Genomic DNA, 57671 nt, shown 5'->3' with positions numbered 1-57671 from the left:
ATAAGGAAGCCGTAGAGAAATCGAGTCTTAATAGGGCGCGAGTCGCTGTGAGTAGACCCGAAACCGGGCGATCTAGTCATGTCCAGGATGAAGGTTGGGTAACACCAACTGGAGGTCCGAACCGGGTAATGTTGAAAAATTATCGGATGAGGTGTGACTAGGAGTGAAAGGCTAATCAAGCCCGGAGATAGCTGGTTCTCCCCGAAAGCTATTTAGGTAGCGCCTCGTGAATGATTACTGGGGGTAGAGCACTGTTTCGGCTAGGGGGCTGTCATGGCTTACCAAACCGATGCAAACTCCGAATACTGGCTAATTGAATCACGGGAGACACACGGCGGGTGCTAACGTCCGTCGTGAAGAGGGAAACAACCCAGACCGCCAGCTAAGGTCCCAAAGTTATAGTTAAGTGGGAAACGATGTGGGAAGGCCCAGACAGCCAGGAGGTTGGCTTAGAAGCAGCCATCCTTTAAAGAAAGCGTAATAGCTCACTGGTCGAGTCGGCCTGCGCGGAAGATGTAACGGGGCTAAAACTATACACCGAAGCTGCGGATGTGTACTAAGTACACGTGGTAGGGGAGCGTTCTGTAGGCTGAAGAAGGTGCATCGAGAGGTGTGCTGGAGGTATCAGAAGTGCGAATGCTGACATGAGTAACGATAAAGAGGGTGAAAAACCCTCTCGCCGGAAGTCCCAGGTTTCCTGCACGACGTTAATCGGAGCAGGGTGAGTCGGCCCCTAAGGCGAGGCTGAAGAGCGTAGTCGATGGGAACCAGGTTAATATTCCTGGACTTTTTATAGGTGGTGATGTGGGGACGAAGAAGGCTAGGTGAGCCGGGCGTTGGTTGCCCCGGTACTGGCATGTAGGCGGAGAGACCTGGCAAATCCGGTTTCTCGAAACGCTGAGGTGCTGAGTGGTTCTGACCATACGTGGTGCAGAGAAGTCATTGATGCCCCGCTTCCAGGAAAAGCTGCTAGCCATAACCTATAGAGAACCGTACCGCAAACCGACACAGGTGGACAAGTAGAGAATACTAAGGCGCTTGAGAGAACTCGGGTGAAGGAACTAGGCAAAATGGTACCGTAACTTCGGGAGAAGGTACACCTTTGCTGGTTAGTTACCACGCGTAACGAAGCTGGTGAGGGTCGCAGAGACCAGGTGGCTGCGACTGTTTATTAAAAACACAGCACTCTGCAAATTCGAAAGAAGACGTATAGGGTGTGACGCCTGCCCGGTGCCGGAAGGTTAATTGATGGGGTCATCTTCGGAGAAGCTCTTGATCGAAGCCCCGGTAAACGGCGGCCGTAACTATAACGGTCCTAAGGTAGCGAAATTCCTTGTCGGGTAAGTTCCGACCTGCACGAATGGCGTAACGATGGCCACGCTGTCTCCACCCGAGACTCAGTGAAATTGAAATCGCTGTGAAGATGCAGTGTACCCGCGGCTAGACGGAAAGACCCCGTGAACCTTTACTACAGCTTTGCACTGGACTTTGATGATAACTGTGTAGGATAGGTGGGAGGCTAAGAAGTGCGGACGCCAGTTCGCATGGAGCCGACCTTGAAATACCACCCTGTTATTATTGAGGTTCTAACTTGGACCAGTAATCCTGGTTGAGGACAGTGTATGGTGGGTAGTTTGACTGGGGCGGTCTCCTCCCAAAGAGTAACGGAGGAGCACAAAGGTACCCTCGGTACGGTCGGACATCGTACCAAGAGTGTAAAGGCAAAAGGGTGCTTGACTGCGAGAGTGACGGCTCGAGCAGGTACGAAAGTAGGTCTTAGTGATCCGGTGGTTCTGAATGGAAGGGCCATCGCTCAACGGATAAAAGGTACTCCGGGGATAACAGGCTGATACCGCCCAAGAGTTCATATCGACGGCGGTGTTTGGCACCTCGATGTCGGCTCATCACATCCTGGGGCTGAAGCAGGTCCCAAGGGTATGGCTGTTCGCCATTTAAAGTGGTACGCGAGCTGGGTTTAGAACGTCGTGAGACAGTTCGGTCCCTATCTGCCGTGGGCGTAGGAAAATTGAGAGGAGCTGCTCCTAGTACGAGAGGACCGGAGTGGACGAACCTCTGGTGTACCGGTTGTGACGCCAGTTGCATTGCCGGGTAGCTAAGTTCGGACGGGATAACCGCTGAAAGCATCTAAGCGGGAAGCCTCCCTCAAGATGAGTTTTCCCATGAAGCCCGTTGAAGACTACGACGTTGATAGGCGAGGTGTGGAAGCGTAGTAATGCGTGAAGCTAACTCGTACTAATTGGCTGATTGTCTTGACCATATAACCTGAATCGCTTCAGGTATGGCAACTGAATGACATGCTTGTGTAACCAATGCAATTTACTTTACCAGCCTGTGAGACAGGCAAAGCTTAATCCCTTTGCTTCTCCGCAGGATAACAGTTTTCCTGGCGACTATAGCGGTCTGGAACCACCTGACTCCATCTCGAACTCAGAAGTGAAACAGACCAGCGCCGATGATAGTGTGAGGCGTCCTCATGCGAAAGTAGGTCATCGTCAGGGCTTTATTCCAAGCGGCCTTCTGGCCGCTTTTTTTTTACAAAAATCTTCTCAACCTTCAACAATCTCCTTTATGTAAAAGGACAAAATCACGCTTAATCATCAATTATTACTTCTTAAAAAATGGTAATCCTTTTATTAAAGGTATTCTCCATGAGCTATTAATTAATTCTCAACGATACGCATCGGCTCATCCCGATATAAAGTCAGAAGAGTAATACTTGCTTGTGTCAGGTGTGCTGCGTCAGAATGAAGATAGTTTAAAAAATCAAATGAGAATAATTCTTAATATCCTAATTTATGATATTCTAGTCACTCAACCCAAAAGCAATTAAAAAATAGAAAAGTCGTGTTAGATTCTTCTCGTAAGTTTAAAATAAATGCAGTAAACTTAATTACCATTACAGGATGTAGAGTAGTATGCTAGTCAGTCGAGTTCATGAATTTATCAAAGCTATTATAAGCATTGAACATAAATTAGGAAAAGTGGACAAAAAGTTACTACATGACTTGCAAGAAAAATATCCTCTATTCAATGATAAAATCTCCCTAAATACTAGCCTACATGCTCCAAGCGAAACGCTGAGTGCAGATGAGCTGCAATGGCTACAAGAGCATTTTGCTCAACGTTGGCAAGAATTAGCAGATTCACCAATAGACTATACATTTGATCCCAGGGAAGTTAATACGCCTTGGGTAACTTTGGCTAAAGAACTGGGAGATGAACTTAAAAAGCCCTATCTTATGATATTAATGCCAACCTTGCTCAATGATTCTGATCCGGATATGTTGTCTTGCCATCTTGAACAAAACCAAGATCCTCGTTCCATATACTTGTCCGATGATGGTAAAACATGGCATAGAGTGCAGGGACTTTTTGAAAGATTACAACAACCCTTAGCCGTATTCTCAACCTATGACCAAAAAAAAATTCAACCAAGGGCATTAACATTAAGGGAAATGTTTAGAATTCGCTCTAAAAAAGGCGATGAATTGGCAAAAGAGATTGACCATGAAACGTATGCAAATTTTTGGGATTATGTAATACGACGAGTTACCCCAACATGGCAAAAAAAGGGAAAACTTCCAGAGCATTTATTATCTCATTTGCTTGAAATGGTTGAGTTATATTTTAATGCCAAAGCAACAAATGGAAATTTAGATGAATTTAAAAAGAAATTAAAAATACTGGCTAGTGACTTAGAGCGTTGTTCTTTGGAAGACATTAATCATTTCTACGGTATTGAAATTTACGGTAAACAACACAATCATTATCTGGTTGACATTTTACTTGATTGTTTAGAAGATTCTGCTGATTTGGCAGATAAACTTGCTGATGTTGCAAGATGGTTATGTCGATTTGATCCTACTCTTATTAGTAAGTGTAAAAATCTGGTTCCCGTATATGAAACATTAAAAGTAGGAGAGTATTTTGATGCATCTCACCTTCGTCAATTGATTACTAAACTTGATGTAGGCGTTATAGAAATAAAACCTAAAATTCAAGAGCTTTTGGAAAAGATCCCGGAAAAAGGGGAGATAACAGCTGAAATCATTGACGAGATTAAACGAATCTATGCTCTTCGTTGGCAATATGTTAAAGATAAAGCCGATGATTATTTACGGAAGCCAAATGAAACTAATCGCTCGTGGATTCGCCTTGCTCAATATTTAGCAGGTGCAGGCTATGTTGAAGCGAATTACTATAAACTATTAATTCCAACACTAATACACAATAATGATCCGATTACTCTGGAAAGTGTGACCAATTATCCTTTAACTCATTTTATTTTATCTGAAGATGAAAGGGAGCTTATTTATTTACCTAATTGTATAAGCCAACATCAATCTAATGGAACCTTTTATTATTTCTCTATTGCAAACCGATTTCGTATGTTGAGTACAAAGGAATTAGAACGGTTACCTTTTGCTGCACCACAGTTTTATGAATATTATGCGCAGGTAGTAACTACTGAAGAAGAAAATCTTCCATTAACTAAAGAAACAATTGTTGCTATAAAAGATTTAGTTAATGGAACATTAAATCCTATGGCACTGCGCTTAACCCATAAGATTACAGGTGAGCAGGAAAAGATTGCTGAACAGGCCTACATTAAATTCCTCGATTTTGTGAGCCAGTTACCCAGTGACGAAGCAGCACGGCTTTATGCCCATACTGTGGTTTGGCGTGGACAGAAAAAACGTTTTTCTGAACTTATGGATGATGTGCAGTTAAACGAAACACCTGTAGAGACTAAAACCAATAAAACTGAGGAACGTACAGCTACTAAACCTATATTTGAAGTATTAAAAGTTGGTGAGCATTATGAGTCAGCACATCTTCAAAAAGTAATTTCTGAACTTGATCCCGGGATTACAGAAATAAGCCTTAAAATTCAAGAATTTTTGAAGAAAATACCAGAAAATGGGGAAGTAACGGCAGAAATCATCAACGAAATAAAAAATCTATATGCATTATGTGGGTATAAGGCGGAGCCACCACGACAACGCGAATGTATAGCTGTGATAGGACAATTTCTTGCCAAACTGGTTTTAGATTATGATCCAAAAACAAGATTTCGTCCTGGTATTGAGGAAACATCTTTAGCTGCTCTTGATGAAATGCGTCTTTGTTCTGCTAAGCAAGTTTTTCGTGATTGGGAATATGTTACTGAAGAAGAAGCAACGAGACGTGCATTAACTGTGATAGTTTCTCTGATGACGCACAATTTTAGTTATGTCTGGGGAACGGGAGTACCGTTACATCTTTGGGATCAGACAAATACTACTACCGCAACAGGAAAAGAGCTTTTTAATTCTTTAGAGTTTGCACTTGAGCAAGAGGATCTTAGCAAAATTCGTTTTATTTATACTTATGTTATGAATAACATTGTTGAGAAAGCTCTAGCACAAAAGGACATTATAAAAAAATGTACACGTTATGAAGATACGTTAAGTTGGTTAAAAACTATAAAAGATGAATCTATGTTTAAACTTGAAAATAGAACTTGTTTTGACCCTAAATTTCTATTTATTGAGTTGGCAGCTTCAGCAAAAAAATATAGTAGTAAATCTAAAACCTTGATAGATGGTTTTATGGAACAATTAATTCGTACCTTAATGCAACCAGAAACTGAGCATGTAAAATGGATTCGCATCAATATTGAATTTAATAAATTATTAAATAATAAGAATTTCATAGCGAAAGATAGAAAGATTCTTCTTAATCACTTAAGAAGTTCCCCACAGCTCGTTGATGAAGGCAATTTTATAACTAGCTTTGCAAACTTCCTTATACATCGTTTGACGGTAATAAATGTACGTGCAAATAATAAAAAACAAGGTTTATTCGGTGTTGATCCAGGGCAATATAAGCTAAATTACAGTCAAATTAAAGAATGTTTTGATAAACGAGTGCAGCCTTCTCTAACCACTGAGTCTATAAATAAATTGACGATGGTTGATGTAATTGCACAATTAAAAGAGGCAGGCAAAAATTTAGCAGGGGGGCAAGTTACGACCACAAAATATTTGGATTCAATGTCAAGGCGTATACATCCCAGCAAGTCGGATTATGAATTACAACATTCTGAGCCGCAGACTTATTCATTAATGTAATTTACATAGTTCGCAGCATAAAAATGTTGTAGCTGAAGTAAGCCATATTAGGCGAAAGTGAATTTGATAGTCTGTTATTTTACAAATTGTGTGGTAATTTTAACAAAATTTTCATAGCGTTTTGAGGTAATATGCCCAGCTTGCATTGCTGTAATAATTGCACATCCAGGTGTATCACGGTGATTACAATTACGAAACTTGCACTGCATTGTAAAAGGCCTAAATTCGCGGTAGCCCTCAACAATTTCATGCAAAGGCATATGCCATAATCCTAATTCGCGAACGCCAGGAGAGTCAATCAATGCTCCACCGCTTTGCAAGTGATAGAGACGGGAATTACTCGTTGTATGACAACCTAACTCTGAGATTGACGATATTTCAGCGGTTTGAATACCCTGCTCATGAGGTAGGATTCCAGCAATTAAAGAAGATTTGCCTACACCAGATTGGCCAACAAAGACACTGACATGATGATTGAGTGTTTGTCTTAATTTCTCATAACTTTGCTCATCTTCTTTACTGGTAAATAAAAGAGGATAACCCAAGGGTTGATAAAATTTTACTAGTTCCTCACGAAAAGTTTTGCAAGGTAAATCGATTTTGTTAAATACGATGCAAATTTGTAGTTTTAGAGACTCTGCCATCACAAGATAACTATCTAGTAAGGGCCAGGAAAGCTCTGGTTTGGCGGCAATAACAACCATGATTTGTGAGATGTTAGCAGCGACTGGCTTAAATTCGCCCCGCTTATCAGGACGTCCAAGCATGGATTCTCTTGGAAAGCGACTAACAACAACCCCCTGACTAATGCCTGTTGGCTGCCAGATAACGCGATCACCTGCGACTAAAGAATCGATATTAGGACGAATTGAACAATGAATACGATTGCCTGCATCATCTTCAATTTCTGCATGTCGACTAAAACGAGTAAGTACTAATCCCTGCATAGAAAATGCATCTATTCCCGAATTTTGACGATAATCTGCTTGTATCTTTTGAATTCGGGCGGATTGTTGTTTATTAACGCGTCTTTTACTCATGGTTTAAAAATAGTCTATAATTGCCAAGCTTTCTTTGCATAATTTTACCATAGAAGCGAGTTACCTGATGATATTGCGATAAATAAGTTAATAGATAATACAATTCGAGGAAAAGAGTTCCTTGAACATATAAGGCAACCAATATTCATGAAAGTTTATTTAGTCGGTGGTGCAGTTCGTGATCAGTTATTAGGCTACCCAGTAAAAGAGCGGGATTGGGTGGTTGTCGGTGCAACTCCCTCGCAGCTGCAGCAGTTAGGTTACCAACAAGTTGGACGCGATTTCCCAGTTTTTTTGCACCCTGAAACCAAAGAAGAATATGCCTTAGCTCGAACCGAACGTAAATCTGCCCCAGGTTACTATGGTTTCCAGTGTGACTTTAATCCTCATGTTAGTTTGGAAGATGATCTATTGCGTCGTGATTTGACCATTAATGCCATGGCTTTAGACCCGGAAGGGCATTTAATTGATCCATACCAAGGACAAGCTGATTTAAAAGCAAAAATATTAAGGCATGTCTCCCCTGCTTTTATTGAAGATCCAGTGCGCGTTCTTCGTGTTGCCCGTTTTGCCGCTAGGTATCATCATCTAGGATTTAAATTAGCGGATGAAACACGAGCGTTAATGTATCTTATGGTAAAACGAGGAGAGCTGGCCCATTTAGTTTCTGAGCGTGTTTGGCAGGAATGGCATCGAAGTTTTGCAGAAAAGAATCCAGAAGTATTTATTACAACCTTAAGAGCCTGTGGTGCTCTTAAAGTAATTTTACCTGAATTGGATATTCTTTTTGGTGTCCCTGCTTCCAGAAAATATCATCCTGAGGTAGATAGTGGGATTCATACTCTCATGGCTCTAACAAGAGTGGTTAAATTATCTAAAGAACCAATGGTACAGTTTGCAACATTGGTGCATGATTTAGGTAAAGGTGCAACCCCTATGGGCGAATGGCCTAGACAAGTCCAACATGAAATAAGGGGTGTCAATATTATTAGGAAATTATGTGAACGTTTGCGAATTCCTGTAGACTACCGTAAATTCGCAGAAATGGTTTCACGGTTTCACATTAACATTCATCGTTTTTTTGAGCTTAGAGCATCAACAAAAATTGATGTGCTTGAGCGAGCTGATGCTTTTCGTCGCCCTCATTTATTCGAAAAACTATTGCTGGTGTGTGAAGCGGATGCAAGAGGTCGTGGTTTTGTAGAAAAGGAATATCCACAAGCAGAAGGATGGCGCCATCTACTTAGCGAATGTGCAAAAATATCTCCCCAGACATTAATAGCCCAAGGTTATCAGGGAGAAGCGATTAAAAAAGCATTGCATGAGCAACGCGTAAATTGTGCTAAACAAATTCGGAATAAACATGAAGAAAAATAATGATAATTTAATTTGGATAGATCTGGAAATGACAGGTCTTGAACCTGAAAAAGATCATATTATTGAAATTGCAACCATTGTGACTGATGCGCAGTTAAACATTTTGGCTGAAGGGCCCGTTTTTGCCATTCATCAGAATGAAACCTTATTGATGGGTATGGATGAGTGGAATACCAAACAGCATAATCAGTCAGGACTTGTTAAACGTGTCAGAGAGTCGACGATAAACGAAGCAGAAGCTGAGCGTCAAACTATCGATTTTTTAAAAAACTATCTCGATAGAGGTAAATCGCCGATGTGTGGCAATAGTATTTGCCAGGACAGACGTTTTCTTTATAAATATATGCCGGAATTAGCGGCCTATTTTCATTATCGTAATCTCGATGTGAGTACATTAAAAGAGTTAGTTAAACGTTGGCGTCCAAAGTTATTAAATGGGGTAATCAAAGAATCCAAACATTTAGCACTGGATGACATCAAAGACTCTATTGCTGAACTTGCCTATTATCGTCAACATTTTATTAATATAGCGGATACCTAATTATGATTGAACGCGAGCAATTAGTCCTGCCTAATGGGGCGGATAAATTATTACTGCACTCTTGTTGTGCACCTTGTTCTGGTGAAGTAATGGAAGCATTACTTGCATCAAAGATCGATTTCTCAATTTTCTTTTATAACCCTAATATTCATCCTGTACAGGAATATGAAATTAGAAAGCAGGAAAATATTGAATTTGCTAAAAAACATAACATTCCTTTTATCGATGCTGATTATGACAAGGATAATTGGTTTGCCCGCGTAAAAGGCCTTGAGTGGGAACCAGAGCGTGGCAAACGTTGTACAGCATGTTTTGATATGCGCTTCGAACGTACGGCACTTTATGCTTATGAACATGGTTTTCCCGTAATTAGTAGTTCTTTGGGTATTTCTCGTTGGAAGGATATGAATCAGATCAATGACTCCGGCATTCGTGCTGCTAGTCGTTATCCTAATATAGAATATTGGACTTATAATTGGCGTAAAAATGGTGGTTCTGAAAGAATGTATGAGATTGCCAAGCGCGAGAATTTTTACAAGCAAGAATATTGTGGTTGTGTCTATTCACTGCGTGATACTAACTTGTGGCGCAAAAAGAATGAGCGTGAACGTATTAAAATAGGTATAAACTATTATGGTAATGAGCAAGATAATTTAAACCATACTTCTGAAAATCAGGAGAAGGAATGATTTTTCATCAACATGAAAATGATGAGCATCATCATAGTCACGATCATGAGCATTCTCATGGGCATCATCATGAAGTTACCCAATTTAATGCAGCATTTTTAATTGCCATTATTGCCAATGGATTATTCGTAATATGTCAAATTATTTTTGCCTATATTGCTAACTCTACCAGTCTGCTTGCTGATGCTATGCATAATCTCGGTGATGTGCTTAGTCTCATTTTGGCCTGGATTGCCAATGGCTTACTAAAGCGGATTCCTACTAATCATACTACCTATGGGATGAAAAAAACGTCGATTCTAGCAGCGCTGGCTAATGGAATTTTATTGGTATTTACCTGTGGAATTATTGCCACCGAAGCAATGTATAAATTGTTCGCGCCTTCGGATGTTCATGCTATTTCTGTGATCATCGTTGCGAGTATAGGTATTGTCGTGAATGGTGCTACTGCGGCTTTATTTCTGCGAGGTGCGGATGATTTGAATATTCGCGGTGCTTTTCTTCATTTGTTGTATGATGCTTTAATTTCGGTGGGCGTTGTAGTGTCAGCAACGCTCTTGTATTTCACTGGCTGGCTTTGGATAGACCCCATTGTTGGTCTTTTAATTGCCTTTTTAATTATTAAAGGAACCTGGTCACTTTTTGTAGATAGCTTTAATTTGATTATTGATGCTGTACCACGAGGGATTTCCTGGGTGGATGTTCGCGATTCCTTGCAAGCGGAACCGGGCGTTAAGGAAGTACATGATTTACATATTTGGGCGCTAAGTACAAAAGAAAATGCGTTATCCGTTCATCTTTTCATGCCTGATATGCCACTCAGCGATGAAGCAAGGCAAGCTTTAGTAAAGATGTTGCAAGAGAAGCACAAGATTCATCATGCCACTATTCAAGTGGAGCGTAATCTAAGATTCTGTGAAGATGCCTGCAAGCCTATTCTTAATTAGAATAGGCTTATTAGAAGTAATTTTTATTGGATTAATGAGGCGGTTTCAGATGGTTTTTGATCTAATTCTTGCTCGGTAAAATACAGATTATCGAGAACCCTGTGATAAAAATTGCGAGTCGATTCTTTTTGACCTGGACGAGGGTTTTCTAATGCGTCATTCGCATGAGCTTGAATATCTTTATAGAGTTTATAGAGGTCTTTATCGGTTGGCGATTCTAAATTATTATAGGCAGTAATTAACTTTGCCATTTCAGTTACCCGATGAGGAAGCCGAAGTGCTTTTCCTTCAAAGGTATAATTCAAGCCACCCACACGGAAAAAACCGATCTTTGCAACATCCCATTCTGATGTCTTGATGAGTTTTGTAATGTTAGCAATAGCTTGCTCATGCATGTTTTTCTTATCTTTGTAGTAATCATCAACAGGTGTTGTATCAAAAACGGTTGTTAGGTGGCTGTTAAAGTAAGTGTCTGATAATTGCTCTGAATGAGGTTGTTTTATTATATCGTTTAACTCTTTTGTTGCTTGTTGAACCTGCTTTAATAAAACAGGATCAGGGTTTTTAGCATCATAGTTAGCAGCTAGTTTTTCTATATATTGTTCTCGAATTAAACTTATAAAAATATTAAAAACAATATTACTACCTAGTGTTTGTTGATAAGCTGGATTTTCTTCTTGAAATCCTTTCTGCACTGCAACGTTACGAACAAGAGTAAAGATTCTTTGCGCATCTTTCGATAATTGATATTGCTCGGAGCTAGGTAATATGCCTGGATTATCTTCATAAAGCTGCGCAAATCGCTTACTTTCTAGCAGTTTAAGATCTTCTTTCTTAAAAAATTCAAATAGCAACTCTTTTAAAAAATCATCACTAGTTCGTATAAATGTAGAACTGTGTGAGAAACTAAGATCAGTTAATTTAATAATTAACTTAGGAAAATCAGGGCTTTCTGCGTCAAGTATCTCTTTTATAATTCGCGCTTTTTCTTGCTTTAGATTTGGCTTGACTAGTTGAGCATAAAATCTTACATCAACAGTGGGGTCTAATAAGAAGGCAATCTTATCTTCGGCTGTTTCGAATTCTGCAAGAGTGTGCATGATTTTTCTCATTTGTTCAATTTTATTCGATTATAGAAGAAAATTATTAAGCGAAGATTAATCAAGGAAGTAGCAGAAACTATAAGTCTGTAAATTTAATATATTTTGTAACGATATTAATAATTCGCTGTTTTCACTAAAATTTCTTAAACGCACAGACAGAAGAGGGTATGATGTGTTTAGCCATGGCTCAAGCTATGGAACCTCATGAATTCATGATCTTTTAACGAAAACAAAAGAACATCGAGGGTAAGGAAGAGATTAAACGTCTTGATAGTAAGAAATTAATAACAGGAATGTTACTGAAACATACAAAACCATGATAGCAGGCTTGCGGCGTAGTCAGCAAGAAGTTAAAAACGATAAATCAAGTCCTATTTTGTAAGCGTATGCTAAATGCTGTCCTTCTTTAAAATCAAACAACCTTTAAGGAAAATTTTTGCTTGCTTACAACTATCTACAGCTGCTAATTTTTCCAAGTCCCAGGTCTCTTCTTGAAGATAAGAGAATCTCAAGGTTATGAGTTAGGAAGAAGGAGATGTTTTCTGGATCGCTAGTACTAAACCTTGGCGATAAGCCTCGCAAGCTCCGGTCTGGTCACTCAGCTTTTCGAGTAACTTACCTAGTTCTGCATAGGCTTCTGCACTGGCTGTTAAAGCAAGGCTTTTTTCAAAATAATGACGCGCCTTGCCCCATAAATTATTGGTTAAACTTAAGCGTCCTAAACAAAGATACAACGCTGCAGAATCAGGATTTTTCTTAAGCAAGGATTCGGCAAAAATTAATGGCTTATCCCCCATATTTAAATGACCATACAAGGTTATCAATTTTTCGTTATAGGCTTTGCGTAAACACTGATGAAGGATTGGTTCTACTTTAATATCTTCATGTCGCTCCAGTAAAAAATGGCAATAAATTGCCATAAGCTCTGGATCATTACTTAAATTTTTTGGCAAATTGGCCAGCATCTTATTTAAAGCTTCCAGTTCTGAAGATTTTGCAAGATCACTGATTGCTTCACGGTAAGCTTCATGGCGTAATTTTTCAAACGCAGCATTAGAAAGGACCTGATGTTTTTTAAGTTCGGGTAGCAAGGTAATCAATTGCGGCCAATCCTTCACTTCTTTATAAAGATGCATGAGAAGTTTTAAAACATAAGGATGATGAGGAGCTAAATCCTGCAGATGTCTTAAGGTTGCTAAAGCTTGTTCCCACTGTTTATTCGCCAATTGCAATTGCGCTTGCGTTAGCTCAACCGCTATCTTGGCATCAGGCATGGATTGTTGTGCTTCTCGTAAATAGTCGTCACGCAATTTGTTATCACCCATTTCTTGGGCGGCACGAGCAGCGGTTAAGTAATTCAATAAGGGTGAGTCAGTATCGGGAAGTGCTTTTATCAAATGATTTTTAGCTTGAGCAAAATAGCCTTCACTAAATTCGATTAAGCCTTTCTGGGTTTTAGCTTGCGCCTTTTGTATACGGCGCTTCGTTTGCCACTTACGTAAAGTATCAGGCGTTCTGGCAAGTTTGCTGACTAACAATAAAAATGCATGAAGTAAGACAAAGGCTAGAATTAATCCAATAATTGCCACCCATAAAGTTGTTTCTATGGTCCATTGGTTAATCGCAATAAGCAAATAACCTGGGTCACGGTTTAATTGAATTCCCAACCAAACCGAGGCCAGTAAGACTATAAAAATCATGATTACGCGTATCATTGTGAATGATCTCCTTGCGTAGAGCCAGCTGTACTCGGTTGTAAATTTTTACTGTCAATCAATTGATTGAGTAAAGGAAGCGCCTTCTCAATCATTGGTTTTTCGATGTTTATTTTTTGTTTTAGCAAGTTTTGTAATTGTTTGATTAACGCTTGTGTACTTGCAGCGTTTATTTCAAAAGCTCGTTTTATGGTCTTGATAGCCTGCGTCAAGGCCATTTGATAAACCGTGGAATTGTTTTGTAATATAGCCCATTGAGCTTCTTGCAAGTTCATGCGAATAGCTTCCTGCATCATGGCTTGTTGGATGGGCGAGAGTAATGGTTCAACGTTTTCATCATGACGACGAACAACAATTAATTTTCCAAGAGAATTAATGCTTTCGCGCAATTGCTCTCGCCAAGGTGAGGCAGATTTTTCACTGGAGGTTTTATTTTTAGCGCCAGGCACAGGATGTTTTAAAGGTAAACTTACAAGATTAGTTTGAGCTGCATCGAGTTGGCTCAGTAAACCTGCAACATCTACCTTGGGTAAGGCCTGTAATTGTGTAATTTCCTGAGCAATGGCTTGTCTGATGGCAAAGACTGCTTGTTCAGACAAAGTTCCTAACAGTAGATCAGCTTGCTGTAAAAGAGCAATGGTAGTTTGTTTATCGTTACTCCAATGAGCGTTGATTTGAGCCAGCTCCAAGTAATAACGTGCTTTTAATAAAATCCAATCTTGTTTTTGATACAAACGCTGCTGCATTGCAGTTTGTAATTCTTTATCAAGACTTTTAAGGTGTTCTTGCAGTTGTGCATGATCTTCCTTTAAGGTTTGCACACTGGTTTCCAGAGATTGTGCTTGTAGCTGTTGTTTTTTTAAGATGTCAAATTCTGTATTTAAAGTTTCTGTGGCCTGTCCTGTTCTATTCGCTAATTGTTGATTGGCCTTAAGCGCATAGGCACCACAAATAAGAGCAATCACTGCTATGACAAGCGCTAACACGGATAAAATTAAAAATACCAAGGATGGAGTTGCGGCGGCTAGTTTGGTTTTAGCCGGTTTTGATGATGTAAGTGTATCCTCGGGAATGGGTTTAGAAGGCGACTTTTTAGTCTGAACGTCATTGTTATTCGCCATGGGTTAATCCTTGGTTAAATTGATGCAATGTTTGTAAAATGGTTTCTGGGCTACTCACCATAATTCGTTTCATCCCTAATAAGGCTGCTACCTTTGCCAAGCGCTCACTAATGACTAAACAAGGCGTGTTACAGAGCCAATCGTGAGCTGCTTTGCCAAACATGGCAAATACATTTTGTATCGCTTGCTGACTTGTAAACAGTATAATATCCACTGCCTTTTCGTGCCACAATGAATGAAGATATTGCAAATTAAACTTAGGCATTATTCGCTTATAAACTTCGACAATGTTTAAGTGAGCTCCGCGAGCTATTAACGTTTCTGCAATTGTAGTTCTTCCGCCTTCACCTTTAAACAAGAGAATGGTTTTGCCGCGTACTTGCTTCAGGTGACCGAGTGTTAACAGTGATTCGCTTGTTGCTTCCTCGGGAATAAAATCAACATTTATTCCATTTTTCTTTAGTGCAGCTGCAGTGCCTTGACCAACTGCGATAACACATAGGGATGTGGGCCAGTGCGTTTTCTTTGCTTTCAATACGTGACTTACGTACTGTACTGCATTCGCACTGACGAAAATAGCTTGTTCTGCCTTGGTTAGATCAGGTAAAACAAATTCGATAGGTTCTATCGCAAGAGCAGGGCATTCAATAGCAATCCCGTCTGCGGCGTTAATAGCAAAACTTAATGCTTTTCCTTGTTCTAATGGTCGCGTATTTAAAACGCGTAAGCCTTGCAAAGATTGATTCATGATGTTTGACGAAGCAATTGACTAGCCCCTTTATGAAGAAGAGCTTGAGCACAATTATCGGCCAAAGTCATTGCCACTGATTCGGGCCCTTGCTGGCTGTCTTCAATCATGATGGTGCCATCCATTTGTAAAACTCTTGCCCGTAATAATAATTGTCCATCAGAATGTGATTTACAATATACTGCAAGAGGAACATGGCAGTTTCCGCCCAAGAGAGCGTTTACATGTCGCTCTACTTTTACGCAGAGAGAAGAAAGAGAGTCATTTAAAGGCATAAGCAATTTTTGCAAAGCGCTATCATCCTCACGACATTCAATTCCTAATGCGCCCTGGCCGCAGGCCGGCAGCATGATTGCCTCATTTAAAATTTCACTGACTTTATTTGCCATGCCCAAACGTTCAAGGCCGGCAAGAGCAAGTACAATTGCATCGTATTCACCCGCATTTAATTTTTCCAAGCGGGTATTGACGTTGCCACGTAATGGCTTAATCACTAAGTCAGACCGACTAGCTAATAGCTGAGATTGGCGTCGCAAACTCGTAGTACCAATAACCGCTCCTATAGGCAAGTCGTGAAGCTTGGTATGATCTTTCGTAATTAACGCATCAAAAGGAATATGGCGTTTGCCGATAACAGGTAGGCAAAGACCTTCAGGAAAAACGGCGGGAACATCTTTCATCGAATGAACAGCAATATCAGCACGCTTGTCCAAGAGTGCTTCTTCAAGCTCTTTAACAAAAAGCCCCTTACCCCCAACGGCTAACAATTTGTCCTTTTGAAATTTGTCGCCTGACGTCAGCATGGGAACAAGCTCTATGCGCATGGCAGGATAAAATTCATTGAGTTGCTTTGCTATAAAATTAGCTTGCCATAAAGCAAGAGGGCTTTGTCTGGTCGCAATGCGTAAAAGCTCCATGGTTAATTCTATGTTGGGAATGAATGCGCCGATCATATCACTAATTCACAGGTGACGTTATAAGAAAAAGACTCAGCGCATAGGGTACCCTCTAAACTGATAATGCACAGGGAGTGCGAGCTAGCATCAGTTTTACTTATTAATTTTCTTTCTTTGAGTATTGCTCATTTTTATAAATCTGAGTTTTTGGGTAGTTTTACCCATATCTGCATTATTACCAAAGTGATAAATTAATGCCCAATTGATTCATTAAAGGCTCAAGTAGTAAAATGGCAATATATTGGGACAGAATGATTGGTAACCCGTATTTATTGGAAAAACACCCCGAGACTATAGCGAAGTTGGCTCGTGGTGATTACAAGTCGGCGGATCTCGATCTAAAGAAGTTATCCGGGTACCGTATTTATAGCGTACGCATTAACCGACGTGACCGACTTCTTTTTACAACAATTACTGTTCAGGGAAAATCGTATTTATTGCTTCTTGAGGTTGTACCTAACCATGATTATCAAAAATCTCGTTTTCTTAAATCGGGTATTTTAAGAAATTTTCTTGAAGTCAATGCAAAGCATTTGTCTGAAGAAATTTTGAATTTTGAAGAGAGCTTTGTTGATTGCTCTGAAAGCGAAATTCATCTGGATAATCCAGATGATACGGCGCTTCAATATACGCAAATAGAGTTTTTTAATAAAACATTTATTGCGTTTAATGAACAGCAACAAGACGCTAAATATGCTTCTTTACCTCTTTTGGTCAGTGGCCCCCCTGGCTCAGGAAAAACCTGTGTTGCTTTTTCAATACTAACCCAGGCTCTGCTTCAACAAGATGAAGCTGATGAGCGTCCCTTGCTTTATATAACTGAATCAGCATCGTTAGTAAAACTAATGCAGGATATGTTCGATGAATTTGTGGCTTATCACGCTCTTCCCAGGAATAAAGTGCAGTGTAGAACCTATCGACAGGTACTTGAGGAGTTAGATAAGGATGTTAAAGGAAAACAAATTGTAGAAGTAGAGCATTTTATCACCTGGTTTGCTAAATACCTTTATGAACGTAGGCAAATCTGTAAAGCCAAACAAGGAAAAAAAGGGAAAAAAACTCTATCAGAAACATTCCAGTTTTTAGATGACTTGGCAACTAAAAAGGAGCAGGTCTATCAGGAGTTTCGTATTTTAGGAGCTTACACTTCTGCAGAGTATATGAAATTAGGTGAAAAACAATCTCTATTTCATGATCCTGCGCAAAAACAATGGTTGTTTGAAGCCTATACAGCTTATTTGAAAGAGTTAGGCAGCAAGTATTTAAATCCTGCTTTTTATTCCTGTGAATGGAAATCAAATTACTCTCTTTTTGTGGCGGATGAAGCTCAGGATTGGTCTTTTAGACAATTAAAGCAGATTAGTGAACTTGCTGCAGATGGTGCATTTCTTATGGATAATCATCAGAGTATAAGGGACAAAATATCCAAGAGACCTTTCCTTTTAAATTTATACGAAAAGCGAGGCAAAAAACTAACCCATGTTGAGTTACCGGCAACCTACCGCTGCCCAGCTAAGATTATTCCTTTAGTTAATGAAGTCATTAATATAAAAAACGCCTTAACGGGAGGAATTGCAGATAAGAATGAGTCTGTCGAAATCACCGTTTCGCAAAATATCCAAGAAGAAGGCGAGATACGATGGCAAGAGGCATTTTCCGATACGGAACTTGCAGAATTAAAAAAAATTGCTGCAACACCAGCCGTAGCGGTAATCACGCATGAAAATTTCAAAAAAGAAGCCTGTGATTTATTTGAAACTCCCCTGGCTCTTACGGCTGAACAAGCCAAAGGTCTTGAATACCCAATTACCATTGTTTATAGACCGCTGGATCTGGATCTTTTTGTTGAGGCCAATGCCGCGTTAATTTCCAATATTGAATCCTTAGGAAAAATCACTCATCGTGCAAGAGAAGGCATGGGTAATGTCAAATTCGGCCCATTATGTAATGGTTTATTTGTCATGCTCACCCGAACAAAAGGTATTTTAATTATTGTACAAAAAGATTGTCATGATTTGGAAACGCTAATTACGCTTTTAAAGCGGACGTTGCCGACAAATACCCATAAACAGCCTTTAACCTATGAGATGACAGCAACAACTGATTGGTCTGATGAAGCAAAAAAACAATATCAAAATGGTAATATTGATTTAGCTAGGCAAATTTTTATTGAGAAACTGGGAAGAGCAGAAGCTGAATTTGCTAGTTTTTTCTCTCCTAAAGTTCAAGATTTTCTACCTCAAGATTTGATAAAAGCACAAGAAAAGCAAAAGACCCAAGCTAAAAAAGAACAATCAACGAAAAATCCGAAATCCAATATCGAGAAAAAGATAGAATCCGGTTTAACCAAACAACAAGAATGCGTGCAAAAATTACTAAACAATTGCACGGAGAAAAATTTAAGAACCATTTTTAGCCAAAAAAGTGCCACGAAATATCTTTTTGAGGTGGTTCTGCCAGGAAAAAAATGCCTTTTCTTAGAGCTTGCATCATTAGAAGAAAAGTCAGGTATGTTGCTTGGCCTGTTACAAAAAGAGCCTTCTTTTTGCGAATTGATTACAGCAAGACATTTAGAAAGTGCCTATCCTGGAACGGATGGAAAACCTTTATTGTTGAGTTTAATTCCTTATAATAAAGTTCCGGTTTTGCTAAATGTATTAGTTAGACAAAACAGCAAAATATTGAAAGAGTTATCTCCAAAAACTTTATATCAATTAATTCCTTCATCTCAAAATCATCCGGATAGTAAAAATTTTAGTATTATTTATTTATTATCCCGCTGCCCGCTAGGAGTCTCAATATTTATCAGATTATTCAATGCTAATCCGGAGTGGATCGATAAATCTTTTGCTGAAGCGTTATGTCATATAATAAGGACGCCAAATGAGCCAATAATAACAACCTTGGCTCATTTGGTTTCGGATGAGCAGGGCATATTATGGATGACTGAAATTTTGAAGACTCATCCCTGGATAGCTTCCTACGTCACGCCTGAAGTATTATATGGCCAATATTCAACTAAGCGCTTAGGGATTGTTAATAATTCATTTTTTTCCGTCTTATGTTTAATGGGGGCGTTAAGGCTAAGATTTCTAACGTTATTATTAGAAAATAACGAAAACCTTAGAGGAGAAGCACTCAGTATTGCTGCTAATCGCATCATATCCTTTGATACGATTAAGGCAACTTCAGGCTTACATATATTATTGAATTATGATGAGGGCATGCAGCTCTTTAATAAATTATTATCCCTTCCTTCTTCGCCTGGTTCTACTCTTTCTATTGAAGCTTTAACGCAACCGTTTGTTATAGGCCCGAATAGTGCTTTTTTTGATCAAGTCAATACTACCGCCTTATATTGCCTCACTCAAAATAAGGTTGGAGAACAGGCTCTAATCAAATTATTCAACCAGAATTCTTTATTGCAGAAAGAAATTGTTAGTTTATTGTGTAAACCACTGCAAATGCAGGGTGATTACGATGAAGAATTATCAATTTTATATCATCTTTGCTCTAATCAATGTTGGGAATTTCTTTCAATCATATTTCAACGAAGTGATCTGGGAACAGAGGAATTTGCCAGTGCATTAAGTTGCATCATTAAAGGGAAACATAGTTCATATCAAGGAGCTTCGGCCTTTTATTGGTTAACCGTATCTTTGCGTGGGCACTTGTTGCTTGAACAATTATTTGTTAGCAACCCTCAATTAATAAGGCTGTTAAACACTGAAATTTTAATATCACTAGTGTTATCAATTGATATGATGGAGACCCCACTACATCATTTAGATAAGACCTCGATAGGACAACATCTTATTAACTCTATACTGGAGGCATGTCCTACACCTTGGTTAAAGCGTTACATTTTAGACTTAAAGCCAAGTCATGTTTCTAATGAGAATAACCAATCATCGTCGCAAGTTAATGGTTTGATTGAGTCTACTGCTCAACCTTTTACTTTAGATAATCAGAAAGACGCAAATTCTATTGGTTGGCAATTTTTTGTGCCCGCCGACAAAGAACAGTCAGCCTCTCAAGAACAGAGTAAATCAGCAAAATATGGTTAGAAGGGTCACCCTTCCAACTATTATATTTTTTAAAATTCACCTAGAGTGGATTGCTTGTTTTTTCAGCTATACAATGGAACTAATCTAAGGATGGAAATAATTGCAAACAATGGCGATGAATAATTTAAAACGGATTGTCAATTATCTTGATAATTCCATGCAGCGCAGCCTATCGAATGCGGCGCATCAATTGGTTGCCGTGGGCGCGATTGCCTTTTTTGGCTTTCCTTTATTTTATTGGGTTTGGACTGAATGGTTTCCTCAACCTTATGAAACCTTGGGGTTGCGTTTAATAGGAAGTTTTCTCGGTTTGGGGCTTATGTTAACCCCTTATTGGCCTGCAGCATGCAAACCCTATCTACCTTGGTATTGGTTTTTAACGATTTTATATACCCTTTCCTTCTTTTTTGCGTTTTCTTTTTTAATGAATCAAGCCAGCGTTATTTCAGCAATGTCTTTACTGTGTAGTGTTTTTTTACTTGTATTGCTGGTGGATTTGTTCAGTTTAACCGTACTGCTTATGTTAGGCTGGGGCTGTGCTTTAATTTGCTATTATTGGATTTCTCCACAACTTTATTTTGGTGAAGAACATCTTGAAATGACGATGGTCTTATGTTTTGTAATCGTTGCAGGTTCCACGGTAAATTATAAAACGGCAATGCTGCAACAACAACGATTAGCTGGAATGGCTGCAGCAGCGGGTATGATAGCTCATGAATTGCGTACACCGTTGTTGGGCATTAAGAGTGGCGCGAAAGCCATGGCACATTATTCTCCGCAATTGTTTCAGGCTTACTATTTGGCCAAAGAACACGGCTTATTAGACTCCACAATCCGTGAAACCAGATTGCAACAACTAGAAGAAGTCAGTGGGCGGATCATTAGTGAAATTGATTATGCTAATACCATCATCGACATGTTGTTAGTTAAAGCGGGGCGCGAGAATTCTTTGCAAAATTGCGCGCTGGAAGTATGCTCCATGGCAGATTGTTTGCAAGAGGCATTATCTCGATACCCTTTTAAATCACACCAGGAACGCTCGTTAGTCTGTTGGCAAGGGGATTTTGCTTTTACAGGTTCAAAATTACTCATGCAACATGTCTTGTTTAATTTATTAAAAAATGCTTTATACGTTATTGCTACAGCACAAAAGGGTGAAATTAGCATATGGACCGTGTCTGGTGAAAAATTTAATACGCTTTATTTTAAGGATTCGGCTATAGGCATTTCGCCGCAACAATTGTCAAAATTATTTAATCATTTTTATACAACCACGTTTATGGGGACAGGAATAGGTTTATCTTTTTGTAAATTAGTAATGAATCGCTTTGGTGGCGATATTCGTTGTGAATCGCAAGAGGGAAGTTATACACAATTTTCTTTATTTTTTCCTGTGATTTAATAAAAAAATGACGATGGCTTTTAATTTTAGATTTAGGAAAACTAAGTGACTGATTTTTATTTGGGAAAATTAAACACTCATGTTATTTTATATTCAATAAATCTTGTCCAGGTTTGATAATCGTCGTTGACCTAAATAGAAAATGATTTTCTGCAAATGCTTAGATCTAGGTTAACTGTTGTGGATGGAGTATTTGCAATAGGAAGCACTGCTCAGGAGGAGCCATGCAACATTTTTCAATACCTACCTGCTATTTCCCCAGTACGGCCTTATTTATTGATGATAGCCGTGATTTTTTATTAAATTTTGTTTTGCAACTTGATGAGGGGCTTGCTTATCGAGTTTTTGATTCTCCTTTTGATGCATTAGATTGTATTCATAAAAAACGTTGTGAATTAGACATGTTAAGTCAGCGATGTTTAAGTGAGTATACAGAAGCAAAAAATTGTCCTCTTACAAATCACACCGTGAATCTCGATTTAGCTGCAATTCATGCCGAAGTTTATAATGCAAGACGTTTTTCAGAAATTTCAGTTGTTGTTGTTGACTATGCCATGCCTGGTATGGATGGTATCGAATTCTGTCGTAAAATTAATAATACCAATATTAAAAAAATTCTCCTCACAGGACAGGCTGATGAAAAGCTTGCGATTGAGGCATTTAATGAAGGGTTGATTCATCGCTATATACAAAAAAGTGATCCTAATGCGGCTGAGTTAATCACCAAGAGTATTTACGATCTACAATTACAATACTTTCAGAAAATGTCAGATATGATTGTGCGCATGTTGTCAGTGACATCACCAAGTTGTTTGCATGATAAAAAATTTGCCGACTTTTTTAGGCAATTGCGCCAAGACAAAGGGATCGTTGAATATTATTTAGCCGATAATTCGGGTAGTTTCTTATTATTGGATGATGATGCCAATGCCAATTTCCTCATTGTAAAGAATGAAGCCGATATGCGTCTGCATTATGATCTGGCCTTAGACAATGGTGCCAGTGAAGAAGTATTAGACCAGCTTGCAAGTGGAGAAAAAATACCTTGTTTTTGGCAGGCAAATACACAACCACCAGAATGGAATGACTGGTCAACCTGTTTGGTGCCGGCTCATCGCTTTGTTTCCGAGGAAACTTATTTTTACGCTTATGTTCAAGGTCCTGTATTATTTGACGTGCATCAGGATAAGATACTTTCCTATCATTGCCATCTGGAAGAAATAGATGCTGAGGAATTACTTCTTATCTAATAAGATTTAAAAACCCCTTGCTTAAAAAATCTGTCATGCTTAACTGCACCGCATGACAGATTTTTTGGTGTTAAGTAATTAATTGTTCTATTTGAAATTAAAGACCAACCATTACTTCTATAAAAACATTCAAGAGAAGATAGTGAGACATAGTACGCATAAATTTTTATTCCAGCTAAATTAGCTGTTAAATAAAGGAATGTTCCGGCCACAATACTTTAATTTTTGCAAGCAATAAACGACGCGTGCTAATTCCTCCTCGTGATGGTTAGCGCTTATCGATAAGCGAATTAAAGCATTGTTTTGGGGGGTGGCGGGAGAGCAAAAGACCGCTCCATGAATATCATTTTTTTCTAATTCATTACGAAGCCAGATCGTATTGGCCTCGCTTCCCGTAAAAAGAGGAATAATTTGAGAGTTACTATCTCCTAAGTTAAAACCAGCTTGCAGTAAAGATTCACGCAAAAAATTGGCATTATTATGCAGCTTGTCACGTCGCCATGCTTCTCGTGCAATAATTGCGAGGGCGGCATTAAAACCAGCTAAATCATGAGGTAGAAGAGTTGAGCTAAATATCGCTGGCAAGGCTGTGTAACGGATTAGCTCAATCAAATGAGGATTACTAAAGATTGCTCCTCCGCGTCCAGATAATGCTTTAGCAAGACTTGCCGTTATAATATCGACATCATTTGATAATCCAGCGGCCGCAACCAATCCACTACCTTGAGGCCCATGAGTACCCAGAGAATGTGATTCGTCCACAATGAGTAAACAATTAAATTTTTTGGCTAATTCGACATAATCAGCCAAAGGGCTAATAGTGCCCGTCGTGCTATAAATGGAATCTACGGCGATAATTCCTGCGCCATAACGTTGTAGACGTTTTCTTAATGACTCGACAGAGTTATGTTGAAAAGGTATAGGTTTGGCATTCGCTGCTTTTACACCTTCCCAGAATGACATATGGGCATAAAAATCCAAATAAACAGGTAACTCGTGAGACGCTAAGGCTTGAATCAAACCCACATTGGCACACCAACCGGATTGTGCTAACAAGCAGGCAGGATAGCCAGTAAAAACTGCAAATTGCTGCTCACATGCCGTAAGCAAGCTGTCATCATTTAGAAAAACGGGTGATTGCATTTGTCCATTCCCATACTTCCTTAGCGCTGACATTTGGGCATTTACAAGTTTAGGATGACGGCTAATATGCAAATAATCATTACTCGTAAGTAATAATGCGTTTTCCGTTGGCTGTTTACCTTTAAGAATATGATGTCCTTGCCATGACTGTTGTACTCTAATTTCGAAATATTGTTGCATGGCTTGTTTAATAAACGGTGGGAAATCATCCATGTTTCTAGCTGCAGTTTTTGAGGTATGGGCTAGAGAATACCGCTCGTATTCTACCATCTAGTAGCTGATCCTAGGTGTTACCGATGTCACTAAAAATCGGGGAAATAATTATTATTAAGTACTATGGTTATAGCAAGCTCTTAGGGTTGTCGTCAATTTATCTAAGAGCTTGCATATTTTATTTCCATTCTCCAATTTTTCGAATTAAAAATCCTGAGCCATAAAGCACAATCCCTGTAAGCAATAAGCATAAAATACGAATAATTGTTGGCGTGGAGGACGCATCGTAGAGCAATGCTTTTCCTGCCGCAAAACCAAGTACAATGAGCGCCGATCTTGCCATCACTTTATCTCTGCGAATGACAGCAAAGACTATAACCAATACAGCATAGAATAACCATGAAGCCGAAACTGCAAGCGACCCATAATCTGTCATTAATTGATAAAGTCCGGTAATGCCTAATAAATGAGCTGCGCCTAATAATAAATAACCCTGCTCTTCCTTTTGGGCCAACTTCTTATCAAATAAAAGAAGCGACCAGAGACTAAGAAAGGAAGCAGTCGAAACACCAAACCAATAGACTTCAAAATTTTCTAGAAGAAGATGCGAGAGCATAACCAGATATTCGATTGCTAATATCAAAAAGATGGCAAATGAAGGGATGATAAAGATTCGATTTCTGCCTTTTTTAAAAGTGACTGGGAACAACAGGTAAACTCCGATTATCAAAACAAATAACCAAGGTCGCATAGTGGCAGGTAAGAGTTCTAAATAGAGCGAATGAAAGGTTACAATTGTGACAAAAGCTAAGATAACGGATTGGCTATTCAAACTTTGATTGGGAAACCATTTTTTTGCAGATAGATAAAGACTTAAAAGAAATGCTGCAAATGCTAAAGAAACCCATGGAGCCCATTGAGGATAACTGTGATCAATAAAATAATATTCCATCACATAAAAAATGATCAGTACTGGAAAAAAACTCCAGGCTTCAGTTTCTGTCATGTATTGTTTCGTCGTTTGCGTGTAAAAATAAGTTCCTAGTGAAAAAATAATAAAATGCAAGGCCAAAACGACAGCAATCAGCATATCCTGATTTAACTTAAAGCCTACCATCGCTGTTGTTAAAATGGCTAAATAGGCTGAGATCATGGTTAAGGTTCTTGATTGAACCCAAATAGAAATGGTAGCAAATGTCAAAGAACAAACAATAAGATAATACAGGGAAAAGATAGTGGTAATATCAAAACCGAGTATAGGCGGAGCGGTATAGGCGCCAATTGCCGTGAGAATAGAATATAAATCATGTTTAATGCGAACATAGAGCCAGATGCATAGAGTAGAAATTAAAACGGTAATGGCAATAGCCGTTTGAAAGGATATAAGAAGATAAAACCGATGAGCGGCAAAAGTAGTCAAATAAAGAATGACAATGCCTGCCGCTGGTAACAAACTGGCGTATTTCCGGTCGGCATTTAGTAAGATAAATCCTGTACCAATCAATACAAAACCAAATAAACCTGCAAGGCCAATTTGTCTTGTAGGGCTTAACCAGCCTGAATCAACAGATAATTTAATAATGAAACCAGCTGCGACAATAAAACAAATAATTGCAATAAGTCCAAGCCAGTTTCCTGATTTAGCTTTGGATGGTGAAGTGGTTGAGAATAAAGGAACAGGTTTTACTTCCAGTGCTGGTCTATCAATCTTTAATTGATGCTCAAGAGCGGCAAGACGGTTTTCAAGTGCTTTTAACTGTTCCTCAATTCCTACAGAATCCATTCCATCCTCTCTCAATGCTCAATCAAAATCTACTCTTTATTTTATGCTATGCCATTATTTAAGAAAAATATTTTTTTAAACAAGGAATTGTCAATTTCTACGTCAAATTTACCTTATAGCAAAGAAGTCAAAAAAATTATCCATAAGACTAACTAGAAATACGCGCTGCTTGTAGGTATCATTTTTAAATGCAAAGGAACAAAGGTAAAGTCATGCGTTTTAGGGTATTGATGTTGCTTTTTATTGGTTCAATAAATGGTTATGCGAGTGAAGACTTTGACCGTCAGCAAATTGAACAACGCATTCAGCCAATAGGACAGGTACGTTTACAAGAGCAAAAAACTTCTGCACCAAAAACAACAGCAGTACCAGAAGAAACTAAAGCCAATGCTGAAAAAGAGGAAACTCCGGGCAAGGCAACTTATGAGAAATATTGTGTTGTCTGCCACCGTGATGGCGTTGCCGGTGCCCCAAAATTTCGTGTAGCCGAAGACTGGAAGGCACGATTAGACGCGAAAAAATTGGATGGTTTAGTTACGTCAGCCATTAAAGGATTAAATGCAATGCCACCCAAAGGGACCTGCATGGATTGTAGTGATGCAGACATCAAAAATGCGATTCAATACATGTTGCCGCAAACATGAACAAGTTAACGTATAAGCGCTGGCAAATAATGCTGGTTTTGATCAGTTTAATAGTATTGGTCAGCTCATTTTATTTTCAATATGTGAAAGGCTTACAGCCTTGCCCTTTATGTCTGATGCAACGATTTTGTGTCTTTTTATTATTAATAATAGGCTTAATAGGGCTGTGCTCTAATTATTTAAAAACAGGTAAAATATTAGCAATTTTACAAATTCTTGGCGCAGCCGGGGGGGTGTTTTTTGCCGTCAGACAACTTTGGTTACAATCTTTGCCAAGTGGTCAAGCACCTGCGTGTATGCCTGAGCTTGAAGTTCTTATTCATTATTTTCCCTGGAAAGATGTGCTACATGCCCTTTTTTGGGGAGCAGGTGATTGTGCTGAGGTTACTTGGAAATGGCTTGGATTGACGATGCCAGCCTGGTCGGCGTTATATTTCTTATTTATGTTTTTGACGGGTTTATTGATTTATTTGCGCCTGGGTAAAGAGTCCTCTACAGGTAGGACTCAATGAACCACTATAATAAAAGACAAATTGATAAATCCACTGGTAAATAAAGAACCACTTGGCTATTATCGCCTCTCATTATGCTAAACAAAATCAAGTTATGACCAAGCCATTCAATTGTGAAATCATAAAGCATCATGCGGATACTCAGGCCCGAGTAACCCGGGTTACTACCCCGCATGGGAGTTTTATGACCCCAACGTTTATGCCAGTAGGTACGCGAGCTGGTGTGAATAATATGATGCCTCATGAATTACTACAAGCTGGTAGCCAGATTATTTTAGGTGGGAATACCTATCATATGTTATGCGCTCCCGGCATGAATGTTATTGAAGAAGCGGGCGGAATGCATCCATTTATGGGATGGCATGGGCCTATGCTAACAGACAGCGGCGGATTTCAGGTATTTAGTTTGTCAAAAAACAAAGAAATTTGTGTGATTGATGAGGAAGGTGCTCATTTTAAATTGCCTGGTAGTCAGCGATTAATTCATATGACACCGGAAATGTCTTTAGAGACACAAAAGATTATTGGTGCAGATATTATTATGGCATTTGATCAATGTACTCCTGACAATTGTTCACGGGACGAGGTGCAGCATATTATGTCGCGTACTCATCGTTGGTTAAAACAATCAATTGCCTATCACCAACAGTTTCCCACTTCGCGTTATGGGGCAGCCCAGGCATTATTCGGTATAATCCAAGGCGGGGTCTATGAAGATTTACGTCGTGAGAGTGCTGAATTTATTTCTTCAATGAATACGGATGGTATCGCTATTGGTGGGGAAACAATCGGTTTTAACATGGGGACAACGGTAGAAGTGATTCGTTGGGTTTTATCTTTTTTACCGGAAAACAAACCGCGCTACACCATGGGGGTTGGGATGTCTCCGCAGGATTTGCTTGACGTGGTGGCAGAAGGTGTTGATATGTTTGATTGTGTTGCGCCCACGCGTAATGCGCGTCATGGCGCCCTATATTGTGGCGAAGTTGTCAGAGTCGGCAATTGGTTAAAATTTGAAAGCCCATATGAGAATGAACGCATTCAAATTAAAAAAGCGTGCTTTGCACAAGACTTAAATCCAATTATGGCGAGTTGTACCTGTTATACTTGCACCCATTATTCCCGTGCTTTTTTGCACCATTTGTGCAAACAAAAAGCTAATTTATTCACTGCATTGGCGAGCATACATAATATCCACGTAATGCATGATGTTTGTGCTAAAATGCGCGACCTAATTATGACCTAATTTAAAAGATACAGGAGATTTTTAATGATTGTAATTGCTACTTCAAAAGGTGATATTCATTTAAAACTAGACGAAGAAAATACACCAGCTACTGCGCAAAATTTTCTTAATTATGTAAGAAGTGGTTTCTATAACAACACGATTTTTCATCGCGTGATCGATGGTTTTATGATTCAAGGCGGCGGTTTAACTAGCGACATGACGCAAAAATCAACTGAACCTGCCATTAAAAATGAAGCTAAATCTGCCAAACCAAACAAGCGCGGCACCATTGCTATGGCACGCACCATGGATCCTCATTCAGCCACGTCACAGTTTTTTATCAACGTTGCAGACAATGCTTTTCTTAATTTTACTGGTGAGCATCCACAAGGCTATGGTTATTGCGTTTTTGGAGAAGTTGTTGAGGGTATGGATGTCGTTGATGCAATTGTTAAGGTCAAAACTGGACAACGTATGGGACATGCTGATGTGCCTGTCGAAGAAGTTGTTATTCATGAAATTCGTGAAGTGGAATAAGCAGTCAGTTAAGGCAGTCGTTTAGCGCTGCCTTTTTTACTTGATGCTTATTTACGGCGTTTCTGCAAGCTTTGTAAATAATCAAATTTAGGCATCTCAATTTGGTAAGAAATTGCGATGACTCGGGCAGTAAAAATAGCAATGAGCGTAATGATAACATTGATATTTTTTGCAACGTGAAAATGCCCTAAAACAATAAAGAGTAGTGCTCCTGCTAAAGCAATCACGGCATATAATTCTTTGCGTAATACAAGAGGAATATCATTACACAGAATATCACGTAACATACCACCGCAGATTCCTGTCAACATCCCACTTAGAATTGCTATGCCTGGTGAGTAACCGTTAGATAAAACTTTTTGTGTCCCAATAATGACAAAGGCTGATAAACCCAAGGCATCAAGGATAAGAAAAAGTTTCATAACACGGACCAGCGAGTGTGCAATAAAAATAGTCAAAAATGCGAAGCCAGAGGTGTAAAGCAAGTATTCTGGATGTGCTACCCAAGTTAGAGGATGAGTATCAAAAAGCACATCTCTAACGGTTCCTCCTCCCAAGGCAGCGATACAAGCAATCAGCGTAACGCCAAAAAAATCCATTTTTTTTCTGCCCGCTGCAATAGCACCTGTGATTGCTTCTACACAAATACCCATAATAAAGAGATAATGTAACAACATAAATTTTGCATTGCGCTAAAAAAGCGCAATCATATCATTGTTTAGCGCATTGTCGAAGTAAATTGAATACGCTAGGCTTATAATAATGGTGTGGGGAGTAAGTGTAATGACTAACGAACATAAAGAGTTTACATTTTTAGAAACAGTAGATAGCGAAACACATGATAATATTCTGCGTCTGGATCAAAAACTAAAAGGGCTACAGGCTGAAATTCACGCAAAAATTGCGGCCATTGCGACGGCTGTAGACACGGCTTCTAATGAGCGCAGAGAACAACTGGTAACACTCTCAAAGGAAGTGCAAAAAGCAATCGATGGCATACAAAAATTAGTTACGACAGTCATTGCAAATGATATGTCTCCTAAGGAATTTAAAGAAGTAAATCAAGAAGGGATTGAAGCGCTACGTGACATGTTTAAAGACAGTGTCGACAAGATTTCTGTGATCAAAGAAAAATTTTAATACGTGGAATGCTATTTCTGAGGATAATAGCAATCCATTAAAAAGATAGTCTATATTTATAGGCTATCAAATTACTATTTAATAAAAGCATGGAGTTATGTTGCTGAAAGCCGGGATTCTGGTTCTTCACTCATAAGAGTATCAACAACATCATCGCCAAGCTCCAGGTCATTCGCTCTTGTTTTTAGCATGCTTATTAATGCTTTATGAGAGTCCGTTTCTAAGCCGCGAATTCTAGTCATGATACCCTGTCCTGTTTTTATAATGTCATATTCAGGAGAGCTTTTAATTTTATTGCAAAGTTCTGTAAAGGTTTCTTCATCTTTAGCTTGTTCAATAGCTTCTTTTAAACGGCCTAAAATACGGTATTTTAGCGCATTCCCTGTGAGATTAAGATCTTCGGGCTTTAAAAATTCAAAATTCTTTTGGGGATTAATGGAGGCTTTAAAAAAATGAAACTTATGGGGATCATTGTTGTAATTAATACGAATATAACTGAAATCAGTTCTAAGCCGCTTAAACCACCGTTCTATGGTTTTTGGGTCGTCATGAGTACTAAGAGCAATATTTGTTCCTTTATTCTTATTATATTCCTCTACAAATTGCTTTATTTGTTCCATTTCTGGATTGCCTTTCGATATTAATAATAAGAATGGTTTTGTGGAAAGTTCTGGTTCTACTCGCTCTAAAAATTGTTCTAAATGCATACGCTTGGAATTATCAAGTTTTAAAATAACGGCATCAGAATGAAGGATAATAGCTTTTTGACCCGTAATGGCTAAGTCGGAATTACTTTTTTTGGGGTCTAGGTCACCTTGAAGCTCCATCTGCTGAATGGGTCTTTTGTACTGGAAGTCTTTAAAACCATCAATAGCCGGAAATAAAGGCTTTTCATTGTCAGCAAAGATTGTGGAAAAACGAGCTATAAAAGTAGTCATAGATTTAATCCTGCACTATTCTTGCCCTTATTATAGTTCATTATTAAGAGTCTAAATTGAATTGGATTTTTTAAAAAAGTTTGTAAAAGACAGTATATAGTCATTCCCAAATACATAAATTTACTGTATTTAATGAGAATTATCATGGAAAAACTTATGTATGAAAAAAAATATTATCTGATTTCAATACTCTGTTCATTATTACCGTGGACATGGCTTCATAGTGCAGCGCTACCAACCCTAAAGCAGCGGGTTGATAAAGTTATTACCACCAATATGCAACAATATGCTATCCCTGGATTAGCTTTAGCCATATTAAAAGACGGTGAGCCTTTGTTGTTAAAAGGTTATGGTTATGCTGATGTGCAAGCAAATCAACCTGTTAATAACCAAACGTTATTCGCTATTGGTTCAGTCTCTAAGGTAATCACGGCATTTGCGCTAATGACACTTGTCCAGGAAGGAAAAGTTAATCTTGACGAGTCGGTCTTAAAATATATTCCGCTGGCACCAAAACAATGGCAAGCGGTGACTATTCGGCAATTGCTCTCCCATTCAAGCGGCATCCCTCAGCATCAAGGGCCTCATTTACCCTGGAATAAAATATGGCGTGTTATGGCCAGTAAACCGATGCAATTTTCTCCTGGTACTTCGGTACAATATAACAATTTTGGCTATATTGTTTTGGGGCGAGTAATTGAAAATGTTAGTCATCAACGTTTACCAGCTTACTTAAATCAAACTATTTTTGCTCCCTTAAAAATGACTAATACAGATTTTCCCGATGTTTTATTCCCTCAAGGCTTGGCAACCGGCTATCGAGCCAATTTACAAGATCCAATTCCTAATCCTAACAAGAGACCGTGGTTACAGATGTGGAGTTCAGGAGGTATCGTTTCCAATATCAGCGATATGGCAAAATGGGATGCAGCAATGTCTGCTGGAAAAATTTTAACCCCATCCAGTTATCGTCAAATGTGGAGTCCAGTTTTTTTAAAAAATGGTGAACCTGCTGGTCAAAAAAATTGGGCCTGGTCATTAGGATGGCAAGTTTCTTATGTGAATGAGCAATTAGTAGCGGAAAAAAATGGCGCGATTAGGGGATACAGTAGCTGGATAGTTCGACATATAGATAAGCATGTCAGTATTATCATTCTAACTAATACAAACAAAGTACCGCTTAAACGGATCGCCAAGCAAGTATTCAAGCAATTAATGCGAAATTAAATTTTTACTGTGGTGATTTGATATTATTGCTCAGTCAATTTATTGAAGCTCACAATAAGATTGCAATAATCAGGGATATGGTTGGAAAATAAGGTCGCTAACTAAAAGTATTTTGCCAAATCGCCAAGTGCTAGAACATTGTTTTGAGTTTGTCCGGTTCTAGCCCTACTAAATCATTCCATAGCTCTTATAATTCGGTGCATAAGCGGAATGTTGACATATTGATTTCACACCACTCATATCGTTGTATTAACTTGAAAAATAGCTTATTAAAATAATACTTAATACCTGCTTAAGGCTGAGAGTATAAAATGCGAGCATTTTATACTCTCAGCTCTTATTTCATGAAAGCAAAATTAGAAACGCTCTGTACTATTACTTGGGAAGAGTTTACACACCTCGTTTATGGCATATGGCCTCGAGAGCGTCATGCTGAGGTAACAACTATTCCTTATACATTTGATATCAACTCCGCTCCAGAAGTTCTAACAAATAGTTTGAAAACAGATTATAAAAAAATGACCATGCAAGCGTTAGCTGTCACCGAGCAGCAAACGGTTGTAGAGTCCTTAAATAACTGGGTTTCCGCCTGTGCGAATCTTATTGAATTTAAATACAAGTCCAAGCTAGGCGTGGATGAACCAGGGATCATTTTCATTGGTTGTGAACAGATGGAGCAAGTAAATGGAGTCACACAGTCTATTAGGGACGCGCAAAATTACTTTAAACAGGTTTTGATCTGCTTACCATCCACTATTAAAACAGCCGTAAATAAAAGGACAGTTCATCATGAAATTGGGCATGGACTAGGTCTAAACCACACACATAACGTGGAGAGTGTTAACAAGCTCATAAAAACTATTCCCGAGGGATTAGGTTGTTCGGTCATGGGATATAATTTTCTTTTGCAAACCGCTGAAAATCACTGTTTCACAGAAAAATATTGCTTAAACGAAACCTTTGCTGTGATACCAGGACCTATGGATAGTCAAGTTTGTGCAACCTTATATCAGTTTCCCGAATTTTCCATGGAACGTTATTTTACATCCATGTTTTTAGGTTTTTTAAATGGATCTACTGAGCAAGCACTTTCTTCTTTTTTGATGAACGTAAAATTTTTAAACATTAGTGAGAATGCTGCTGCTAACTACTCAATGTTAGCTTCTACCCTTACATCTGCCTATTTGAATGATACTGGCTCAAGTGTGGTAAATAGCCTTGCTCTTATAGAATTTACCAGTCGATTATATTCCAATAGTGGGGTTGAATATATTCATGTAATAAAAACTCTGACATCGATAGCCAGTCTTTTTATGACTTTATATGAATCCTATGGGGATGAAGCTGCATTAATAAGAGGAATATACCTAGCGGCATTTTTGATCTCCACCTTTGCTGGAGTCTCCATGGGTACATTTTTAGGAAAGGAGGCCGCAGGAATTACCAATGGTTTAACTAATAAATTAGGTTCTTTATTTAATTGGGGAACCCAACAGCTTACGTCGCGATTACCTACTTTCAGTAATTGGTTATTTGGAAAAAAAGAAACGATTAAAGAAGAACTTCCTGAAGCAAGAATTGAAGGAGTCGCTGAAGAAGAATTCCAAGAAGAAAAGGAGCCCTCCAATGAAAAATTACTTCTCGCTTAGGACATACTCTACTTGAGGGACGGTAAGAGGGTTCTATAAGAAGGTTTTGAACCGGAGCATAGATTGCTCCGGTTCAATGTATTAGTCTACGTCATGACAGCTTTTAAAGGCATCTGCCATTTTTTTCTCTGCAGTTTTCATCATTGCTTGCAGCTTCGTTTTTTGTTCTGGAGTGAGGATGGCAAAAATTTGATTTTCAGCATTTAAGCGAGCTTTCATCATATTACCGATTAGAGCAGTTTTCTTATCGACTAAACCATTTACTGTATCTTGATTCATCGTTGAAGAATTAGCTTGTTCACGCATTTGAGATTCTAGCCCTTCCATCTGTGAGCCATTTTCTTTCATGGTTGATTTGAGTTGATCAAGGATTGGCTGAATTTTACCCTTTTGATCATCAGTAAGCTTTAAGGATTCAACCATTTTTTTCAGTCCTTGCCTGCAAACAGAGTCATCAGCAAATAGGGCTTGGCTAAAAGAAAAGGAAAGTGTCAATAAAAGAAGTCCTACTAATTTTTTATACATGTTATCGTCCTTGTTAAGTTGCAAGTCAACGAGTATAGATGATTTCTAAAATTTTTAATATGGCCTAATAACTGATCGTGGCTGTTATTGTGTATGAAAAATTTAAAGCAAGGAGTTTCATTTTAACAAACACCCAGTTATGCTGTGCAAACCCTAGACAGTGTAATCTTAAAGGTGATGTTTGAGTCAACGTTGGGCATGTGCAAATGACAGGGAGCTAAAATGAACTTTAGTTCTTGGTATTATCCTTCTCTTGTTGCTTTATTTCTCTATGGAGCTTGGGGATACTGGGGCACTAGAGCATCCAGTTTTATTAACCCATTGTCTATTACGTTTTATTCCAGTTTAGGTGTTTTGATTGCAGGTATTCTTGCTTTAATCTTGCTTAATTTTAGGTTAGAGCTCTCTCCACGAGGAAGCGCTTATGGTTTTCTCAATGGTTTAGCAAATGGCATCGCCTGTATTTTCTTTATTATTGCCTTGCGTAAAGGGCCAGCCATGCCAGTGGTTTTAATTACCTCAATGTACCCTTTAGTCACCTTGATTCTTTGTATGGTTTTTCTAAAACAAGAGATTACTTTCAAGCAAACCTTAGGAATGATTTTTGCAGTTATTGCCTTGATTCTATTTGCAATAGAATAAACAGTTCCGGATGAACCCTGGTAAAAAGAGCGATATTCCAGGGGGTAAGTCGATTTGGCCCATTAACGCTACTACCTACTTCTTCTAGGTCCGCTAAAACTTCTGATTTGTACACAAAGACACTTGACGATACCATATAGATGTTTTCTAAGGAGAGTTCTATGTTTAAAAAAGCAATAACCAGTTTTCTTTTCGCTATCCCCTTCCTAACTAATGCCAGTCCTGAGTGTCAATTGCTTAGTGAAAAAAACATTAAAACACTGCCTATAGAGAAAATTAAGAACTATGTCCAAACTGCTATTTTTGAGCAACATGTTGCTCCCGGAGTGTTGTTGGGTATTATTTCAGGAGAAGAGGAAGCGGTGATTAGCTGTGGGGAAACAGCTAAAGGGAATAATAAACGTCCGCAAATGGATACGGTCTGGCCAATTGGCTCTGTTTCAAAAGTCTTTACTACACAGATGTTGGTAGAAATGGTGAATCAAGGGCAGGTAAGATTGAATACGTCAATTGACGAATTGCTGGAAAATGGGAAAAAAAGTGATAATCCAATAACCTTACTGGATTTGGCAACTCACAGCGCTGGTTTCCCCAGAATGTTACCTACTCTCCCTGAGAATAATGATTATCAAGTTAATATTCCTTATGAAATGCCAGAGTTTGTCAAATGGTATGATTCGTATACCCCCGAATATAAACCTGGCACTCATTATCAGTACTCCAATTTGGGTTTTGGTTTATTAGGGCAATTACTCGCAAAAAAAAGAGGGACTGATTTTGCAGGTTTGTTGCAACAATTGATAGCAGCACCTTTAAATCTCAAAGATACCACAGTAAAACCTTCCCCCGAGCAGATTAAGCGTGAAGTCGCGAGTTATTGGATAAATGACGATTTAATCAAAAAAGATTGGGAGTTTCGTTTTGAACAACCCAGTGGTGGTCTCTATTCAACTATGCCTGATATGTTAAAATTTACTGCCTATCAATTAAGTCAGGATTCGCGTATAAAAGAGACAACCACTCTGGCTCACGCAAGCTATATCTATCAAGCTGAATTCGATAATTCACTGGAGTTTGGTGATGATGCAATGGCGCTTGGTTGGCATGTAAGTTTTCCGGCTAAGGGATTGCCCCTCCAATTGGTTAAAAACGGTTGGGTAGATGGAGTGACTACTCATGTGCAGATTACACCGACCAAGAATATTGGATTAATCTCAATGACCAATAAACCTTACCTTTCTATTATTAATGATTTGCGTAATATCACCGGTATCATTATTGCAGCACAGGAGCAAACAAAGCTTAATAAGCTTTAAATGAAGGTAGTTTGCTTGACCTGCTATCCATAAATAATGAATCCTGGATTTGGCTATCCGTTCGAGCTTATTAATCAAAGTCAATAATGAAAAAAATCAAGGAATAAAGCTATATCATGAATGCAGAGGACAATGGATTGTTGTGTTACAAACAAATAGAAATTGACAGCCAAGGAAAGCTGAAATTTTTTCTTGAAAAACACAGTACAAAAGAGGGAACGTGGGGCAAGCTTTTCTTGCAACAAGGGGAAATTGATTTTGTATTTCTTAATGGTCAGGGGGAGGAACGATCACGAGTCAGGCTTGATCAAAAATATCCGCAATTACTTGTTCCTCCAGCATCGTGGCACAAAATTATTCCTGTTAGTAAAGTATTTAAAGCCAATCTTGAATTTTATTGCGTATCCACGCGTTATTTTAACAAAAAATATGGAGTAGGTGCTGTGCATGGCGACGTAGTCTATGCTTATCAGACTTATTTACGCCATTTGCGAGACTTAACAATTCTTGATGTTGGCTGTGGATCGGGTAGAAATTTGTTGTATTTGGCAAAAATGGGACATCGAGTTACTGGAATTGATGAGTATCAACCTGCGCTGGATAGGATTCATGATATAGTTCAACAAGAAGCCTTGGTGGGAGTTAATACCGTATTACACAATCTAAATCAGCCTTTGCCACTTGAGCTGGTACAATATGATTTAGTCTTAGCTACTGTCTCATTGCAGTTTTTAAATGCGTCTCGTATTCCCTCTTTATTAGCCGAACTGCAAGAGATTACCAAAAAAAATGGTTATCATTTTTTGGTATTCCCAGTCCAATCAGAACATTATGAGTTCCCAGATTTTTTCACATATCTTCCGCAGCAGGAAGAACTCTATCATGTCTATCAAGATAGCGGTTGGTCTATTTTGGAATACAAAGAAACGGTAGGTCACCTACATAAGAAGGATGAGTCTGGAAGACAGATTCCTGGTTTGTTTGGTTTTTTATTAGCGCAAAAAACGGCGTGATACGGACAAAGAGCAATGCAGCGAAATTCTATTTCTTTTGTTAAAGCATGCTTAATGAATCATAGGCTAAATTTGTGTGAAACAAGTCTTGACTGTGCTGGATATTAAAACTATTTATCTAATGGGCCGCAATCTGCTAATGATTATTTTGGTTTTATTTTTGAGCATTCCTCTTGGATCTCATTGAACATTTTTCTTGTAGCTGTTTTAAATTTAAAAAAGCGCCCCATAAAACTTCTTTTATCATCAATAACGGATTTTTCCTGCAAAACATATTGATTTATATCGTCCATTAATTCTTTTAAACTTGATTGTTTACCTACCAGTTTATTGTATTGTGTCTGATAAAGGCCTTTAAGAGAGTTAAATTTCTCATGTGAGCTTTTTGAATTGTCATCAGAACTTGATTTTGCAATTTTGTCTATTCTTGCGTAGATTTTTTTTAAAACTTCCCATTGTTTTTTCATCTCAGGATCTTGTATTGCGGGTGGAGGTGGAGGATAAATAAACAATGGTGTACTGATTTTACCTTGCGATAAAATCGCTTTAAAAGGTAGTGAGCTGCGATAAAATGATGGAACATTAGGCAGAGACTCAGCAGTCATTGTCGTTTTAGTTAAATATTTAGCAGTAGTTCTGCAGTTGTTATTTAAAGCAATGCCCTGTTGAATTTTACTTGCATCATAGACGTCGCCTTTTTCTGATTTAGTGATAAATCCCGTGGGCTTTAAATTGACCCATGAAAAACTTACGTTATCGTTATTATCGTTAGGTTTTTCATTCGGTAGCCATTCTGAAGGGACTGCCAAAACAGTGGCATTAGATTTCCCAACTTTTAGCATTTCCTCTAAAAAATGAACAAATTCACCATATTGGTCTTTTGTAATGGTAAATGCCTGTATACCAATCGATTGTTCCCTATTGGGCATTAGTTCATTTGTTAAATTAGTACCGAAAAAACCACCTTTGCGTCCGATACTGTTAAGAATTAGTTGTTCTCCGGTTTTAGAATCTCGAACACCCACCATCACATAAGAGTGTGTTTTATACTGGCATACCGCCATAAAATATTCAGGGTTATTACAAGTAAAATCTGACCGCTGGTATTCGTAAGTCATGGAGATCAATATTGAGTCAACATGGTTATATTTTGGTATGCAAAGTGTTTTTTTGCAATGCCTAAAAGTTATATCGGTCTTCTTTCAGGGTTCAATAAAACCTGATAAGGGAGCTGTGACGAGGCACAAGTTCTTTGGGAGGTACATACGATTCAATAAACTAATTGATTTATAACAATTTCATAGTTAGAGTGCTGTGTCCTAAACATCGACTGACGTTTTAGGTTACGCAATTTAGCTTTTATATGGAGTATATATGTTGAAGAAAAAGGCAGTTTCTTTCGCTATTTGCAGTGTATTAATAACTTCTTTAAATCAGGCCACAGCAGGTGTAATGGGAGAGGTTAATAATAATTTTGCTGTGTACGTTCCCAATTTACCTGCATCAAATGAATTTACTGCTGGCGCAGTTTTTTTACGTCCGGGTGGAAGTAACGATTATGCAGTTTTAGTGAGTCCATTTTCGCCGAGTGTAGCGACTCCCATTCTTTCCCCAAATTGGGAGACTAAGGGAATACACCCTGATCTAAGTGCAGGATTTTTACTTAATTATCGTTATGTTTTTCCAAACTCTGGTACGGATCTTAATCTTTATTGGACGCATTTACACACCTCCGATAAATCGACCTTTCCAGTTAATAGAAATCCGCCGCCTGCGCAACAAATGACTGGACCTCTCTGGAATGTTGGCCCCGATGCTGGCCCAGTTAGTTCTGCAAATGGCCAATTGAAAACTAATTATGACGTGTTTAATGCTGAAATTGGCAAACATGTAAATTTTGATCCAAATCTTAAAGGCCGATTTTTTGCAGGAGTGAGTGGCCTTTGGTTAGAGCAACAAATAATTGCCAATTTTTCAGGAACTGATCCAATTCTTGGTCCTTTCCAGTTTGGTATTACCAACAAGTCTACTTACAACGCGGCAGGTTTGCGTTTAGGGATGGATGGTGAATATCAAGGATGGCATGACATTAATATGGTAGGGTTAGTCGCTGGAAATTTATTCATTGGCAACCAAAAACCATCTGTAAAAACTGTTGGTTCAGGAAGTGTTTTGGCGGCCGCCGGAATTCCTGTAAATCATCAATCCATCACACACAAGAGCTTTGTGCAAGTGGTACCCGCTCTGGATCTAAAATTGGGTCTTAAATATTCCCGACAATATGTTGACGACAAAGTGTTCGCGATAGAAGCAGGGTATATGGCTTCCATTTATGTGAATGCAATACAAAATTATAGCGCATCAACTTATGTTCCTGGCTCACTGGGAATTGTTACCGGCGCGATGTTTTTACAAAGCTTACTCAAGACCACCGACAGTTTCTCTGTAGATGGTCCTTACATCACAGCGTCATTGAAAATTTAAATTATCAAATAGCTCATCCAGTAAAAGCGTAGATTGGTTCAATCTGCGCTTGAGTGATTTGTTTATTTTGATGCCAGGAATGGGTCTTAGAGTAGGAAAATTTAATTAGTAATAACTGAACGATAAGTAGATATGAGGTCATACCTCATATCTATAGTTTTATTTTAATATTCTGCTAAATCGTGAACACTTGGGAAGTATATGCGGTTGGGACCTCTGGTTTGTCGAGTTCTACTTTTTTCTCGTCCTCATTCAGTTTTTCCAGAATAGTATGCATGTCTTCTTGAATTTTTTTAATTTTTTCCAAGTGGAAAGTACTTGATTTAAACGTATCTTGCTTTTGTCCAAAGGTTACTAAGGTAATTAAAAAATTCACACAGGTTTTTAAAAGATTTAAGAGGACCTCAGTACAAGTTCTATTCGCGATGGTTTCCTGAAGCGCATTTTCTGTAATATCTTTGATAGCATCAAATGCTTGTGAAAGTTGGAGTGGGGTTAGTTTACGAGGGTTCAGCAATACGTCAATAGGAATTGCTTTCCCTGGTTCGAAGGAGACTTCTGGATAGAGTAGTGGCATTAAAGTTTTATTAATTTGCGCATATATTGATAATGCTTTAAATTCGGCCAGTGTCTTATTATCCAAAGTAGCCCAACAGGTTTCTGAAAAATCAGGTTTTTCCATATTAACATTTAAAAATAAAATGAGATGAGATTTCGCCAAATTGGCCGTTAATTCTACATTGTAGTTAACAAAGTTTTGATAACTTTGCTGAAACTGCTTTAATGATTTTGACATGTATCCCTCTAATCGCAGGTTGCTAAATTGTGAGGAACATATCAATCTTTTATTAAGAAATTATTAAAACTATTAAATCGATTTGAATTTTAATTGGAAAGTTACAAAATTTAACGAAGAAGAGAGAAGTTATAGAAATCCGCCGCCTGCGAACAAATGGAAAACCGCTAAATTTGTGAAAAAATTTATTATTGTGTATAATTTGCCGTCGATGAAGCGTGAGGAAGATGTCTTAAGATAAGCATTTCTCATTCAATATCGTTGAAATATCTATCATTTAAAGAAAAAAGCATTTAGTAGTTTAAATTTTTAAAATTTTAGTGCACACTACATTGAGCCTTAAGAATGTTTGCTTTAAATGATTTTAAGTCCAAACTAACTAGAAGGGTCTTTGAATGAAAAAATTAGCAATACTGATAGGTTGTTTAATGCCTCTATTATCGTTCGCTGCTAATGTAGAAAGCGACAAATCCTTGGATACTTTTCAAGAGTTATGCGCCAAAGAGAAAGATCCCCTAAAGCGTCAAAATTATTGTCACATCGTTGATCAACGAAGCAACTCACATGCTACTTTCAGCGAAATTAATCCAGATACAGTGATTGTTTAACAAGCCATTTCGCTTACTGAATCTGGCTCCATTGAGAGCCAGAGATTTATACTGACTTTGTGCATACCTCTATTTAGCATTTAGTTGCTTAAGTTAATGACACAGCGTAATAAAATTAAGCTTTCTTTGCATGACTAGAGACAATTATCATTTTGTCATGTACTTGTTGAACTCCTTTAATTGATTTGGCCACTCTTATAATGGATTTTTTCTGCTTGCTAGAAAGTACCTGCCCTGATAAATAGACCTGCTCATTTTTAGTTTCAACGTTAAGGGTCCAGGAAGGGATATCTTTATCCAGGATATCTTCGCGAATCAAAGTTCCTCTTACTTTTGCTGTGAGGGATAAATCTTTTAATGATTGTGGGTTATCTTTGACTATCAATTGTTCCACGTTAACATCTTTAACACCTTGGGTTGACTCAGCAAGAGTAATAATTTTCTCGTAATCAGCGAGCGAGTCTAATTGACCTGCCAAATAAATAGTACCATGAGAAACCTTCATCTTAACATTGCTCATTGAATTTCCTAAAGTTGATCGCATCTCATCCTTTATTTCATTATCACTTAGTGGCATGGTTTTAGTTGGATGCGTCTGAACGTTATGAGTGGGTGCGATTGGGTGAGAAATAATATGATTGCTGTGAGCAAAGGCAACTAAAGCCAAACTAACACAGCCCAACACCACCGCAATTTTAAAGGGTATTAGTTTATTCATGAACTCCTCCCTGAACTAATCTATTTACCTTGAATTCCATTTCTTCAGCTTGGTTTTAAAGCATAGACAATGAAAATGAATTCTTCAAATTAGAGATGTGTTAATTTTCGCTCATGTGAAAGAGAGAGGTTAGTTGATGGCTGCAATAGTCACCGATCTTATAAAAATCATCAAAATGATTTTCATATATCGTGCGTGTGTTAGTACAATTTTGATTACTTGCCAGAGAGTAGATGAAAAAGTTGTTATTAAGTTGGGTACTCAATGAATAACCCAAAAGATATTGATGTTTAATTTGCTTAATATAATAAAGTTCGTCATAACGCTCTGGGTTGTAAAGTTTTGACCATTCACTTTGAGTGCGATTTTGAAACCAGGCTGGGTCATAAGTCCTATCAAACTGCCAAAGATTATTTTTAAATAGATTAAATTCCAAAGCGGGTGTTGATGAAAATGTGAGCAGTTCACCCTGATTATTTATCCGGGTAATTGCAATATGAGTTATTCCATGAAGCCCAAGAACATCTCCGAAAATAGTAAATAGTTTGGTTCTGAATGTAAAAAGTAACTCCAAAAACTTAGGATGAGGAGTGACTTGTGCCCAACTTTTTTCCATGAATAATCCGATTTTATTCCATGTTAAGAACGAAAATGTTTAATAGAGGCCAGGGCCAAATCGATAATTTGTTTCGATTGCTCCTCATCGGCATTAATTTGACTAACATTGCTAATCAAATCCAAAAGAAAATCTGGCACTTCCTCTTCCAAGCGGGAGACATTATATAGATTAGCTGCTCGCGTGAAAACATAATGTAATAAATTCTTAGAAATTGTAATTTTATGAAGCCCTTGGTTGGAATCATTGTGACTATCACCAAACAGTAACCATCCCGGTGAAACATGGAGCATTGCTGCAATTTCTACTAATTTAACCGGTTCGGGAATTGCTTCGCCACGCAGGTATTTTCGACAAATTTGGACTGAGTATCCTGTAATCTCAGCTAACTTGTGAATGCTCACTCCGGAGGTAGAGCGTTGTGAATTAAATCCTGCTTTTAGCATGGCATCTCGAAGGCGACAAGCAAATTGTTTTGTCAAGTCAACTTTTTCCATAGAGGATGCCCGAAATAAAAACTAATCCAAAGTTTAACAAATCACACTGATTATTGTAAACAATTTATAATATGACGAAACTTTAGGTTTCTATTGGAAATTAATAGTTGACATTTATAATGAAAATATTAATAATGAGCGTGAAACACATGGAAAAAGTTTCAATCTCACAACGGAATCTGGAAAGTCTCTGATGGAGCAGTGGGCAATCCAGAATCCGCACGGAAGAAGTGGTAAGCCCATAGCGGCTAACCTCGCAAATTTATGGCTTGAAGAATTCCCTCCTTCAAGCCTTTCTTTGAAAATTAAGCATGATAAATATGCTCAGGTTAATTAATTACCAGTTTGGTTCAATAAGAAGGTTTGTTTGTATTTTGTCATTACTCCGCAGCACTTGGCAGTGCGGGTTTTGCTAATAATGCCTATTAAAACATTGCTTTGTAACCAGCGCTTCTATATAATCAACCCCTATTCTTTGAAATAGAGCGAATAATAGGCACGTAGCTCAGTGGTAGAGCACCACCTTGACATGGTGGTGGTCGGTGGTTCGATCCCACTCGTGCCTACCAGATTAAACCCTGCTTGGCAGGGTTTTTTTTTCTGCGAAGAAAGGAATTAATTTTTTTCTAGGTTTATAGGCTAGCCATCAATAGCCATTGCAACTATTATTGATAAATTTTATCGGCCTGAGGATAGAAATAATATGCCAAACATTAAATTGCCTGATGGAAGCGTAAGACATTTTGAGCACTCAATATCGGTTCATGATGTTGCTCACGGTATCAGTCCAGGGTTAGCCAAAGCCGCTTTAGCCGGCAAGATCGATGGCAAGTTAGTGGATACCAGTTACGTGATTCACGGCGATTGTGATTTGGTGATAGTTACTGAAAAACAAGAAGAAGATAGTCTGGAAATAATACGTCATTCTACTGCTCATTTATTAGCACAAGCTGTTAAACAATTATTTCCTAGCGCGCAAGTAACAATTGGCCCTGTCATCGAAGATGGATTTTATTATGATTTTGCTTTTGCAAGATCATTCACACCAGAAGATTTAGAGCAAATTGAAGCCAAAATGTATGAGCTGGCTAAAGCCGACTACCCAGTTTCACGTCGCGAATTACCACGTGATGAAGCAATTGCTTATTTTCGGAGCATAGGTGAAGAATATAAAGCAAAAATTATTGCTGATATTCCTAAAGATGAGGTGCTATCTCTCTATAAGCAAGGTGAGTTTGAAGATCTCTGTCGTGGGCCTCATGTTCCCTCTACAGGCTATTTAAAAGCATTTAAATTAACAAAGTTGGCTGGCGCTTATTGGCGTGGTGATGCTAAAAATGAAATGCTACAGCGTATTTATGGTACTGCCTGGCTTGATAAAAAATCACTAGGGGCCTATCTTCATCGCTTAGAGGAGGCTGAAAAGCGCGATCATCGTAAACTAGGCAAGGCATTGGACCTTTTCCATTTTCAAGAGATTGCTCCTGGCATGGTCTTTTGGCATCCAAAAGGTTGGACAGTTTATCAAATCCTGGAACAATACATGCGTGGTCGATTAGTTGATTTCGGTTATCAGGAAATTAAAACACCCCAATTGGTGGATAAAGTTTTATGGGAAAAATCAGGTCATTGGGCTAATTTCCGTGATGAAATGTTTGTAACGGAAACAGAGAATCGCGAATATGCTGTAAAACCAATGAACTGTCCCTGTCATATTCAAGTTTATAATCAAGGATTACGCAGCTACCGTGAGTTGCCAATGCGACTATCGGAATTTGGTAATTGTCATCGCTGCGAACCGTCCGGTTCTTTGCACGGCTTAATGCGCGTACGTAATATGGTTCAAGATGACGCCCATATTTTTTGTACGGAAGAGCAAATCCAGTCTGAAGTGGCAATGATGCTAGAATTAGTACAATCTGTTTATGCTGACTTTGGCTTTAATCAGATAAAATATCGTCTAGCTTTGCGCCCGGAAAAGCGTGTCGGTAGTGATATGGTTTGGAATAAAGCGGAAGAAGCTTTAAAACAAGCTATGCTTGGAAGAGGGATTGAATGGGTTGATGCTCCCGGCGAAGGTGCCTTTTATGGTCCTAAAATAGAATGCTCTTTGGCGGACAGCTTAGGCCGAATTTGGCAGTGTGGGACAATACAAGTTGATTTTTCTATGCCTGAAAGGCTTGAGGCGCAATATGTCGCTGAAGATGGTAGCCGAAAAACACCAGTAATGTTACATCGTGCCATTTTAGGTTCGTTCGAGCGATTTATGGGAATTTTAATAGAACATTATGCCGGACGTTTTCCATTATGGTTGGCACCAATCCAGGTTATGGTACTCACTATTAGTGATAAACAGCATGATTTTGCCGCAAAAGTAACACAAATTTTGCAAAAGCAAGGTATTCGTGCAAATTTTGACTTGAGAAATGAGAAGATTGGCTTTAAAATCCGCGAGCATACTTTGCAAAAAGTTCCCTATTTGCTGGTTATTGGCGATAAAGAGGTCGAAAATAATTCAGTAGCAGTACGTACTCGCGAAGGAACGGACTTAGGGGTAATGACGATTGATACTATTTGCGATACTTTGCGCCGCGAAATTGACGCAAAGAACACTTAACCGATTTGGAGGATTGAGCTATTACTGCATCAAATAAGCGTGATAATGATCGCGCGCGAGTGAATGAACAGATCAATGTACCTGAAGTACGCTTAATTGATGTCGATGGCAACCAGGTGGGAATTGTATCAACGCGAGAAGCCTTGCGTGCAGCGGAAGAGGGTGGTTATGACTTGGTTGAAATTTCACCAACAGCAAAGCCTCCTGTATGTCGCATCATGGATTATGGTAAATTTCTTTTTGAGTTGAGTAAAAAACAAGCTGAAGCAAAGAAAAAGCAAAAGCAAATTCAAGTCAAAGAGTTGAAATTCCGTCCCACGACGGAAGATGGGGATTATCAGGTCAAGCTACGCAACCTGATTCGTTTCCTAAATCATGGAGACAAGGTCAAAGTAACGCTACGCTTCCGCGGGCGGGAAATGGCTCACCAAGAAATTGGTATGAAAATTATGGAGCGCTTACTGCAAGATACGGCTGAATATGCTGTGGTTGAGCAGCAGGCGAAACGTGAGGGTCGCCAATTATTGATGGTTTTGGCTCCTAAGAAAAAGTAAGTAGTTGCACAATGGCCTCATGGTCAATGAATAGCTACAAAATTATCAGTAGCAGAACAAATGCGGAGTAATATGTTATGCCTAAATTAAAGTCACATCGTGGAGCGACTAAGCGCTTCCGTAAGACAGCAAGTGGTGCTATTAAGCGTCGTGGCGCTTATAGAAACCATATCCTCACCAAGAAGACGAGTAAACAAAAGCGTCAACTGCGAGTTGAATGCGGTACGTTGAAAGAGTGCGATGCTCGTTTAGCAAGACGTATGTTGCACGGTAGTTAAGGGGAGGATGAAGAATGCCAAGAGTTAAACGTGGTGTGACGGCCAAAGCACGTCATAAGAAGATTTTAGATCAAGCAAAAGGTTATTACGGTGCCCGTAGTCGGACATATCGTGTAGCCAAACAAGCTGTTATCAAGGCAGGTCAATACGCTTATCGTGACCGACGTCAGAAAAAGCGCCAATTCCGTGCATTGTGGATTACTCGTATTAATGCTCAAGCTCGTGAGTGTGGTTTATCCTATAGCCGTTTGATTGCTGGTTTGAAGAAGGCTGCAATCGAGCTGGATCGTAAAGTACTGGCAGATATGGCAGTGTACGATAAACCTGCTTTTGCAGCAGTAGCTGAAAAAGCAAAAGCAGCACTTGCATAATAATTATTGTCGTGATAACTAAGGGCTTTAGCAAATCCCAAATCTGAAGTTAAACGTGCATGCTACCTATGGTAAGTAGATGGGTGAAAAGCATAGTTTTTTCAGTTAAAGATTTGTTGCAGCCCTAACAAGGGAGGCTGTAGCCTCCCTTTTTACATGTAGGTTTAGATCATGCAAGATATCATCCTATTGCAGCAACAAGCTGCCGATGCCATTGCAAAAGCCCAAGATATTCCCATCCTGGAAGCAATCCGAGTTGATTATTTAGGTAAAAAAGGGCAATTGACAGAAATCCTGAAAGGATTGGCTGATTTGTCGGCGGAAGAGAAACCCAAGGTCGGGCAACTCGTTAATCAAGCCAAACGCGAAATTAGCGCCTTGATTGAAGAAAAAATGTTACAACTGAAAGAAGCGCAGCTTCAGAAGAAACTTGACGCAGAACGGATTGATGTGACTCTGCCTGGACGTCAGACTAAATCTGGTTCTTTGCATCCTGTAACACAAGTTAAGCAACAAATTACAGATTATTTTAGCCGCTTAGGTTTTGACATTGTAACTGGTCCAGAAATAGAGACAGAGTTTTACAATTTTGAAGCTTTGAATATTCCCTCTCATCATCCGGCAAGAGCAATGCACGATACATTCTATTTCGGAGATGGCCATCTGTTACGTACACATACATCGCCGGTACAGATTCGTATTATGGAAAATCGGACACCCCCTTTACGCTTGATCGCTCCGGGTCGTGTCTACCGTTGCGATTCAGACGTAACCCATACACCGATGTTTCACCAGGTAGAAGGTTTGCTAATTGACAAACGGGCAACGCTTTCTGATCTAAAGGGTTTATTACAAGATTTCTTTGCGCATTTTTTTGGTCGACAGCTCGCCTTGCGTTTTAGACCTTCTTATTTTCCCTTCACGGAGCCCTCTGCTGAAGTTGACATAGAGTGTACTCAATGTTTTGGTAAAGGATGTCGTTCTTGCAAATTTACTGGATGGTTGGAAGTATTAGGTTGTGGCATGGTTCATCCTAACGTGTTAAAAGCCGTTAATATTTCTCCTGAAGAATATCAAGGTTGGGCTTTTGGTATGGGCATGGACAGGCTCGCTATGCTTTACTTTGGCATTGATGATTTACGCATGATGTTTGAAAATGATGTAACCTTTTTAAAACAGTTTTAGATGAAAGACTGTTAATAGTTAATAAATTTCGTTGTCTTTGCATCCGATGATTAGTAATGCTAATCGGCTTGTATATTTCAAAGATGACGAATCCGAAGATAAAACATAGATAGACACTATCGTTAAATAAGCGGGAATGTTTTATGGAGACAAACTCCTGTTACCGATTAGTCTCTTGATATTAGACAGGTGTGACAATGAAAGTTAGTGAATTGTGGTTACGTGAATGGGTCAATCCTTCTTTAGATGAACAGCAATTGGCTGCACTCTTAACCATGTCGGGTTTGGAAGTTGATGCCGTAAATCCCGTTGCTGGTGAATTTAATGGTGTCCTTGTTGCCCAAGTTATTAACACGAAACCACATCCGCAGGCGGATAAGTTAACTTTGTGTGAAGTAAATGTAGGAACTGACCAGCTTTTAAAGGTGGTATGTGGTGCTGCAAATGTTCGAGCTGGTTTAAAAGTAGCGCTAGCCCAAATCGGGGCCCATTTACCCGGTGATTTTGTCATCAAAGAATCAACCTTACGAGGCGAGTTATCGCAAGGCATGTTGTGCTCAATGTCAGAGTTAGGTTTAGCAGAGCAGTCCGATGGCATTATGGAGTTAGATGAAAATGCCCCTATTGGTACTGATTTAAGAGCATACCTTACGTTAAATGATTGGGTTTTTGATATTGATTTAACACCTAATAGGGCTGATTGCTTTAGTGTATTAGGTGTTGCTCGAGAAATAGCCGCAATTACTCAATCTACGCTTAAAAAAGTTCCTCAGGAAAAAGTACAACCGGCTATTGATGAATCTCTGACAATTAAGATACAAGCTTCTGAGGCTTGCCCACAATACAGTGGTCGAATTATTCGTAATATTAATCCTGAGGCGTGCACGCCGGTTTGGATGATTGAACGGTTACGCCGTGCAGGTATTCGCCCCATACATCCTGTCGTTGATGTTACCAATTATGTCATGCTTGAGCTTGGTCAGCCTATGCATGCCTTTGATTTAAAAGCACTGCGTGGCGAGATAGTTGTACGTTTTGCTAAAGCAGAGGAAACATTGACCCTTCTGGATGGGCAAGAAGTTAATTTAAATGAGCGCGTGTTAGTTATTGCAGACAAAGAGAAATCACTTGCTATGGCAGGTATTATGGGAGGGGAGGATAGCGCTGTTCAAGAGAATACAACAGATGTTTTTCTTGAGAGTGCCTTTTTTAATCCCACCACTATTGCTGGAGTCGCCAGAAGTTATGGCTTGTGTACGGACTCTTCTCAGCGTTTTGAACGTGGAGTCGATCCGCAATTACAAGTTCTGGCTTTGGAAAGAGCAACAGTCTTATTGCTGGAAATCGTTGGTGGTGTTGCTGGTCCTATTAGTGTGGTTACTAAACTAGAAGCACTACCCCAGCAAAATAAAATTTCATTTAACCCTGCGCGAGTAGAGCAAGTTACTGGTTTACAAGTTGCAGAGGATAAAATGGCTGCCATGCTTGAAGCTTTAGGTATGCAAGTTGATAAAAGTGCTGCTATCTGGCAAGTTATTACCCCCTCACATCGCTTTGATATTAGTCTTGATGTTGATTTAGTCGAAGAAATAGCCCGTCTATACGGTTACGATGAACTCCCTGGAAGCACCATGGTTGCGCAAGTACAGGCAGGAACAATTAATCCTCTTGAATCACTAAGCTCTCGTATTTCTCAGCTATTTATTTCACGAGGCTATCACGAAACAATTAGCTATAGTTTTGTTGATCCTGAGTTACAAGAGACGCTTTATCCTGATGTGCCAACAATGCAGTTGTTAAATCCTATTTCCTCTGAATTATCTCAAATGCGTGCAGGTATGTGGCCAGGGTTATTAGCTTCAATGATTTATAATGTGCACCGCCAGCAGACAGCAATTAAATTTTTTGAAATGGGCGTCATTTTTGATCTGCAAGATGGAACGTTAAAAGAGCATCCCTCTATTGCAGGTTTGCTAACAGGAGAACATGGAACGCTGAATTGGGGCGAGAAGGCAGGCAAATTTGATTTTTATGATTTAAAAGGCGATTTGCAGGCCCTTTTCTCACACTTGCAATTAAAAGATGTTAATTTTCAAACGGCACAACATCCCGCGCTACACCCTGGTAAATCGGCACAAATTACAATCGATTCTCAAGACGCAGGCTGGTGTGGTGTACTCCACCCAAGAATTGCTGATGCACTCGATATTCATGATGAGGTTGTGTTATTTGAGCTTCGCTTAAACACGTTGCTGAATCAAACATCACCGCGATATCAACAAATTTCAAAATTCCCTCAGATACGACGTGATTTGTCATTGTTAGTAAGTAATGAAGTCAGTGCTGCACAGATAGAGAATGTGGTGCGCGAAATAGTCGAGAGCGAACACTTGAAGTCTTTTGATGTGTTTGATGTCTATACAGGGGAATCTATTCCTGAAGATAAAAAAAGTCTGGCAATTGCTCTTACTTTGCAGGATGATAAACGAACAATGGTTGATACAGAGATCAATACAATAATCAGTGCTATAATCAAGAGGCTTAATGAAAAATTTGCCATTATATTGAGGGACTAATCGTGAATGCACTAAGTAAAGCAATGATTGCAGAAACTTTATGTAATGAATTGGGTCTCGGGAAGTCTGATGCCAGAGACATGGTTGAGCAGTTTTTTGAAACATTAAAGCATGGCCTTGAGAATGGTCAGCATGTTAAGTTGTCAGGATTCGGCAACTTTACTTTGCGCGACAAGCCTCAACGACCTGGAAGAAATCCCAAGACAGGGCAGGCTATCCCTGTGGGGGCAAGGCGGGTGGTAACGTTTAAACCCGGCCTTAAATTAAAAACTAAAATAGAAGAGCGAGGTAAGTAGTTCATTGACTCATTACGATAAGCATGTTTTTTTATGCACCAATCAAAAAATACCTGGTAAACAATGTTGTGCTAACGCAGGTGGTGAGCCTTTTTTTGATTATATGAAATCAAGACTACTGGAACTTGGACTGCATGGCCCTGGTAAGGTAAGAATCAGTAAATCTGGATGCCTTGGTCGATGTAGCGAGGGTCCTTGTATTGTTATTTATCCTGAGGGAATATGGTATACCTATTCGTCGATCGCTGACATTGATGAAATTATAGATAGCCATCTAATAGCTGGAAATCCAGTTGCACATTTAATCATTCCCCATTAAGTGTATAATATTTAAACGAATCCAGGTTTTGATGTAAAACTTACAAATTTAAGCCCGCAGCAAAAATCTAAGTTATTTTCTAGCCTGCAGCAGCTTTATTTTAGTATCAAACTAGTAAAATTGTGCATAAAATCTAAAAAGCTTGCAGAATTTATAGCATTATACTTGTAGGTTATGCCGGTTTTAGTTAAAATCGCCCGTCTGATTGAAAGATTACCAATAAAGGCGGTACGGAGTTAATTTAATGAAAACATTTAGCGCCAAGACACATGAAGTCAAACGCGACTGGTATGTGATCGATGCTAGCGACAAGGTTTTAGGTCGTCTTGCTACCGAGATTGCTCGTCGTTTACGTGGCAAGCATAAGGCTGAATATACACCACACGTTGATACAGGTGATTATATTATTGTAACCAATGCGGAAAAAGTAACTGTTACTGGCCGTAAATTTAAAGAAAAGATGTATTACCATCATTCTGGTTTTCCCGGTGGTATAAAATCAACTTCTTTTGATAAGTTGCAACAAAAGAATCCTGTACGCATCATCGAGCTCGCAGTGAAAGGAATGCTTCCCAAAAATCCTTTGGGTCGAGAAATGTATCGTAAGCTCAAGGTTTATGCCGGCAATGAGCATCCTCATACAGCGCAGCAACCTAAGCAACTTGAGATTGAGGAATAAGTATGGCTGAAAGACAACAACACTATGGCACTGGCCGTAGAAAAAGTTCAACGGCTAGAGTATTTTTACGTCCTGGCAAGGGCGAAATTAAAGTCAATAATCGTTCATTAGAAGATTATTTTGGTCGTGAAACTTCATGCATGATCGTTCGTCAACCTTTAGAAACTGTTGATGTAATTGGCAAGTTTGATATCTATGCAACTGTCGTTGGCGGTGGAATTTCCGGTCAAGCAGGTGCTATTCGCTTGGGTATCGCTCGTGCATTAGTGGCCTATGATGAGCATGGTCTAGCTGAAGATGCTGAGCCAAGTCCTACTTCTTTCCGTAGAAAATTACGTGCACGTGGTCTGTTGACTCGCGATTCAAGACGCGTGGAAAGAAAAAAGGTTGGTTTGCACAAAGCTCGCCGTGCAACGCAATACTCAAAACGTTAATCTTATTCGTACCAAAAGACCCCGCAAAAGCGGGGTTTTTTTTATCTTCCTATTGAAATTGTTTATCGCAGATTAAGAATAATTAAATACAACAAGGAAAGTTAGCCCATCCTCCTCGAAGCGCTGGATTTATCAGAAAGTAGAGAGATGTATAATAAGTCGTTGATTTTGCTAAGGAGCCGTAAGATGTCTTATGACAATATTCTTGATGGGCATATACTGAGTATTGTGCAAACCCAAGAAATTTCTGAGCAAAGTGATTTGCAGAAAAGTTTGCAAGAAAGAGGCTATGATATTCCGCAAGCCACGCTATCGCGTCGGTTAAAAAAATTAAATATTGCTAAGGTTGCTGGTGTTTATCGAGTCGTGGATTTCAGTGTGCCAAGTATACCACTTGTACTTAATATCCAGGTTTCCGATTATGGCATGATTGTTTTACATACTCATCCGGGTAACGCAAATAGTCTGGCGTCTTTTCTTGATAAAAAATTTGTTAGCTACTCCGCCAAAAATCCGAATGAATCAGGCATCTTGGGTACCATTGCTGGTGATGATACCATTTTGCTAATTATCAAGAGCAAGCAACATTTAGAAGGTGTTTTAGCAATATTAAAAAAAGAGTTTCCTTACCTTATTTTCAGTGATTAATTTCTGGTGAATTAAAACTCTAAGGCAGAAAAGAGGAATTTTTGGGATCCATATTCTCTAATCTAACAGGTTAGATTTATGTATAAAAATTAGTAACTTCATTACCTGCAAATAATTTATGAGGATTAGCAATTAATTATTTGGCTCAATGTTTAAGTTCTCTTAAAATATTTTTTTCATTAGAGAATCCCCTGTCATTTTCAAATGTGTAATTCTTTGTTATAACTGAATTTAAATTTTTTTGTTAGTGATCTGACAGAAATGGAACTGAGGGATAAACCAGGACGAAATGACGTGATAGATGATAGTGATCCTACTCAAAATGATAATCCTACTGAAGAAGAAATTGATGAGCAACGGCGTAAGTTTCTATTGACGACCACGGGCGTCTTAGGGGGAGTAGGTGTAGCTTGTGCATTGACTCCTTTTATTTCCTCATGGCTACCCAGTGCCCAAGCAGAGGCTGCTGGAGCTCCTGTACAAGTTGATCTAAGTAAGATTGAGCCTGGGCAGCAGGTTACTGTCGAATGGCGAGGTAAACCCGTATGGATAATTCGACGCACAAAAGAAATGCTCCAAACCTTAAGAGGGGCAGAAAATCAATTACGCGATCCAGAGTCTTTGGTTGAACAACAACCGGCCTATGCTAAAAATGTATACCGTTCTATCAATCCTGAATATTTGGTATTAGTGGGAATTTGTACCCATTTAGGATGCTCGCCAAAATATTTACCTAATGTTAATGAACTTGGACCGCATTGGCCTGGCGGATTTTATTGTCCTTGTCATGGGTCGACTTTTGATTTGGCTGGAAGAGTTTTTAAAGGAGTACCTGCACCCATTAATTTACAGGTACCGCCTTATTATTTTGTAAGCGAGCATGTCATTGTAATCGGCGAAGAAAAGAAACAAGGATAATCCAAGATGAGTGGATGGATAGATTGGTTAGATGCACGTTTCCCGTTATTGAACACCTGGCGAGCGCATGCAAGCGAATACTACGCACCGAAGAATTTTAATTTTTATTACTTTTTTGGCTCATTAGCCACGATTGTTTTAGTTAATCAGTTAGTTACCGGCCTTTGGTTAACCATGTTTTATACCCCGACGGCGCAGCAAGCGTTTAGCTCCGTTGAATATATTATGCGTGATGTGAATTACGGATGGTTGCTACGGTATATGCATTCTACGGGAGCCTCGGCTTTTTTTATTGTTATTTATCTCCATATGTTTAGAGGCTTGCTTTATGGTTCTTACCAAAAACCAAGAGAACTGGTTTGGTTATTAGGCGTAGTAATATTTCTTTTGCTAATGGCCGAAGCCTTTTTTGGCTATTTATTACCTTGGGGGCAGATGTCCTTTTGGGGTGCTCAGGTTATAACCTCTCTATTTGGGGCAATTCCCTGGGTTGGTGATAGTGTGGCAACCTGGTTACGCGGTGATTTCAATGTCGCTAATGCCACGCTACAGCGATTTTTTGCCCTACATGTGATTGGTGTCCCATTGTTGCTCTTGTTGCTGGTTTTTTTACATCTGGTTGCCCTTCATAAAGTAGGTTCAAACAACCCACTAGGGGTGGATATTAAAAAATATCTAGGGCCAGACGGGAAACCACTCGACGGTATTCCTTTTCATCCGTACTACGTTGTTAAGGATTTTGCGGGGATTATCGTTTTTCTTATTCTATTTTTTGCTGTTGTTTTTTTTATACCGGAAATGGGGGGGTATTTTTTAGAATATGCCAACTTTGTCCCAGCCAATCCAATGGTTACTCCTGAACACATTGCTCCCGTGTGGTATTTAACACCATTCTACGCGATGCTAAGAGCAATACCTGACAAATTGTTAGGAGTAATTACGATGGGGGCCGCCATATTGATTTTATTTTTTATTCCATGGTTAGACAGAAGTCCTGTGCGTTCGATGCGTTACAAAGGTTATTACTCAAAATATGCTTTGGCTGCATTTGTTATCAGTTTTGTTATGCTTGGCTATCTCGGAACGGTAATCATGACGCCGTTTAAGCAATATTTAGCCCGGATTTTTACAGCAATTTATTTTGCTTATTTCCTATTTATGCCCCTGTATACACGTCATGAGCAGCACAAAACCGTACCTGAGAGGATCCCAGCATGAGTAAAAGGCAGATAGGTTGCTTCCTTTTAGGATTATTGGTTGCTTCATTTGTACACGCTGCTAATAATGTTGCATTGTTACCGGTGAATATTGATTTGCATGATTCTGCAAAATTGCAACGCGGCGCAAGAATATTCATGAATTATTGTTCGGGTTGCCACGCATTACGTTATATGCGATACAACCAAATGGCAACGGATCTTGGCTTAACGACGTTTGATGGTGAAATTGATAAGGATTTATTATTCAATAACTTAGTATTCACCTCAGCGAAAATTCATGATCCCATCCAAATTAGTATGCCTGAGAAAGACGCCAGGCAATGGTTTGGTATTGTGCCACCTGATCTTTCATTGACTGCTCGGGAGCGAGGCCCCGCATGGATTTTTACTTATTTAAAAAGTTTTTATGAAGATAAGAGCAGGCCTTTTGGTACGAATAATCTTTTAATTCCAGACGTTGCAATGCCCAACATTCTCGAACCGCTAATTGGCCGTGTCATTGGTATTACCGAAGGACAGGGACCCAAACCGCATGTGTCTCATCTGGTTTTAGTGGAAAAAGGAGAAATGGGGATCCAGCAATTTGATAGCACCCTTGAAGATTTAGTCACTTTTTTAGCTTATGTTGCTGAACCTGCGAAATTAGTTCGTTTTCGCATAGGTGTAGGAGTGATTATATTTTTATGCATTTTTTGGTTAGTTGCCTACCAATTAAAGCGAGTTTATTGGAAAAGGATACATTAGATTCGCAAGTTGAAAAATCGCTAATGTCTTATTCCAATAAAAATTGACTAAGTAATTTACAGAATTAGAAAATTGTCTGTGATCTATCATCAAATTGGTTAAATTTGTGATAAAATAATGCCCTTTGACATACCCAAAGGTATGAATTGAACGATTGACGACGAGGAGTTTGCTGATGGCTATTGTGGCAAAGCGCACGATTATGTCCTTATATTCTGATAATGATGATATTTATAGTCATCAAGTTCGTATAGTTTTGGCTGAAAAAGGAGTTAATGTTGAAATTCTCCATGCCAAGCAAGGCGAAGCTCCTAATGATTTATTAGCCGTTAATCCTTATGGAACGATTCCTACTCTTTTGGATAGAGAATTGGTTCTTTATGAAGCGCGCATTATTATGGAATATCTGGACGAACGTTTTCCTCATCCGCCGCTTTTACCCGTATATCCTGTTGCTCGAGCTGAAGCACGCAAAATGATGCATCGAATAGAACAGGATTGGTATTGTTTATTGCAAAATATCAAAGCCTCTCAGGATGTAGAGCAGTCACGTCAATACCTGCTTGAAAGTCTGGTTAATCTTGAACCTGTTTTTGCCGATAAACCTTATTTTTTAAGTGATGAATTTTCTTTATTAGATTGCGCGTTAGCTCCGTTATTATGGCGTTTGCCTCAGTTAGGAATTGAAGTTCCTGCAAAAGCTAAAGGATTGCATGCCTATATGCAGCGTCTATTCAAGCGTGATTCTTTCCAGGCAAGCTTGACTGATGCTGAGAGGCAATTAAGAGCGGCCTGATTATGAATATGACCTCTAATAAGCCTTATCTTATTCGTGCTATTTATGATTGGATTGTCGACAACGACCTGACTCCTTATATTTTGGTCAATGCCAATTATCCTGGTACTCAGGTGCCACTGGAATATGTTAATGGCGGTCGAATAGTCTTAAATATTTCTCCTAAGGCGTGTCGAGGTTTACACCTTGAGAATGACAGGATTGTATTTACAGCCCGTTTTTCTGGCGAAAGCATGCAGATTTTTATCGTTCCTACTGCTGTTTTGGCAATTTATGCCAAAGAAAATGGTCAAGGAATGGAGTTTCCTGAAGAAGCTCACGAGCCTCCACCATCGACTAGAACAGGACCAGAAAGCAGTAAGGGACGCAAACCTGCATTAACGCTTGTAAAAAAACAAGAGTAGTGTTGTTACTTTCAGGATATCTACAAAATAAATTTGCTGGTAACACTGATGAGTATCTGCAGGCTATAAACGTATCCTAGTATCGCTAGGGAGCATAAGAAAAAAGGCTATGACTACCTCAAAAATCCCTCTCTATCAGGTTGAGCATATTCGTTTATGTGAGCAGCTAGCCATGACTGATCTGGGTTTATCTGAAGATGAGTTAATGGAGCGTGCGGGGTTTAACGCTTTTTCCACGTTGACTGCTCTTTATCCTGATGTGCGTAATCTAGCAATATTTTGTGGAAGTGGTAATAACGCCGGAGACGGTTAT

The 57671-nt window shown here is 38.9% G+C and carries 53 protein-coding genes, 1 tRNA gene and 2 rRNA genes (2 of these 56 running past the window's edge); 40 read left to right on the top strand and 16 right to left on the bottom strand.

The window, feature by feature from the left end:
• The 3 genes from PXX05_RS11400 to PXX05_RS11390 all read left to right on the top strand — a co-directional run.
• Positions 1–2278, top strand: a 23S ribosomal RNA gene (locus PXX05_RS11400) (it extends 617 nt beyond the left edge of the window).
• Between the two features lie 125 nt (positions 2279–2403).
• Positions 2404–2519 (top strand): 5S ribosomal RNA (gene rrf / locus PXX05_RS11395).
• A gap of 417 nt (positions 2520–2936) precedes the next feature.
• Positions 2937–6134, top strand: a complete 3198-nt coding sequence (locus PXX05_RS11390; RefSeq protein ID WP_275088336.1) for a hypothetical protein — start codon at positions 2937–2939, stop codon at positions 6132–6134.
• 74 nt (positions 6135–6208) lie between these two features.
• Here PXX05_RS11390 and rsgA read toward each other — a convergent pair whose 3' ends face one another.
• The gene (gene rsgA / locus PXX05_RS11385; protein WP_275088335.1) at positions 6209–7174 is read right to left on the bottom strand and encodes a small ribosomal subunit biogenesis GTPase RsgA; all 966 of its coding nucleotides are present in this window, start codon (positions 7172–7174) and stop codon (positions 6209–6211) included.
• 147 nt (positions 7175–7321) lie between these two features.
• Here rsgA and PXX05_RS11380 point away from each other — a divergent pair, with 147 nt between their 5' ends.
• Genes PXX05_RS11380 through PXX05_RS11365 form a run of 4 tightly spaced genes read left to right on the top strand, consistent with a single transcriptional unit; the run spans position 7322 to position 10728 of the window.
• Complete coding sequence (locus PXX05_RS11380; RefSeq protein ID WP_275088334.1) at positions 7322–8551, top strand: multifunctional CCA addition/repair protein; 1230 nt, start codon at positions 7322–7324, stop codon at positions 8549–8551.
• Complete coding sequence (orn, locus tag PXX05_RS11375) at positions 8538–9092, top strand: oligoribonuclease (protein ID WP_275088333.1); 555 nt, start codon at positions 8538–8540, stop codon at positions 9090–9092. Before PXX05_RS11380 ends, orn begins: the two co-directional genes overlap by 14 nt.
• Before the next feature lie 2 nt (positions 9093–9094).
• Positions 9095–9781, top strand: coding sequence for an epoxyqueuosine reductase QueH (locus PXX05_RS11370; protein WP_275088332.1), 687 nt, complete (start codon positions 9095–9097; stop codon positions 9779–9781).
• A complete protein-coding gene (locus PXX05_RS11365) occupies positions 9778–10728 on the top strand; it encodes a cation diffusion facilitator family transporter (RefSeq protein ID WP_275088331.1) in 951 nt (316 codons plus the stop codon). Before PXX05_RS11370 ends, PXX05_RS11365 begins: the two co-directional genes overlap by 4 nt.
• A gap of 23 nt (positions 10729–10751) precedes the next feature.
• Here PXX05_RS11365 and PXX05_RS11360 read toward each other — a convergent pair whose 3' ends face one another.
• The 5 genes from PXX05_RS11360 to hemC all read right to left on the bottom strand — a co-directional run bounded on the left by PXX05_RS11360 (position 10752) and on the right by hemC (position 16332).
• Positions 10752–11828 (bottom strand): hypothetical protein, encoded by a 1077-nt coding sequence (locus PXX05_RS11360; protein ID WP_275088330.1) that lies wholly within the window; start codon positions 11826–11828, stop codon positions 10752–10754.
• Between the two features lie 524 nt (positions 11829–12352).
• Positions 12353–13546, bottom strand: a complete 1194-nt coding sequence (locus PXX05_RS11355) for a heme biosynthesis protein HemY (RefSeq protein ID WP_275088329.1) — start codon at positions 13544–13546, stop codon at positions 12353–12355.
• Positions 13543–14667 (bottom strand): uroporphyrinogen-III C-methyltransferase, encoded by a 1125-nt coding sequence (locus PXX05_RS11350; protein ID WP_275088328.1) that lies wholly within the window; start codon positions 14665–14667, stop codon positions 13543–13545. The genes PXX05_RS11355 and PXX05_RS11350 overlap by 4 nt, the downstream gene beginning before the upstream one ends.
• Entirely contained in the window at positions 14657–15415 is a 759-nt protein-coding gene (locus PXX05_RS11345; protein WP_275088327.1) for a uroporphyrinogen-III synthase, read from the bottom strand. The genes PXX05_RS11350 and PXX05_RS11345 overlap by 11 nt, the downstream gene beginning before the upstream one ends.
• A complete protein-coding gene (gene hemC / locus PXX05_RS11340; protein WP_275088326.1) occupies positions 15412–16332 on the bottom strand; it encodes a hydroxymethylbilane synthase in 921 nt (306 codons plus the stop codon). The genes PXX05_RS11345 and hemC overlap by 4 nt, the downstream gene beginning before the upstream one ends.
• Positions 16333–16601: 269 nt before the next feature.
• Between hemC and PXX05_RS11335 the strand changes: the two genes are divergently transcribed.
• From PXX05_RS11335 to PXX05_RS11325, 3 genes are all read left to right on the top strand, one after another.
• Positions 16602–20438, top strand: coding sequence for a hypothetical protein (locus PXX05_RS11335; RefSeq protein WP_275088325.1), 3837 nt, complete (start codon positions 16602–16604; stop codon positions 20436–20438).
• 115 nt (positions 20439–20553) lie between these two features.
• Positions 20554–21840, top strand: a complete 1287-nt coding sequence (locus tag PXX05_RS11330) for a sensor histidine kinase (RefSeq protein ID WP_275088324.1) — start codon at positions 20554–20556, stop codon at positions 21838–21840.
• 224 nt (positions 21841–22064) lie between these two features.
• Positions 22065–23090: a response regulator gene (locus PXX05_RS11325; protein ID WP_275088323.1), complete on the top strand. Its 1026-nt coding sequence runs from the start codon at positions 22065–22067 to the stop codon at positions 23088–23090.
• A 180-nt stretch (positions 23091–23270) separates the two neighbouring features.
• Here the strand turns inward: PXX05_RS11325 and cqsA are convergent, their stop codons facing one another.
• Both cqsA and PXX05_RS11315 read right to left on the bottom strand, forming a co-directional pair.
• Positions 23271–24503 carry an alpha-hydroxyketone-type quorum-sensing autoinducer synthase gene (gene cqsA, locus PXX05_RS11320; RefSeq protein WP_275088322.1) on the bottom strand — a complete coding sequence of 411 codons (1233 nt, stop codon included), beginning with the start codon at positions 24501–24503 and terminating at the stop codon, positions 23271–23273.
• 121 nt (positions 24504–24624) lie between these two features.
• Positions 24625–26229, bottom strand: a complete 1605-nt coding sequence (locus tag PXX05_RS11315; protein WP_275088321.1) for a DUF2339 domain-containing protein — start codon at positions 26227–26229, stop codon at positions 24625–24627.
• 212 nt (positions 26230–26441) lie between these two features.
• Here PXX05_RS11315 and PXX05_RS11310 point away from each other — a divergent pair, with 212 nt between their 5' ends.
• From PXX05_RS11310 to PXX05_RS11295, 4 genes are all read left to right on the top strand, one after another.
• Complete coding sequence (locus tag PXX05_RS11310) at positions 26442–26873, top strand: c-type cytochrome (protein WP_275088320.1); 432 nt, start codon at positions 26442–26444, stop codon at positions 26871–26873.
• Positions 26870–27385 carry a disulfide bond formation protein B gene (locus PXX05_RS11305; protein ID WP_275088319.1) on the top strand — a complete coding sequence of 172 codons (516 nt, stop codon included), beginning with the start codon at positions 26870–26872 and terminating at the stop codon, positions 27383–27385. Before PXX05_RS11310 ends, PXX05_RS11305 begins: the two co-directional genes overlap by 4 nt.
• Positions 27386–27479: 94 nt before the next feature.
• Positions 27480–28631, top strand: coding sequence for a tRNA guanosine(34) transglycosylase Tgt (gene tgt / locus PXX05_RS11300; RefSeq protein WP_275090503.1), 1152 nt, complete (start codon positions 27480–27482; stop codon positions 28629–28631).
• A gap of 24 nt (positions 28632–28655) precedes the next feature.
• Positions 28656–29150 carry a peptidylprolyl isomerase gene (locus PXX05_RS11295; RefSeq protein WP_275088318.1) on the top strand — a complete coding sequence of 165 codons (495 nt, stop codon included), beginning with the start codon at positions 28656–28658 and terminating at the stop codon, positions 29148–29150.
• A gap of 47 nt (positions 29151–29197) precedes the next feature.
• Here PXX05_RS11295 and PXX05_RS11290 read toward each other — a convergent pair whose 3' ends face one another.
• A complete protein-coding gene (locus PXX05_RS11290; RefSeq protein ID WP_275088317.1) occupies positions 29198–29827 on the bottom strand; it encodes a trimeric intracellular cation channel family protein in 630 nt (209 codons plus the stop codon).
• A 106-nt stretch (positions 29828–29933) separates the two neighbouring features.
• Between PXX05_RS11290 and PXX05_RS11285 the strand changes: the two genes are divergently transcribed.
• A complete protein-coding gene (locus PXX05_RS11285) occupies positions 29934–30290 on the top strand; it encodes a hypothetical protein (RefSeq protein WP_275088316.1) in 357 nt (118 codons plus the stop codon).
• Between the two features lie 95 nt (positions 30291–30385).
• Here PXX05_RS11285 and PXX05_RS11280 read toward each other — a convergent pair whose 3' ends face one another.
• Entirely contained in the window at positions 30386–31228 is an 843-nt protein-coding gene (locus PXX05_RS11280) for a hypothetical protein (protein ID WP_275088315.1), read from the bottom strand.
• A 144-nt stretch (positions 31229–31372) separates the two neighbouring features.
• Between PXX05_RS11280 and PXX05_RS11275 the strand changes: the two genes are divergently transcribed.
• Together PXX05_RS11275 and PXX05_RS11270 are read left to right on the top strand one after the other, a co-directional pair.
• Positions 31373–32455 (top strand): serine hydrolase domain-containing protein, encoded by a 1083-nt coding sequence (locus tag PXX05_RS11275; RefSeq protein ID WP_275088314.1) that lies wholly within the window; start codon positions 31373–31375, stop codon positions 32453–32455.
• Between the two features lie 344 nt (positions 32456–32799).
• On the top strand, positions 32800–34104 hold the full coding sequence (locus tag PXX05_RS11270) for a zinc metalloprotease (RefSeq protein WP_275088313.1): 1305 nt from the start codon (positions 32800–32802) through the stop codon (positions 34102–34104).
• Between the two features lie 81 nt (positions 34105–34185).
• Here the strand turns inward: PXX05_RS11270 and PXX05_RS11265 are convergent, their stop codons facing one another.
• On the bottom strand, positions 34186–34629 hold the full coding sequence (locus PXX05_RS11265) for a Spy/CpxP family protein refolding chaperone (protein WP_275088312.1): 444 nt from the start codon (positions 34627–34629) through the stop codon (positions 34186–34188).
• A 222-nt stretch (positions 34630–34851) separates the two neighbouring features.
• Between PXX05_RS11265 and PXX05_RS11260 the strand changes: the two genes are divergently transcribed.
• The 3 genes from PXX05_RS11260 (at position 34852) to tehB (ending at position 37600) form a co-directional block, all read left to right on the top strand.
• Entirely contained in the window at positions 34852–35271 is a 420-nt protein-coding gene (locus PXX05_RS11260) for an EamA family transporter (RefSeq protein WP_275088311.1), read from the top strand.
• A 161-nt stretch (positions 35272–35432) separates the two neighbouring features.
• On the top strand, positions 35433–36587 hold the full coding sequence (locus PXX05_RS11255) for a serine hydrolase (RefSeq protein ID WP_275088310.1): 1155 nt from the start codon (positions 35433–35435) through the stop codon (positions 36585–36587).
• A gap of 116 nt (positions 36588–36703) precedes the next feature.
• Positions 36704–37600 (top strand): SAM-dependent methyltransferase TehB, encoded by an 897-nt coding sequence (tehB, locus tag PXX05_RS11250; protein WP_275088309.1) that lies wholly within the window; start codon positions 36704–36706, stop codon positions 37598–37600.
• Positions 37601–37743: 143 nt separating this feature from the next.
• Here tehB and PXX05_RS11245 read toward each other — a convergent pair whose 3' ends face one another.
• The gene (locus PXX05_RS11245; RefSeq protein WP_275088308.1) at positions 37744–38718 is read right to left on the bottom strand and encodes a hypothetical protein; all 975 of its coding nucleotides are present in this window, start codon (positions 38716–38718) and stop codon (positions 37744–37746) included.
• Between the two features lie 256 nt (positions 38719–38974).
• Between PXX05_RS11245 and PXX05_RS11240 the strand changes: the two genes are divergently transcribed.
• A complete protein-coding gene (locus PXX05_RS11240) occupies positions 38975–40084 on the top strand; it encodes an Lpg1974 family pore-forming outer membrane protein (protein ID WP_275088307.1) in 1110 nt (369 codons plus the stop codon).
• A gap of 175 nt (positions 40085–40259) precedes the next feature.
• Here the strand turns inward: PXX05_RS11240 and PXX05_RS11235 are convergent, their stop codons facing one another.
• Complete coding sequence (locus tag PXX05_RS11235) at positions 40260–40880, bottom strand: hypothetical protein (RefSeq protein ID WP_275088306.1); 621 nt, start codon at positions 40878–40880, stop codon at positions 40260–40262.
• A gap of 395 nt (positions 40881–41275) precedes the next feature.
• Here PXX05_RS11235 and PXX05_RS11230 point away from each other — a divergent pair, with 395 nt between their 5' ends.
• Positions 41276–41488 (top strand): hypothetical protein, encoded by a 213-nt coding sequence (locus PXX05_RS11230; protein ID WP_275088305.1) that lies wholly within the window; start codon positions 41276–41278, stop codon positions 41486–41488.
• A 115-nt stretch (positions 41489–41603) separates the two neighbouring features.
• Here PXX05_RS11230 and PXX05_RS11225 read toward each other — a convergent pair whose 3' ends face one another.
• From PXX05_RS11225 to PXX05_RS11215, 3 genes are all read right to left on the bottom strand, one after another.
• Entirely contained in the window at positions 41604–42206 is a 603-nt protein-coding gene (locus tag PXX05_RS11225; RefSeq protein ID WP_275088304.1) for a BON domain-containing protein, read from the bottom strand.
• A gap of 100 nt (positions 42207–42306) precedes the next feature.
• Positions 42307–42822, bottom strand: coding sequence for a hypothetical protein (locus PXX05_RS11220; RefSeq protein WP_275088303.1), 516 nt, complete (start codon positions 42820–42822; stop codon positions 42307–42309).
• Between the two features lie 23 nt (positions 42823–42845).
• Positions 42846–43319: a helix-turn-helix domain-containing protein gene (locus tag PXX05_RS11215; protein WP_275088302.1), complete on the bottom strand. Its 474-nt coding sequence runs from the start codon at positions 43317–43319 to the stop codon at positions 42846–42848.
• 494 nt (positions 43320–43813) lie between these two features.
• Between PXX05_RS11215 and PXX05_RS11210 the strand changes: the two genes are divergently transcribed.
• The 18 genes from PXX05_RS11210 to PXX05_RS11125 form a co-directional block, all read left to right on the top strand.
• A tRNA-Val gene (locus PXX05_RS11210) sits at positions 43814–43888 on the top strand.
• A gap of 134 nt (positions 43889–44022) precedes the next feature.
• Positions 44023–45936, top strand: coding sequence for a threonine--tRNA ligase (thrS, locus tag PXX05_RS11205; protein ID WP_275088301.1), 1914 nt, complete (start codon positions 44023–44025; stop codon positions 45934–45936).
• 20 nt (positions 45937–45956) lie between these two features.
• On the top strand, positions 45957–46490 hold the full coding sequence (infC, locus tag PXX05_RS11200) for a translation initiation factor IF-3 (RefSeq protein ID WP_275090502.1): 534 nt from the start codon (positions 45957–45959) through the stop codon (positions 46488–46490).
• Between the two features lie 77 nt (positions 46491–46567).
• Complete coding sequence (gene rpmI / locus PXX05_RS11195; protein WP_275088300.1) at positions 46568–46768, top strand: 50S ribosomal protein L35; 201 nt, start codon at positions 46568–46570, stop codon at positions 46766–46768.
• A 14-nt stretch (positions 46769–46782) separates the two neighbouring features.
• Positions 46783–47139: a 50S ribosomal protein L20 gene (rplT, locus tag PXX05_RS11190; protein ID WP_058441027.1), complete on the top strand. Its 357-nt coding sequence runs from the start codon at positions 46783–46785 to the stop codon at positions 47137–47139.
• A gap of 171 nt (positions 47140–47310) precedes the next feature.
• Positions 47311–48324: a phenylalanine--tRNA ligase subunit alpha gene (gene pheS / locus PXX05_RS11185; RefSeq protein ID WP_275088299.1), complete on the top strand. Its 1014-nt coding sequence runs from the start codon at positions 47311–47313 to the stop codon at positions 48322–48324.
• A gap of 197 nt (positions 48325–48521) precedes the next feature.
• Positions 48522–50900: a phenylalanine--tRNA ligase subunit beta gene (pheT, locus tag PXX05_RS11180; protein ID WP_275088298.1), complete on the top strand. Its 2379-nt coding sequence runs from the start codon at positions 48522–48524 to the stop codon at positions 50898–50900.
• Positions 50901–50902: 2 nt separating this feature from the next.
• Positions 50903–51196, top strand: coding sequence for an integration host factor subunit alpha (locus tag PXX05_RS11175; RefSeq protein ID WP_275088297.1), 294 nt, complete (start codon positions 50903–50905; stop codon positions 51194–51196).
• Positions 51197–51200: 4 nt separating this feature from the next.
• Positions 51201–51515: a (2Fe-2S) ferredoxin domain-containing protein gene (locus PXX05_RS11170; protein ID WP_275088296.1), complete on the top strand. Its 315-nt coding sequence runs from the start codon at positions 51201–51203 to the stop codon at positions 51513–51515.
• A gap of 244 nt (positions 51516–51759) precedes the next feature.
• Complete coding sequence (gene rplM / locus PXX05_RS11165; RefSeq protein ID WP_275088295.1) at positions 51760–52194, top strand: 50S ribosomal protein L13; 435 nt, start codon at positions 51760–51762, stop codon at positions 52192–52194.
• A gap of 2 nt (positions 52195–52196) precedes the next feature.
• Entirely contained in the window at positions 52197–52628 is a 432-nt protein-coding gene (gene rpsI / locus PXX05_RS11160) for a 30S ribosomal protein S9 (protein ID WP_275088294.1), read from the top strand.
• A gap of 186 nt (positions 52629–52814) precedes the next feature.
• Positions 52815–53276 carry an arginine repressor gene (locus PXX05_RS11155; RefSeq protein ID WP_275088293.1) on the top strand — a complete coding sequence of 154 codons (462 nt, stop codon included), beginning with the start codon at positions 52815–52817 and terminating at the stop codon, positions 53274–53276.
• A 261-nt stretch (positions 53277–53537) separates the two neighbouring features.
• Complete coding sequence (gene petA, locus PXX05_RS11150; protein ID WP_275088292.1) at positions 53538–54194, top strand: ubiquinol-cytochrome c reductase iron-sulfur subunit; 657 nt, start codon at positions 53538–53540, stop codon at positions 54192–54194.
• A gap of 6 nt (positions 54195–54200) precedes the next feature.
• A complete protein-coding gene (locus PXX05_RS11145; protein ID WP_275088291.1) occupies positions 54201–55412 on the top strand; it encodes a cytochrome b in 1212 nt (403 codons plus the stop codon).
• The gene (locus PXX05_RS11140; RefSeq protein ID WP_275088290.1) at positions 55409–56158 is read left to right on the top strand and encodes a cytochrome c1; all 750 of its coding nucleotides are present in this window, start codon (positions 55409–55411) and stop codon (positions 56156–56158) included. The genes PXX05_RS11145 and PXX05_RS11140 overlap by 4 nt, the downstream gene beginning before the upstream one ends.
• 175 nt (positions 56159–56333) lie before the next feature.
• Positions 56334–56954, top strand: coding sequence for a stringent starvation protein SspA (gene sspA / locus PXX05_RS11135; RefSeq protein ID WP_275088289.1), 621 nt, complete (start codon positions 56334–56336; stop codon positions 56952–56954).
• A gap of 2 nt (positions 56955–56956) precedes the next feature.
• Complete coding sequence (locus tag PXX05_RS11130; RefSeq protein WP_275088288.1) at positions 56957–57358, top strand: ClpXP protease specificity-enhancing factor; 402 nt, start codon at positions 56957–56959, stop codon at positions 57356–57358.
• Between the two features lie 109 nt (positions 57359–57467).
• Positions 57468–57671, top strand: the 5' end (the start) of a protein-coding gene (locus PXX05_RS11125) for an NAD(P)H-hydrate dehydratase (RefSeq protein ID WP_275088287.1). Its footprint extends 1290 nt past the window's final position; 204 of the gene's 1494 nt are visible here — the first part of the coding sequence; its start codon is at positions 57468–57470; its stop codon lies beyond the right edge, outside the window.

Origin of the sequence: Legionella cardiaca (assembly GCF_029026145.1) — a bacterium.
GTDB classification, from domain to species: Bacteria; Pseudomonadota; Gammaproteobacteria; order Legionellales; family Legionellaceae; genus Tatlockia; species Tatlockia cardiaca.
This window is presented reverse-complemented; position numbering and strand designations above follow the sequence as displayed.

What these genes read in the sequence shown, in the direction of transcription:
- PXX05_RS11390 (WP_275088336.1), top strand. Translation starts at nt 2,937, where the DNA reads ATGCTAGTCAGTCGAGTTCATGAATTTATCAAAGCTATTATAAGCATT.
- rsgA (WP_275088335.1), bottom strand. Translation starts at nt 7,174, where the DNA reads ATGAGTAAAAGACGCGTTAATAAACAACAATCCGCCCGAATTCAAAAG.
- PXX05_RS11380 (WP_275088334.1), top strand. Translation starts at nt 7,322, where the DNA reads ATGAAAGTTTATTTAGTCGGTGGTGCAGTTCGTGATCAGTTATTAGGC.
- orn (WP_275088333.1), top strand. Translation starts at nt 8,538, where the DNA reads ATGAAGAAAAATAATGATAATTTAATTTGGATAGATCTGGAAATGACA.
- PXX05_RS11370 (WP_275088332.1), top strand. Translation starts at nt 9,095, where the DNA reads ATGATTGAACGCGAGCAATTAGTCCTGCCTAATGGGGCGGATAAATTA.
- PXX05_RS11365 (WP_275088331.1), top strand. Translation starts at nt 9,778, where the DNA reads ATGATTTTTCATCAACATGAAAATGATGAGCATCATCATAGTCACGAT.
- PXX05_RS11360 (WP_275088330.1), bottom strand. Translation starts at nt 11,828, where the DNA reads ATGCACACTCTTGCAGAATTCGAAACAGCCGAAGATAAGATTGCCTTC.
- PXX05_RS11355 (WP_275088329.1), bottom strand. Translation starts at nt 13,546, where the DNA reads ATGATACGCGTAATCATGATTTTTATAGTCTTACTGGCCTCGGTTTGG.
- PXX05_RS11350 (WP_275088328.1), bottom strand. Translation starts at nt 14,667, where the DNA reads ATGGCGAATAACAATGACGTTCAGACTAAAAAGTCGCCTTCTAAACCC.
- PXX05_RS11345 (WP_275088327.1), bottom strand. Translation starts at nt 15,415, where the DNA reads ATGAATCAATCTTTGCAAGGCTTACGCGTTTTAAATACGCGACCATTA.
- hemC (WP_275088326.1), bottom strand. Translation starts at nt 16,332, where the DNA reads ATGGAGCTTTTACGCATTGCGACCAGACAAAGCCCTCTTGCTTTATGG.
- PXX05_RS11335 (WP_275088325.1), top strand. Translation starts at nt 16,602, where the DNA reads ATGGCAATATATTGGGACAGAATGATTGGTAACCCGTATTTATTGGAA.
- PXX05_RS11330 (WP_275088324.1), top strand. Translation starts at nt 20,554, where the DNA reads ATGAATAATTTAAAACGGATTGTCAATTATCTTGATAATTCCATGCAG.
- PXX05_RS11325 (WP_275088323.1), top strand. Translation starts at nt 22,065, where the DNA reads ATGCAACATTTTTCAATACCTACCTGCTATTTCCCCAGTACGGCCTTA.
- cqsA (WP_275088322.1), bottom strand. Translation starts at nt 24,503, where the DNA reads ATGGTAGAATACGAGCGGTATTCTCTAGCCCATACCTCAAAAACTGCA.
- PXX05_RS11315 (WP_275088321.1), bottom strand. Translation starts at nt 26,229, where the DNA reads ATGGATTCTGTAGGAATTGAGGAACAGTTAAAAGCACTTGAAAACCGT.
- PXX05_RS11310 (WP_275088320.1), top strand. Translation starts at nt 26,442, where the DNA reads ATGCGTTTTAGGGTATTGATGTTGCTTTTTATTGGTTCAATAAATGGT.
- PXX05_RS11305 (WP_275088319.1), top strand. Translation starts at nt 26,870, where the DNA reads ATGAACAAGTTAACGTATAAGCGCTGGCAAATAATGCTGGTTTTGATC.
- tgt (WP_275090503.1), top strand. Translation starts at nt 27,480, where the DNA reads ATGACCAAGCCATTCAATTGTGAAATCATAAAGCATCATGCGGATACT.
- PXX05_RS11295 (WP_275088318.1), top strand. Translation starts at nt 28,656, where the DNA reads ATGATTGTAATTGCTACTTCAAAAGGTGATATTCATTTAAAACTAGAC.
- PXX05_RS11290 (WP_275088317.1), bottom strand. Translation starts at nt 29,827, where the DNA reads ATGTTGTTACATTATCTCTTTATTATGGGTATTTGTGTAGAAGCAATC.
- PXX05_RS11285 (WP_275088316.1), top strand. Translation starts at nt 29,934, where the DNA reads ATGACTAACGAACATAAAGAGTTTACATTTTTAGAAACAGTAGATAGC.
- PXX05_RS11280 (WP_275088315.1), bottom strand. Translation starts at nt 31,228, where the DNA reads ATGACTACTTTTATAGCTCGTTTTTCCACAATCTTTGCTGACAATGAA.
- PXX05_RS11275 (WP_275088314.1), top strand. Translation starts at nt 31,373, where the DNA reads ATGGAAAAACTTATGTATGAAAAAAAATATTATCTGATTTCAATACTC.
- PXX05_RS11270 (WP_275088313.1), top strand. Translation starts at nt 32,800, where the DNA reads ATGAAAGCAAAATTAGAAACGCTCTGTACTATTACTTGGGAAGAGTTT.
- PXX05_RS11265 (WP_275088312.1), bottom strand. Translation starts at nt 34,629, where the DNA reads ATGTATAAAAAATTAGTAGGACTTCTTTTATTGACACTTTCCTTTTCT.
- PXX05_RS11260 (WP_275088311.1), top strand. Translation starts at nt 34,852, where the DNA reads ATGAACTTTAGTTCTTGGTATTATCCTTCTCTTGTTGCTTTATTTCTC.
- PXX05_RS11255 (WP_275088310.1), top strand. Translation starts at nt 35,433, where the DNA reads ATGTTTAAAAAAGCAATAACCAGTTTTCTTTTCGCTATCCCCTTCCTA.
- tehB (WP_275088309.1), top strand. Translation starts at nt 36,704, where the DNA reads ATGAATGCAGAGGACAATGGATTGTTGTGTTACAAACAAATAGAAATT.
- PXX05_RS11245 (WP_275088308.1), bottom strand. Translation starts at nt 38,718, where the DNA reads ATGACTTACGAATACCAGCGGTCAGATTTTACTTGTAATAACCCTGAA.
- PXX05_RS11240 (WP_275088307.1), top strand. Translation starts at nt 38,975, where the DNA reads ATGTTGAAGAAAAAGGCAGTTTCTTTCGCTATTTGCAGTGTATTAATA.
- PXX05_RS11235 (WP_275088306.1), bottom strand. Translation starts at nt 40,880, where the DNA reads ATGTCAAAATCATTAAAGCAGTTTCAGCAAAGTTATCAAAACTTTGTT.
- PXX05_RS11230 (WP_275088305.1), top strand. Translation starts at nt 41,276, where the DNA reads ATGAAAAAATTAGCAATACTGATAGGTTGTTTAATGCCTCTATTATCG.
- PXX05_RS11225 (WP_275088304.1), bottom strand. Translation starts at nt 42,206, where the DNA reads ATGAATAAACTAATACCCTTTAAAATTGCGGTGGTGTTGGGCTGTGTT.
- PXX05_RS11220 (WP_275088303.1), bottom strand. Translation starts at nt 42,822, where the DNA reads ATGGAAAAAAGTTGGGCACAAGTCACTCCTCATCCTAAGTTTTTGGAG.
- PXX05_RS11215 (WP_275088302.1), bottom strand. Translation starts at nt 43,319, where the DNA reads ATGGAAAAAGTTGACTTGACAAAACAATTTGCTTGTCGCCTTCGAGAT.
- thrS (WP_275088301.1), top strand. Translation starts at nt 44,023, where the DNA reads ATGCCAAACATTAAATTGCCTGATGGAAGCGTAAGACATTTTGAGCAC.
- rpmI (WP_275088300.1), top strand. Translation starts at nt 46,568, where the DNA reads ATGCCTAAATTAAAGTCACATCGTGGAGCGACTAAGCGCTTCCGTAAG.
- rplT (WP_058441027.1), top strand. Translation starts at nt 46,783, where the DNA reads ATGCCAAGAGTTAAACGTGGTGTGACGGCCAAAGCACGTCATAAGAAG.
- pheS (WP_275088299.1), top strand. Translation starts at nt 47,311, where the DNA reads ATGCAAGATATCATCCTATTGCAGCAACAAGCTGCCGATGCCATTGCA.
- pheT (WP_275088298.1), top strand. Translation starts at nt 48,522, where the DNA reads ATGAAAGTTAGTGAATTGTGGTTACGTGAATGGGTCAATCCTTCTTTA.
- rplM (WP_275088295.1), top strand. Translation starts at nt 51,760, where the DNA reads ATGAAAACATTTAGCGCCAAGACACATGAAGTCAAACGCGACTGGTAT.
- rpsI (WP_275088294.1), top strand. Translation starts at nt 52,197, where the DNA reads ATGGCTGAAAGACAACAACACTATGGCACTGGCCGTAGAAAAAGTTCA.
- PXX05_RS11155 (WP_275088293.1), top strand. Translation starts at nt 52,815, where the DNA reads ATGTCTTATGACAATATTCTTGATGGGCATATACTGAGTATTGTGCAA.
- petA (WP_275088292.1), top strand. Translation starts at nt 53,538, where the DNA reads ATGGAACTGAGGGATAAACCAGGACGAAATGACGTGATAGATGATAGT.
- PXX05_RS11145 (WP_275088291.1), top strand. Translation starts at nt 54,201, where the DNA reads ATGAGTGGATGGATAGATTGGTTAGATGCACGTTTCCCGTTATTGAAC.
- PXX05_RS11140 (WP_275088290.1), top strand. Translation starts at nt 55,409, where the DNA reads ATGAGTAAAAGGCAGATAGGTTGCTTCCTTTTAGGATTATTGGTTGCT.
- sspA (WP_275088289.1), top strand. Translation starts at nt 56,334, where the DNA reads ATGGCTATTGTGGCAAAGCGCACGATTATGTCCTTATATTCTGATAAT.
- PXX05_RS11130 (WP_275088288.1), top strand. Translation starts at nt 56,957, where the DNA reads ATGAATATGACCTCTAATAAGCCTTATCTTATTCGTGCTATTTATGAT.